The organism is Arthrobacter sp. 01T428 (assembly GCF_056398685.1).
The window spans coordinates 1-56,261 of sequence record NZ_JBFTPW010000029.1 but is presented as its reverse complement, the minus strand read 5'-3'; the positions used below and the strand labels follow the sequence as shown (position 1 = coordinate 56,261).

Below are 56,261 nucleotides of genomic sequence, written 5' to 3'. Positions count from 1 at the left end.
CCCAACTGATATGTAGAAGCTGTTGTCAAGAGGCAGTGGTGAGCGGCTCCCGGTTTTGGTGTCGGGGGCCGCTTTCCGTTGGGGTGCTGTCCGGGTGTGGTGGGTGTGCTGGCGGGTCTTGTGTTCGACTGCAGTGTCAGACTGATATTCGCGGGTTGCTTACCGCATGACGATTGTTCGGCTGGGGCGTATCGCTGTCTAACATCGGGCGTCAACGGTATGGCCCGCTTGCTCATAGTTGGGTCTCGAGTTGGGCCCCGGAGTGCTGCCACGTCACGTCCGCCATGCACCCGGACGGCACGTTGATCAGGCCGCGTTCATGCGGTCTCCTTGCCCGTGGTCGCCGTGCTGCAGGGGTGCGGCCAGGGACCAGCACCAGCCGGCGAGTTCCCTGGCGATCGCGGTGTTTGCCGTGACGGATCGTTTCTTGCGGGCGTCGAAGACTTCCCATTTGTGGTGGAGCCGGTGGTTGCCTTCCAGGGCCCTGATGCGGGTGGCCGGGCCGACCAGCTCCAGCTGGCGCAGCAGCCGTTCCCCGGGCCGGGAGTAGGGGCGCTGGTGCTGCCAGGCTGCCTCGATGAGGAGTTTCCGGGCGTATTTGCTGCCGGCTTTCGTGATCGGTCCCTGGTGGCGGGACTGGCCCGAGGATTGCTCGCTGGGGACCAGCCCCAGGTAGGAGCCGATGGAGGACCCGGTGAAGCGGGTCCAGTCCCCGATCTCCACGGCGAGCCCGAACCCGGTCGTGGTCTGGATGCCGCGCAAACACATCAACGCGTCGATCACCGGGGCGTACTGGCATTCCCTGGCGGCCGCCACGACGCGCTGATCGATGCGCTTGAGCTGTGCTGCGAGGAGCTCGGCCTGTTCCACATCGGCGTCGTAGGTGAACTGCAACACCGGGGAGTCAAACCGCTGCCGGTGCAGCCAGGCCCCGTGTTCCTTCGTCCACTTGGTCTCCTTCGGGTACCGGATGCCGTGCCGGAGCAGGATCGCATTCACCTGCTGGCGGGCGTGGGCGAGGTTCTTCGCCGCGGTGGACCGCAGCCGGGACAGGTCCCGCAGGTCTTCCTGGTCCCGCGTCGGGACCCGCACCTGGGTGATCTGGCCCAGGGCGAGCATCTCGGCGAGCAGGCGGGCATCACGCTTGTCGGTTTTGACCTTGTCGCTCGGGGCGCGGAGCAACTTGGAGGACGCCGCGACCACGCAGTCGATGCCGGCCTCGCGCAGGTACCGGGCCAGGACGTATCCGGTGGGGCCGGATTCATACACCACCTTCACCGGCGGCTCGCAGCGGCGGATCCACTCCAGCACCACCGCCGGGTCGGAGTCCATTTTCGCGTGCACCAGTTCGCCGGTCTCCGGGTTCAGTGCGCAGCCCACAACGGAAACCGCGTGAACATCGAGCCCGATGAAAGTATGCTCAAACATAGCCGCCAATTCCGCCGGGCCACAGGCCCCGCAGCGCCGCCCCCGGCACCAGGGATACCCCTCATGCCAGGCCGGCGCTGCGCGGCCGCCCGGCGACAATGGCCCGGTCCGGACGGGCAGGGAACGAACGCCCTCACTTCATATCGTCTAACTCCCCACCGCCACCCTTGCCTCGCAAGCTCGGCCAGGGAACCCTGACGGCGTGGGCCCAGCAGTTGTTGTCGTTTTGAGCCTCCAAAACGACAACAACTGCGAGCTAGTTGGGCCTGAACGCGCGGCTGGATGAACGCGCCGCTAGATCATGGTCATGACGGTTGCCGGGTCGGACAGGATCGCGCCCAGGTCGGCCAGGAACTTCGAGCCCTGTTCGCCGTCCACCAGTCGATGGTCGAAGGACAGGCTCAACGACATCACCTGGCGCACCGCGAGTTCGTCGTTGTGCACCCAAGGAGCTTTGCGCACCGATCCCAGCGCCACGATGGCAGCCTCGCCCGGGTTCAGGATGGGGGTTCCGGCGTCGATCCCGAACACGCCGATGTTCGTGATCGAAATGGTCCCGCCCGTCAGATCTGCCGGGGAAGACTTGCCTGAACGTGCCGTGTCCGTCAGCTCGGACAGCGCCGTGGACAGTTCCAGCAGCGTCATCTTGTCCGCTTCTTTGATGTTGGGAACAGTCAGACCCCGCGGAGTGGCGGCGGCGATACCCAGGTTCACGTAGTTGAACTGCACGATCTCCTGTGCGCCTTCGTCCCAGCGGGAGTTCAGCGTCGGGTTCCTGCGCAAGGCGATCAACACCGCCTTGGCCGCGATGGTCAACGGCGTGAGCTTGTACCCGGCAAATTCGCGACTCGCCTTGAGCCGCGTCAGCAGTTCCATGGTGGGCGTGACGTCAACGGTCAGGAACTCGGTCACATGCGGCGCCGTGAACGCACTTTGCACCATGGCAGCGGCCGTGAACTTCCGGACTCCCTTGATAGGTGTGCGGGTCTCGCGTTCAGTGGAAACCCCGACGGCGGACGCGGCGGCCTCGGGAGCGATGAGCTGCGGCTGGGACCCGGCCGCGAAGTCCTGGACATCCGAACGGGTGATCAGGCCTCCCGGTCCGGTTCCCTTGACCAGCTCGAGGTCGACTCCGAGATCCCTCGCCAGTTTGCGGACCGGAGGCGTGGACCGCGGACGCTCTTGCTCCGCTGCCTGCCCGCTTGGCACGGAGAGCGGTCCGGGCTGTTCAACCACTGGAACGGGCTCGACGGCGGGAACCGCTTCCCGGGCGGCCTCGCGTTCGCCGGTGCTTCCGTCAAAGGACCGCTGGCGGCGGGCCGGCCGTCCGGACTTTTCGACGACGGCGCCGTAGCCTACGAGGTTCGGCTCGCGCTTCGCCGCGGTCTCCGCGGGGCCTTCCACCGATGCGCCCGCAGCGGAACCGGCAACAGCGGAAGGCGAGGCTCCGGCGTCGTCGACTTCAAAGGACACGATCGGCTTGCCGACCTCCACAACCGAACCGGCCTGCTCGTGCAGGGCGGCCACGGTTCCGGCGAAGGGCGAAGGCAACTCGACCACGGCCTTGGCCGTCTCCACCTCGGCAATGACCTGGTTCAGGGTCACGGTGTCCCCCACCGCAACCTTCCAACTGAGAATTTCCGACTCCGTGAGTCCCTCGCCGAGGTCGGGCAGCCTGAATTCCTTGATCATGGTGGCGCTCATCCTTCCAGCCCGCTCAGGGAGTTGCCGCGGCCGAGTGCGCGGTCCACGCCGTCAAGGATCCTGTCCAGATCCGGCAAGTGGTGCATCTCGAGCTTTGAATACGGGTACGGAATGTCGAATCCCGTGATCCGGACCGGCGCCGATTCAAGGTAGTTGAAGCAACGCTCGGTGATGCTGGCGGCGATTTCGGCGCCGAGCCCGCCGGACTGCGCAGCCTCGTGGGTGATGACGAGCCTGCCGGTTTTGCGGACGGACGCCTCCACTGCCGGGAAATCGATCGGAGCCAGCGAGCGCAGGTCGATAACCTCCACCGAGACCCCTTCGTCGGTGGCGGCCATGGCGGCGTCGTTCGCGGTCTTCACGAGCGGTCCGTACGTCACCAAGGTGACGTCGCTGCCTGCGGTGACCACCCTTGCCTTCTCCATGGACAGCGCCGTGGACAGATCTGCGGTCTCGTCCACTTCACCCTTGTCGTGGTAGCGGCGCTTGGGCTCGAAGTACAGCACCGGATCGTCCGAGGCGATGGCCTGCTGGATCATGGTGTAGGCATCCTGCGGGTTGGAGACGCTGATGACGCGGAGGCCCGAGGTGTGGGTGAAGTACGCCTCCGGGGACTCGGAGTGGTGCTCGGGTGACCCGATCCCTCCACCGAAGGGAACGCGGATGGTGATGGGCATCTTGACGCGGCCCTGGGTACGGTAATGCATCTTGGCTACTTGGCTGACGATCTGGTCGAATGCCGGGTAGATGAAGCCGTCGAATTGGATTTCGCAGACCGGGCGGTAGCCGCGGTAGGCCAGTCCGACGGCGGTGCCGATGATCGCGGATTCCGCCAAGGGGGTGTCAACCACCCGGTGTTTGCCGAAGTCTTTCTGGAGGCCGTCGGTGACCCGGAAAACGCCACCGAGCGCACCGATGTCCTCACCCATGAGGACAACTTTGGGATCGTTTTCGAGGGACTTGCGCAGGCCGGCGTTGATGGCGCGGGCGAAAGTCAACTTGCTCATCAGAGTGCACCTTCCTGGGTTGATCCGCTGAAGCTTTCCAGATAGCGGGCGTAGTGGTCCTTCTGGCGTTCGATCCAGGAGTTGGGCGTGCTGTAGACGTGCTTGAAGAGGTCAAGTGGCGCGGGATCCGGCATGTTGATGACGCCTGACCGCAGGCTCCTTGCCACCTCGTCCGCCTTGGCCTGGGTCTTGGCTTCGACTTCTTCCGTCAGGAGGCCCTTGGTGCGGAGCAGCGCCTTGAGGCGGGCAATCGGGTCCTTGGCCGCCCAGTCCTCAAGCTCGTTGGCGTCGCGGTAACGGGTGGGATCATCCGCCGTCGTGTGCGGGCCCATGCGATAGGTCACCGCTTCGATGAACGTCGGTCCGCCGCCCTTGCGGGCCCGGTCCAACGCGATACGGGTGACGGCCAAAACAGCCAGGACGTCGTTCCCGTCGACGCGCATGCTGGGGATTCCGAAGCCCGAAGCACGGTCGGCGATCTGGATGTGGGACTGAATCCGGACGGGTTCGGAGATGGCCCAGTGGTTGTTCTGGCAGATGAAGACCACGGGTACCTGGAAGCTTGCCGCGAAGACCATTGCCTCGTTGACGTCGCCCTCGCTCGTCGCACCGTCTCCGAAGAGCGCCACCGCTACCGAGTCGGCGCCGTCGTGCTGGATACCCATGGCGTAGCCGGTTGCGTGCAGCGATTGCGAGCCGATGATGATCTGTTGGGTGGCAATGTTGTGCCGGTACGGGTCCCAGCCGGAGGAGGCATTGCCGCGCCAGGCACGGACCAAGTCCGTGGGCTCCACACCGCGGCAGTAGGCAACGCCGTTGTCCCGGTAGCTGGGGAAGACAAAGTCGTCGTCCCGCAGGGCCCGGCCGGAACCGATCTGCGATGCTTCCTGGCCCAGCAGGGGCGGCCACAAGGCCAGCTCTCCCTGACGCTGCAAGGCGGTGGCCTCGGCGTCGATGCGGCGGATGACCACCATGTCTTCGTACAGCGAGCACAGTTGCTCGTCCGTGACATCGCTGACCCAGAGATCGAACTCCGGGTGGCTGATGCGTTCCCCTTCCGGGGAAATCAGTTGGACCAGATCCCCGCCGGTCCGACGCGGGCTTGCTGCACTGATTCCGGGATTCGAAGCCTTGTAGGCGTCCTGGCCGGGTTCGTCCGTCAACACAGTTGATCGCACCTTTCAGCTCGTGCTCGCAGGCCTTTGGAGGGACTTGTGATCCACCCGCGGGCCAGCATCCGGGCGTCGTCGCCTGGATTAATTGTGACCCTACTCACAATGCTCATTGGGTACAACCACCGTTGGAAATTCTGCGCATTTTGCCCTACCTCGGGCAGGCGCACCGTGCTAACGTTGCGCATTATGCAAGCTTTAGATGGCACCGACACACGCCTGCTTTCGGCCATGGCGAAGGATCCACGCGGCACGGTTGTCGCCTTGGCGCAGAAGCTGGGACTGTCGCGGAATACGGTCCAGGCACGCATGGCCCTCCTGGAAAAGAAGCATGCGTTCCTCTCCTTCGAACGGCGCATCAACCCCGCCGCCCTTGGCTACCCCCTCATGGCGTTCATCTCGGTGCATGTGCAGCAGCAAAAGCTTGGACAGCTTGCCTTGGACCTCGCCGAAATCCCGGAAATCCTCGAGGGGTACGGCCTGACCGGTTCTGCGGACCTGCTGCTGCGGGTGGTGGCTCTCGACGCCGAGGATCTGTTCCGGATCAACGGCAAGATCCTTGCGTGCGACGGGGTGGAACGAACGGACACGGCCATGTCCATGGGGGAATTGATTCCCTTCCGGGTGCAGCCGCTTTTGAACCGGAATACCAAGAAGGCGCTCCGCACCGGCTGAGCGCGTTAAAGGGAGCCAGCCAAGCTCGATGATGCCCTTGCTCCGCGCCGGAATGTGCGATTTGATGCAGGTGGACGCTTTGGGGCCGGGTGGCGGCTTCCGTCCGGTTGGCGACGCAGGCCTGGCCGCCGGGAAGGGGAACCACCGTGAGCACCCCGCAGGTACCGCCGCAGCCGAACCAGGAACCGCAAGCCTTCCCGCCGGCGTGGGGCGGTGGAGCGCCGCAGTACGGCAGCACCCCGCCTTACGGTCCACCCGGCCAATACCCTGGCCCCTATGCGCAGCCAAACCTCTACGGCCCGCCGGGCCAATACCCCGGCCCGTACGGAATGCCCGTCCCGCCGCCAGCGAAGAAGCGAAAGCTCCTCTGGATCCTCCTTGGAGCGGGCGGCGCGGTCCTGGTGCTGATCATTGTGGGGATCGTCGTGCTGGTCAATCTGTTGGGAAATGCAACGAACAGGGCCATGGCCGTCTCTGATGATTTCACCCGCCTGATCGTGAACGGCCAAAGCTCGCAAGCCTACGACCAGTACATGGACCCTGTCCTCACCCAAAGCTTGACGAAAGAGGAGTTCGTTTCCGGCGTCGCGGGCCTCGGTCTGGACAACAGCTGCAAGCCCCACTATGACTCGGTGAACGTCAGTTCGGTCAACGGAACCAATACGGCCAACCTTGCTGGAACCCTGCAGTGCCAAGGCAAAATCCTCAATTTCAGGTACAGCTTTGAAGGCAATGATTTGAAGATGGACGCCATCCGTCTCCAGCCACAAGGTTGACGTCGAAAAAATTCGTCCGATCCCACCCATCCATAGCGCCGGGTGGTCCGAATCTCTGGTTGAGAGCCCCGTCCGGGGTTTCGAACACAGGCCGGATACAAACCGGCCATACCGGAAGGTTTGGACCATGCGCACTTCGCCCAACCGCCTGATCGCCACCATCTTTGGAGCCGTCTACCTGCTCGTGGGTGTCGTTGGATTCTTCGTCACCTCGGGAATTGGATTCTTCGCTACCGAGGGTGCCAATCTGATCATCTTTGCGGTAAACCCCCTGCACAACATCATCCACCTCGCTATCGGCGCCGCCCTGCTCTACGCGGGCATGAACAGCACCGTGCTGTCCAAGACCATCAACACCACAGTCGGTGCGGTCTACTTGCTTGTCGGCATCCTCGGACTGTTCCTCGTGGGCTCCGCGCTGAACATCATTGCCCTTAACGGCGCAGACAACGTCCTGCACTTGGCCAGCGCTGTGGTCCTCCTCGGCATCGGCCTCTCGCAGGACAAGGTTCCGGCCACCACCGCCAGGGCCCACGTCTAGAAAACCCGGAAATCCGGAAGGAGCCGTCCGTGTCAGCTCAAGCAGCGACGTCCGTAGGACCCACCGCCGGGGCATCCCTCACCCTGTTTTCGTGTTTCGCGGGAATGGGGGCCGGCCTCGTGGAGCTTTCCATCGCATCCAGCTACATTTCGGGCCGGGGACCCCTTGTGTGGGCGGGCGGCATCTTCGCGGCCTGGGGCCTGGCGCTTCTCGCCAGCTCGATTGGCAGCCTCCAACGGGGGCGGCTCCGGTTCCGTAAACCAACAACCCTGGGCCTCCTCGCGGCCGTTCTGGTCCACGTCGGATTCCTGGTTGCCGGCATGGCCCAAAGAGTGCTCGACGGCGGGCATCTGGCAGCTCTGTTCCTGGTCCTGATGGCACTGGGATCCTCTGCCTGGCTCGCCCGAAGGTTCCGCGACGACGTCGGCGGAGTAGCGCAGGCTCCCCCGCGGGCCGGCGCGCTTTTGGGCGCAGCCTTTGCCGCCGCCGTCGTGGTCGCAGCAATTACGACGCCGGGACTCGCCGCCTCGGTGGCCGGAGCGCATGCCGTCCCGCACGGAGAGCACTCCCTGCCGGGCGGCCACAACCACTAAGCGGATGCCCGCTCACCTTTGGTTGAAAAATGCGGATCCCTCCTGCAGATCTTTCTGCAGGAGGGATCCGCCATTTGGCCTTGTTTGTGAGCGAGCGTCACTCCGAAGGGCCTTGTTTGTGAGCGAGCGTCGGACGGGTACTCCTAGTGGTTCACCGCTTTCTCGGCTCCGACGCCGGTCAGGGAGCGGACTTCCATCTCGGCCTGTTTCGCCGTGTCTTCGCGCCGCTTGTCCACCATGGTTCCGAGCCAGCCGAGCAGGAAGGCGAGTGGGATGGACACGATTCCCGGGTTGCTCAGCGGGAAGACAGCGAAGTTGGCACCCGGGATCATGGACGTCTTGGCGCCGGAAACAACCGGCGACAAGGCAATCAGGATGATGGCCGCCGCAAGTCCGCCGTACATGCTCCAGGTGGCGCCCTGGGTGGTGAACTTCTTCCAGAACAGGGAGTAGAGGATGGTCGGCAAATTCGCGGACGCCGCCACTGCGAAAGCGAGGGCAACGAGGAACGCTACGTTCTGCCCATTGGCGAAAATACCGCCAATGATCGCAAGGACCCCGATGACCACCACAGTCCGCCGGGCCACTTTTACCTCGGTTCCGGCGCCGGCTTTGCCCTTGGAAATGACGTTCGCATAGATATCGTGGGCGAACGACGCCGCTGCCGTGATGGTCAAACCCGCCACCACCGCCAGGATCGTGGCGAACGCGACGGCCGAGATGAAGCCCAGCAGCAACGGCCCGCCCAGGTGGAACGCCAGGAGCGGCGCCGCGGAGTTCACCCCGCCCGGGGCCGATTTGATGGTGTCGGCTCCAACGAGGGCTGCCGCGCCGTAGCCGAGGACCAGGGTAAACAGGTAGAACAACCCGATCAGCCAGATGGACCAGACCACCGATTTGCGGGCTTCCTTGGCCGTTGGCACGGTGTAGAAGCGCATCAGCACGTGTGGCAGGGCGGCTGTGCCAAGGACGAGCGCCATCCCAAGGGACAGGAAATCGAGCTTGGAAGTGTCGGTCTTGCCGTACTGCAGGCCGGGGTTCAGCACGTTGGGGTTCTTGGCGGTATCCGCTGCGGCACCCAACAGGTTGGACAGGTTGAAGCCGTAGATGGACAGCACCCAGAGCGTCATGACTGCCGCACCGCAGATGAGCAGCACGGCCTTGATGATCTGGACCCAGGTGGTGCCCTTCATTCCGCCGATCAGCACGTACATGATCATGAGGGCGCCGACGACGACGATCACCAGGGCTTGCCCGCCCCAGTCGCCGATGCCCAGGAGCAAGGAAATGAGGCTTCCGGCGCCGGCCATCTGCGCCAGCAGGTAGAAAAAGCAGACGACCAAAGTCGTGAGGGCCGCGGCGATCCGCACCGGGCGCTGGCGCAGCCGGAAGGAAAGCACATCGGCCATGGTGAACTTACCCGTGTTGCGCATGAGTTCGGCGACAAGCAGCAACGCGACAAGCCATGCGACGAGGAACCCGATCGAATACAGGAAGCCGTCGTAGCCGTTGACGGCGATCGCCCCGGTGATCCCGAGGAAGGAGGCCGCGGAGAGGTAGTCGCCGGCGATGGCGGTGCCGTTCTGCGAACCGGTGAACGAGCGCCCGGCAGCATAGTAGTCGGCAGCCGTTTTGTTGTTCCGGCTGGCCCGGAAGACGATCACCATGGTGACCAGGACGAACAGGGCGAAGATACCCATGTTCAACAGCGTGGTGTCCTTCAGAGCGGCAACGTTGACCATCGGGACCATGGCACTCATTTCGCCGCCCCCCTCACGGTGCTGCCCTTGTCGAACTCATGGCCCTCGATCTCATTCCGGATTTCCGTGGCTATCGGGTCCAGCTTCCGGTTGGAGTAGTGAACGTACCAGCCCGTAATTCCGAAAGTTGAGACGAACTGCAGCAGGCCCAAGACCAGGCCGACGTTGATGTTGCCCCACAGCTTGGTGGACATGAAGCCCACCGCGTAGTCAGCCAGCAGGACGTAGGCGAAGTACCAAAGCAGGAATGCGATGGCCATTGGAAAGACAAAACTGCGGTGGCGCTTGCGAAGCTCCTGAAACTGCCCCGTTTGCTGGACTTCCTGGAAATCAACGGACGCCGCTGCGTCCGGTGTCTGGGCCTCGTTACCCATGGCTTCCTCCTGGTTGTGGACGTCTACATCGACCACACACTCCTGGCCGATGTGACTGGAATCACTATCGCCGCGCAGCTTCGCCACTTCCAGATTCACCGGCATAGGCGTCGCCCAGCGGACACGTTGCTGCGCCGAACGGCGGGTTCGCTAGTCTTGCTCCATGCCGGATTCCCCGCTCGTCACCGCCGCCGCCATTGCGGTCATCGTGCTCGCCGTGGCGATCGTCGTCGGGGTCGGCCTCAAGGTGATCCGTTCCTTCCGCGAGCTGGGAACAGACGCCGAGAGGGCCACCTACCAAACCCTGCACGCGGCGTCGCGCGCTGGACAGCACCTGCGCACCGGGCTCCACGCGGCGGGAGCTGCCAAGGCAAGCAAGCAATTGCGTTCCCTGCTTGGCTGCGACGCCCTGGCGATCACCGACACCGAGTCAGTCCTGGCGTGGGATGGCGCGGCGGAAGAAGTCAAAGCCTCCCTGATGGAGCTCGCCTCCGGGGTTCTCTCCGACGGACGGACCGTGGTTGTCCCGGCGTCGCACGAGCTGAACGCCGTCGTGGCACCGATCAGGGCCGGAAACCGCGTGGTGGGGGCGGTCGCCGCCTTCGCGCCGCAAACCGGTGCGGGGTTGGTCCGGGCGACAAGCGAGCTGGCCGACTGGGTGGCGGTGCAAGTGGAGTTGGCCGAACTCGACGCTTCCCGCACCTTGCTCATGGAGGCCGAAGTCCGGGCCTTGCGCGCACAAATCAGCCCCCACTTCATCTACAACTCGCTCAACGCCATTGCGTCGTTCATCAACACCGATCCCGCCAGGGCACGCGAGTTGGTGGTCGAGTTCGCGGATTTCACTCGGTACTCCTTCCGCCGCCACGGGGATTTCACCACCTTGGCGGAAGAACTCCGGAGCATCGACCGCTACTTGCTGTTGGAGAAGGCACGCTTCGGAGACCGGGTACAAGTGAGCCTCAGGATCGCGCCCGAAGTCCTGAGCACGGTGATTCCCTTCCTGAGCCTGCAACCGCTCGTGGAAAACGCCGTGCGCCATGGGCTTGAAGCGAAGGAAGGACCCGGGCACATCACCATCTGCGCCAACGACTCCGGCGCTTTCGCGGAGGTCACCATCGAGGACGACGGCGTGGGCATTGATCCGGAACACCTGCGCTCGGTCCTGGCGGGACACGCCGACGGCGACCATGTTGGACTGCGAAACGTCGATGCCCGCCTTCGGCAGGTCTACGGGGACGAACACGGCCTCGTCATCGAAACCGCACCGGGCGAGGGCACCTTGATCACCATCCGCGTGCCAAAGTCCCAGCCGAGCCATGATGCCTGAGGCTAATCTATAACCATGATCAACGTACTCGTCGCCGACGACGAGCTCCCGGCGGTTGAAGAGCTCGCCTTCCTGCTGGGCCGGGACGAGCGTATCGGCGCAATCCACCGCGCAATCTCGGGCGCCGAAGCCCTCAGCGCCCTCGAAACGGAATCCGTGGACGCGGTCTTCCTGGACATCCACATGCCCGCGCTTTCCGGTTTGGACATCGCCCGCGCCATCTCGCGCAGCCCCCGCCCTCCCGCCGTCGTCTTCGTGACCGCCGACGAAGACTGCGCGCTGGAGGCATTCGAACTGGCTGCCGTCGACTACCTGCTCAAGCCGGTGCGTGCCGAACGCCTGGCGAGGTCCGTCAGCCGCATCAGCGAGCTCATCAAGGACGGCAGCAAGGTACCGGAGATGATCACGGTTGACCAAGGCGGAACAACCCGGATGATCCGGAGGGACGACGTCAGCTATGTCCAGGCCCAGGGAGACTACGCCCGGCTGCACACCGCGGAGGCAAGCTACCTGATCCGGGTACCCCTGAGCGACCTCGAACAGCAGTGGGCGGAAGCCGGATTCATCCGCATCCACCGCTCATACCTGATGTCGCTGAACCACGTGGGGCACATGAAACTTGCCGCCGCACGCCCCAGCGTCACGGTGGCCGGAGCCGAACTGCCGATCAGCCGCAGGCACCTTCCGGCCGTGCGGGACAAGCTCGAGGCCACCCGGATCCGGCCCCAAGGATGACGCGGGTGAGGGTTACGGCCCCGCAATCAGTTGCCAGGGTAGCCCCCAAGCGTCCGTACAATTCGCGCGAGGCCGCCGAAGACTCCGACGTCGGGCAGGTCTTCGTCCGGTCACTCATCCGTTCGCAGTTGCGCCTTGCCGTAGTTGTGGCTTCCGGATTCCTGCTGCTGCTGGCCGCCTACGGTGCCATGGTGGCGCTGGTCCCCCAGCTCGCGCAGATGCGGATTCTGGGCGTCCCGGTAAATTGGATCATCCTTGGAGTAGCGCTCTATCCGGTGATCGGCCTGAGCGCATGGCTCTACAACCGCTCCGCGGCACGGAACGAAGCCCGCTACCGCGATCTTGTGGAGGAGAAGTGAATCCCGCCGTCGGGCTCGCGGCTTTTCTGGGCGTGGCGCTTGCGACTGCGGGGATCGGCTTCTACGGCCTGCGCATTTCGCGCACCACGAGCGACTTCTACGTAGCATCCCGCACTGTCCGGCCGTGGTGGAATGCCTCGGCGATCGGCGGCGAGTACTTGTCGGCAGCGAGTTTCCTGGGCGTCGCGGGGCTGATCCTGTTGACGGGGACGGATGCTCTGTGGTTCCCCGTGGGCTACACGGCCGGCTACCTGATGCTCTTGCTGTTCGTGGCTGCCCCCTTGCGCCGATCGGGTGCCTACACGATTCCGGATTTCACGGAGGCCAGGCTCCAGTCGAAAGCCGTCCGCCGCGTCACGAGCCTTGTGGTTGTTGCTGTCGGATGGCTCTACATCGTGCCGCAACTTCAGGGCGCCGGGCTCACCATCCGGATCAGCACGGGATTGCCTTCCTGGGTGGGCTCCATCGCCGTCGTCGCGGTGGTCTGCGTCACGGTAGTGGCCGGTGGCATGCGTTCCATCACCTTCGTACAGGCTTTCCAATATTGGCTCAAGCTCACAGCGTTGGCCGTTCCTGTGGTGTACCTGCTGCTGAACCAGTCGGGCGGCGGCTCACCGGTCCTGGCGGAGGCGTCGAGCAATCCCACGGGCCTTCCCGCGGCCGGGCTCTACCAAACTGTTTCGCTCCTGGTGGCGCTGCTTTTCGGAACGCTGGGACTCCCCCACGTCCTCGTCCGCTTCTACACCAACCCGGACGGCCAATCGGCGCGGCGGACCACCCTCATCGTATTGGGCCTGTTGTCGGTCTTCTATCTATTCCCGACGGCGTCCGGCCTGCTTGGTCGGGTCTTCGCTCCTGAGCTTCCACGCAGCGGACGGCCCGACGCCTTGGTCCTGCTGCTGCCTGGAAAGCTGCTGGGTGGAGTGCCGGGCGATCTCCTGTCGGCATTGGTGGTTGCCGGCGCGTTTGCCGCATTCCTCTCGACGACGTCGGGATTGGTGGTTTCGCTGGCCGGCGTCATCAGCCAGGACCTTCTTGGCGGGAGCGTGCGCGGATTCCGGGTGGCCGCCCTCCTGGCCGCCCTCGTCCCCTTGGCCTTTGCATTCACGACGGATTCAATGGCCTTGGCCGGCAGCGTAGGGCTGGTGTTCGCCTTCACGGCGTCCACCATTTGTCCTGTCCTGCTGCTCGGCATTTGGTGGCGCGGCCTGAGCGACGCAGGCGCGATTGCCGGCATGCTGACGGGAGCCGTCCTCTGCGGGGGTGCGCTGGTATCGAGTACGGTCATCGGTTCCGCAGCGCCCGGATGGATTGCCCAGCCCGCGGCGTGGACGGTGCCTGCCGCGTTTGCCGTGATGGTGCTCGTCTCACGGGCCACGAAACACCGGGTACCCGGGACTGTCACCCGGCTGATGACCAGGCTTCACGTCCCGGAACGGCCGGTGGCCACGGAGCGCCAGCTCCGCTAGTCGATCGCCGCCATGAGCTCGACAACCCGGTCGAGGAAGGCATCAACCTGCGCCTCTTCGTAGCCGTCCCGCCCGCGGGCCTCGGAGAAAGCGGCTCGGCGGACGTTGTCGACGCTCAGCGGTTTGTCGTTTTCGAGGTAACCGATCAGGGAGACGCACAAGGCATCGACCTCGGCGATGTTGTAGCTGTGCGCACGCTTCTTGTCCGGCCGGCGGAAACGCTCGCCATCAGGCCGGTGCAAGCGGCCCCGCAACACTCCTGAGAGTTTGCCGATCTTCAGCAACCAGGCTTCCTCGCCTTCGGCCGCTATCAGCTCGTCGCGTTCACGCCGGGCGAAGGCATCTTCGAGGCGGTCCAACGCGGCGTCCACAGCGGTAGCGTCGTAGCCGCCCTTGACAGGATCAAACGAAACCGCGCGGACATCGCTGCTGACGATTTTCTCCGACGCCTCGGCCCGGTTTTCGAACGACAACCGGGCGCGCTGGAAAAACTGGTCAACTTGCTTTGCGTTGTAGCCATACTTGCTGTGCGCCACGCGCTCAAATGCTGCGGGGATCTGGCGACGAATGTCCACTGCCACTGCTTTCCTTCTGGGTGGTTATCAGGCGCCGCTCAACAGCGCGAAAAGAATATATGCTGCCGGGGCCGCGAAGACGATCGAGTCGAGGCGGTCCATGACCCCGCCGTGTCCGGGCAGGATACTGCTCATGTCTTTGACGCCAAGTTCCCGTTTGACCATGGATTCCGCGAGGTCACCGGCAGTAGCGGCGGCCACCATGCCCACGGCAAGCACCACCCCGACCCACCAAGGCCTGCCCAAGACGAAAACGCTGGCGAGGATCCCGATGACCATGGCACCTGCCACTGAGCCCGCGAACCCTTCCCAGGTCTTTTTGGGGCTGATCTTGGGGGCCATCGGGTGCTTCCCGAAGAGTGCCCCTACGAGGTACCCGAAAGTGTCGTTGGACACCACCAGCAGCAGCATCACGGCAATCTGCCAGGCACCCGCGGGAACCTGCCCGCCGGGCCAGGGACCCGCCGTCGTCGCTCCCCCGCCTGCATGGAGGGGCACGATGGCAAAGCTGATCAGGAAAGGCACCCAGGCAAGCGTGAAGATTCCGGAGAAGACGCTGCGTGGAGCTCCCGCGGCGCTTTCGAGGGAACGCCAGAGCAGGACCGCCGTGCTGCTCAGCACCATCGCGAAGAGCAGGCTTTCGGTGCCACCGAAGTAAGCCGCAAGCGGCATCGCCACGGTACCTGTCAACACGGGGATGATCGGCATCCTGGTGTCCTGGCCTTCGAGCGCACGGAAAATTTCCCACACGCCGAGGACCGCAAACGCAGTGGTCAGGAGAACGAACCCCAACGGCAGGAACAGCAGCCCGCCGAGGACGGCGAAGAGCATGGCGAGTCCGACGCCGATGGCGGCCGGAAGATTCCGGCCCGCCTTGGGCGTCGGGTTGCCTCGTTGGCGTCTGGCGCGTGTGGGAATCCCCTGCGCGGGCGCCGGCTCAGCCTCGCTCATCAGACCTCGAGCAGCTCGGCTTCCTTGCGCTTGAGGAGCTCGTCGATACCGTCGACGTGTGCCTTGGTGATAGCGTCGAGTTCCTTTTCACCGCGGGCACCCTCGTCTTCGCCGGCTTCGCCGTCCTTGACGAGCTTGTCCAGGGCGTCCTTGGCCTTGCGCCGGATGCTTCGGATGGAAACCTTTGCGTCCTCACCCTTGCCTTTGACGATCTTGACGTATTCCTTGCGGCGTTCCTGGGTGAGCTCCGGGATAGTGATCCGGATGACGTTGCCGTCGTTGGACGGATTGGCGCCGACCTCGGAGTCGCTCAGGGCCCTTTCGATATCGCGCATTGAGGTCTTGTCAAAGGGCGTGATCAGGATGGTCCTGGCGTCCGGGATAGCGAAGGAAGCCAGCTGCTGCAGCGGTGTGGGGGTGCCGTAGTATTCCACGATCACCTTGTTGTAGAGTCCGGGGTTCGCGCGGCCGGTACGGATCGACGCGAAATCCTCCTTGGCTACCTCGACCGCCTTGTCCATCTTTTCCCCGGCTTCGAGCAAGGTTTCTTCGATCACGGTTTCTCCTCAGAAATAGTCGCGCCCCGGTCCACGGGCCGCAATGCACAATAAATTTCCGCCCCTGCGGGCGGAAGAGTCCTAGAAATATCCTAGCCCTTGCTAGGGGGTGACCAGGGTGCCCAGCTTTTCGCCGAGGATGGCCCGGGTGACGTTCCCTTCGCCTTCCATGCCGAAGACAACCATGGACAAATTGTTGTCCTTGCACATGGTCATGGCGGTCTGGTCCATGACGCGGATGTCGCGGCGCAGGGCCTCGTCGTAGCTGAGCTTTTCGAGCTTCTCTGCCGTGGGATCCTTCTTGGGATCCGCGGTGTACACGCCGTCCACACCGCTCTTTGCCATGAGGACGACGTCGGCATGCACTTCGAGTGCACGCTGGGCGGCCACGGTGTCGGTGGAGAAGTACGGAAGGCCTGCGCCCGCCCCGAAGATGACGACGCGGCCCTTCTCCATGTGGCGGATGGCACGGCGCGGAATGTAGGCCTCGGCCACCTGGCCCATGGTGATGGCGCTCTGGACGCGGGTCTCGACGCCCGCTTGCTCCAGGAAGTCCTGCAGGGCCAGGCAGTTCATAACTGTGCCGAGCATGCCCATGTAGTCGGCGCGGGAGCGATCCATGCCGCTTTGGGACAGTTCGGCGCCGCGGAAGAAGTTACCGCCGCCGACGACGATTGCCACCTCGACCTCGGACACGGCGGCGGCGATTTGCTTGGCGATGGCGCGGACGGTTTCCGGGTCAACACCAAGCTTTCCGCCGCCGATGACCTCGCCGGACAGCTTCAGCAGTACACGACGACGGGTCTTCTCCGGATGGATTGCAGTGTTCTCGGTTTCCATGGTGCCTTCCCGTTTGTGGACTCTGGCTAGATTATCTTGCTGGGGGCCGGGCAGAAAGCTGCCGGCTCTGGATGCACTCGGCGCGGGCCTGCCGTTGCATGCAAAAGGGGCGGCCACCGAAGTGACCACCCCTTTTGTATGTCTAACTAGTTTCCGACGCGGAAACGGGCAACGGCAGTTGCCTTGACGCCGGCCTCTTCGAGGACCTGCGCAACGGTCTTCTTGGAGTCCTTGGCGAATGCCTGGTCCAAGAGAACTTCGCCCTTGTAGAAGCCCGTCACGCGGCCTTCGACGATCTTGGTGAGAGCGGCTTCCGGCTTGCCTTCGGCCTTGGCGGTCTCTTCGGCGATGCGGCGCTCGGACTCGACCAGCTCGGCCGGGACATCTTCGCGGCTGAGGTAGTTCGGGGCCATGGCTGCAACGTGGACAGCAACATCGTGGGCTGCGGTAGCAGCGGCGTCACCCTCGCCCTCAACGGCGAACAGGACGCCGACCTGGGCCGGGAGGTCCTTGGAGGTCTTGTGCAGGTAAGCGTCAACCGTGCCGCCTTCAATGCGGGCGATGCGGCGGACAACAACCTTCTCACCGAGAACGGCGCCCTCTTCGACGACAACCTCGGAAAGGGGCTTGCCGTCGACGTCGATGGCCAGCAGGGTCTCGAGGTCGGCAGCGCCGGACTCGACGGCGACGGCCAGGACCTTGTCGGCCAGCTGGATGAACTTGTCAGCCTTGGCGACGAAGTCGGTTTCGCAGTTGACCTCGATCATTACGCCCACGCCGTCGGTGACCTTGGCTGCAACCAGGCCTTCGGCGGTGGAGCGGCCTTCACGCTTCGTAGCGCCCTTGAGGCCCTTGATGCGGATGATTTCGATGGCCTTCTCGGCGTCGCCGTTGGCCTCGTCAAGAGCCTTCTTGACGTCCATCATGCCGGCGCCGGTGCGCTCGCGCAGGGCCTTGATGTCAGCAGCAGTGTAGTTCGCCATGTGAACCCCTCTGTCTAGAAATTTATGTGTTTACGGACTGACAGGACGGCAGCCCACCTGGTGGGCCGCCATCCTGTCAGTAGCTCCCCGCACCGAAATCGGCGCGGGAAAGGTCCGGATTTACTTGTCTGCTTCGGCTTCGCCGGCAGCAGCTTCGGTAGCCTCGGCGGCCGGTGCTTCGGCAGCTTCCGCAGCCGGAGCTTCGGCGGCCGGTGCTTCAGCAGCTTCGGCCTTGCTGCCTTCGAGGAGCTCGCGCTCCCACTCAGCCAGCGGCTCTTCGGGGGCCTCTGCAGCACCGGTTGCGCGCTGGTTACGGGCGATGAGGCCCTCAGCAACGGCGTCGGCAACCACGCGGGTCAGCAGGTTTACGGAGCGGATGGCGTCGTCGTTGCCCGGGATCGGGAAGTCGACTTCGTCGGGGTCGCAGTTGGTGTCCAGGATGGCAACAACCGGGATGTTCAACTTCTTGGCTTCGTCAACAGCCAGGTGTTCCTTCTTCGTGTCAACAACCCACAGAACAGAAGGAGCCTTGGTCAGGTTGCGGATACCACCGAGGTTGGTTTCCAGCTTGGTGAGTTCACGCTTGAGGAGCAGGAGCTCCTTCTTGGTGTAACCCGAGCCTGCGACGTCCTCGAAGTTGATCTCTTCGAGTTCCTTCATGCGCTGGATACGCTTGGCAACGGTCTGGAAGTTGGTGAGCATACCGCCCAACCAACGCTGGTTGACGTACGGCTGGCCAACACGGGTAGCCTGCTCAGCAATTGCTTCCTGGGCCTGCTTCTTGGTGCCGACGAACAGGACGGTGCCGCCGTGGGCGACAGTAGCCTTGACGAACTCGAAAGCGCGGTCGATGTAGGACAGCGACTGCTGAAGGTCAATGATGTAGATGCCGTTGCGCTCCGTGAAGATAAATCGCTTCATCTTCGGGTTCCAACGACGGGTCTGGTGTCCAAAGTGGACGCCGCTGTCAAGCAGCTGGCGCATAGTTACGACGGGCATGCCGACGCTCCTTCCGGCAGGTCATTCATGAGAGAGCCACACGGGCCGCTCTTACCCTGCCAATAGTTGACGGTTAATTAGCCGGACCCGAACGGGCCTTGGCTCCTGGCATCCATTGCACTTCTCATCCGGCCAATGACTCGCCGGACCGCAAGAGGCACAATCCTCCGCAGCATTGAATCCGCGAGGATTCGCAATTGGAGGGTTGGATACGCGTAGTCAGCCTGGGACCCCCGCGCAACTGAATGAGAAGCGCTTCTAAACAAGCTTGAGGGCACAGCAAACTGCTCCACCAAGTGTACTACAGCGCCTTCGGCCTCTTGACCGCAAAAGCCACGGGTTCGGCCTCTTTCCTTCGGCAGATTTCCCCCACCGTTTTCCACATAGCCGAACTTGCGGCTTTCGGACCCTGGACGGCCAACGAAGGCTTGTTCCATGAGACCTGCACATCTTCCGGCCTACGTTCTTTTGCTCGTTGCCCTCGGCGCGGCGCCCGCCGTGGCGTCGCCGTCGCCGGACCCAACCGCCTCGCCCGGCGTCCGTCCGGACTGGGCGTGGCCTCTCTCCCCCAAGCCTGCCGTCCTGCGTGGCTTCGACCCTCCGGACAAGCCGTGGCTGAGCGGGCACCGCGGAGTGGATCTGCAAGCAGTCGACGACGGCGTCACGGTCGCCGCCCCCGCCGACGGCACCGTGCGCTTCGTGGGCGTAGTGGTGGATCGTCCGGTGATCACCATCGACCACGGGGACGGATTGCGGAGCAGCTTTGAACCAGTGGACAGCGAACTCGCAAAGGGCGCACCCGTGAGCAAGGGCCAAGCCATCGGAGTATTGAAAACCGGCCACTGCCCGGCATCACCGTGCCTTCACTGGGGAGCGCGGAAGGGGGAGGACTACGTCAACCCGCTCGCCTTCGTCACGGATCTCCGGCCGTCTGTGTTGCTGCCCCTGGATGATGTGCTGTCGCTGGACGATGTGCTGTCGCTAGACGATCGCGGAAATCCCCGTGATCGCCCTCCCCGTCACAAGAGTATTGATTTCGTGGGTTCCCTCGTAGGAGTAGATCGCCTCGGCGTCGGCGAAGATCTTGGCCATCTCGTAGTCCGTGACAATGCCGTTTCCGCCCAGGATGCCGCGGCCCAGGGCAACACTTTCGCGCATGCGGGCCGTGGTGAAGGCTTTCGCCAGCGCGGATTGCTCATCCTTGGCTACCCCGGCATCCTCAAGCTGGGCGAGGCGGACCATCATGCCCATGGAGCTGACTGTGTTGCCCAGAATCTGAACGAGTTGTTGCTGCACCAATTGGAACGATGCCAAGGGCCTCCCGAACTGCATCCGCTCAACCGCGTAGCGGCGGGCAACGTCGAACGCGGCAAGCTGCTGGCCCACAGCCTGCCACGCGACCGAAAGCCGTGTGACTTTGAGGACTTTGTTGGTGTCCCTGAAACTGTTGGCATTGGCCAGCTTGAAGAAGTCCGGGACCACCACGTTTTCGAGGGTGATGTCAGCATTCTGGACGGTCCGCAGCGAGATCTTGTTCTCGATCTTGCTGGCCTTGAATCCAGGGAGGCTCGTATCCACCAGGAAGCCCTTGACCTGATTGTCGTCGAGGTCGCGGGCGAAGATCACAACCCAGTCCGAGAAGGTGGCGTTGCCGATCCACCGCTTGGCCCCGTTGAGGATCCAGTGGTCGCCGTCGCGGCGCGCGGTGGTCCGCGTGCCGCCTGCGACGTCCGAGCCACCCAATGGCTCGGTCAGCCCAAAGGCTCCGATTTTCTTGAGGGAGTATATGTCCGGCAGCCAGGCGTCCTGTTGCTCCTGAGATGCCAACGCCTCGATGGAACCGGTGAACAAGCCGTCGTGGACGCCCATGAACGTGGCAATTGAAGCATCGGCGCGGGTTGCCTCTGCATGGACAAGGCCGGCGAATACGTTGGAATAGCCTTGCCGCCTCACCGGACTGACCAGGTCAATCTCAGCAAGCTTGGGAATCAGGGCCATGGGGAATTCCCCGCGGTTCCAGCAATCGACGGCAATCGGCTTGACCTCACGGGAAAGGAAGGTGCGGATCTCCGCCAGCCGGTCCTGCTCCTTGCCCGTGAGCAATTGCTCAAAGCCATAGAAGTCACCGTCGGCGTACGGGAGATTCTCTAGGTCGATTGCTGCCTTGGACATGGCACTCCTTCACGTAAGTTACTGGTGAGTAACTTACAGCAACGACGGTCCCGCCACAAGCAACGGGTGCACCCCTCTTGACGGTGTGCGTCTTGCATAGCCGTGGCGCGTTAGGCCCGGTAGGAGCAGTATGGAGGGATGAACGCTCCCAGCGCCGAAAGTCCGGCGCAGGGAGGCTCCGTTGGTTCCGGGGCCCGCCTGCACCCGTGGAGCCGTTACGTGGCCCTGGGTGATTCGTTCACCGAAGGGGTAGGAGATCCGGAGCCTCGCAGCCCGGGGGGCTTGCGAGGCTGGGCGGACCGGGTCGCGGAAGAACTGAGTGCCGGCCACGACGACTTCGCTTACGCGAATCTGGCAGTCCGAGGACGGCTGCTCCATCAGATCCTGGATGAGCAGATCGTCCCCGCCCTGGCCCTGCAACCGGATCTGATCACTCTCAATGCCGGGGGCAATGACCTGATCTTCCGCAGAAGCGATCCCGACAAACTCGCCGCCCGGATGGACGCCGGCGTGCAACTCCTCGCCTCTACCGGTGCAACGGTTGTGCTGTTCGCCGGACCGGACTGGGGCGATACGCCCGTGCTGGGACACACCCGCGCCAAGGTAGCCATCTTCAACGAGAACCTGCGCACCATCGCCGCGCGCCACGACGCGGTAATCGCTGATCTTTGGGCCCTGCGTCAACTCACCCACCCTCGAATGTGGGATCCGGACCGGCTGCACTTTTCTCCCCTGGGCCAGCACACCATCGCCATCATGGTGCTCGATACCCTCAACGTCCCCCACACTTTGGAACCGATGACACCGAAAGACCTACCCGGGCGCACGTGGCGTGAAGCACGGACCGATGACATTATCTGGGCACGGGAGCACCTTTTCCCATGGGTCCTGCAACGACTCAAGCAAAGAGTCTCCGACGACGGGCGGCACGCAAAGCGGCCGGATCCAGGCCCCGTGTTCGGCGCCTGGATGCCGCCCGGAACGTTCGTGGAAAACGAGCCACAGAGCTAATTAGCTACATCAGGCCCGCTACCTAAGGGAGCGGCAAAAAGAACGAGTGTTGACCACTCGTTTTTGCGGCTACCTGTTGGCCGTAGCCTCGAAAGTACGCGTGTGTGAGCAAATCACAACCGGGTGCCGCCCGCCGGAACCCAGATCGGACTCCCTCTTCGAGCGGCACCTTCTTGGAAATCAACGAAGGATCACTCGGCGTCTGGTGCATTACCCAGGCTGGGGAGGAGTTGACCATGGGTGCCACGGATAAGCAACAGGGGGCAACTGTATCGCCGCTCGAGAGCCGCGCAGGGCCCGGCGTCTCCGGAATCCGGATCGTTAACCACTTTCGCAAACGCTGGACCGCTTTTGGCAGCACGGCGCTGATTGTTGCCGGCCTGCTGGCCGGAGTGGGGTTCGCCGCGCCGGCGCATGCCGCGGCAAACACGGTGGTCTCGCTAACGTTCGATGACGGCAACGCGGACCAGTTGACGGCCGAAGCCACGCTCAGGAGCCTGGGCCTGGTCGGCACGTTTTTCATCACCACCGGGTGGATCGACCAGCCCACCTACCTCACCACTGCCAACCTCCAGCAGATCGCCGCCGACGGCAATGAAATCGGCGGCCACACCGTCACCCACCCGGATCTTGTGTCCCTGACCCCCGCCGAGTCGACACGGCAGATCTGCAACGGGCGCGTGGCACTGATGAACATGGGCTTCAAAGTCACCAGCTTCGCCTATCCCTTCGCTTCCGAAGACCCCGCCACGGAGGCCCTGGTGAAACAGTGCGGATTCAACAGCGCCCGCGGCCTGGGCGACACTTCCAGCAAGGACCCGGCCTCGGCGACCCTTCCCGCAGCAGACACCATCCCGCCGGCGAATCCCTACGTCACTGCGGCACCGGATGAGGTGGACAGCACCTGGACCCTGCAGAATCTGGAGAACCAGGTGACACACGCCCAAACGACCGGTGGCGGGTGGGTCCAACTGACCTTCCACCACATCGCCGTCGGCACGGATCCCACGCTGACGATCACCCCGGCCTTGTTCAACCAGTTCGCCACCTGGCTGGCACAGCAAAAGACCGCCGGTACCGTCGCCGTTAAGACGGTGGACCAGGTCATCGGCGGGACCCAGCAGCCCGCTGTTCAGGGCCCTGCCGTACCTCCGCCACCCCCTCCGGGGACGAACATGATTCAAAACCCCGGCTTGGAGACCCTGGTCAACACGATTCCGCTGTGCTGGGCCGCAGGCGGGTACGGGACCAACACCCCCGCCTTCGCCGTCGTCTCGCCCGGCCACACCGGCGCCTACGCCGAACAACTCACGCTGACCGGGCGTTCGTCAGGGGACGCGAAACTTCTTCCCGCCCTGGACCTGGGCGGTTGCTCGCCGACCGGGACACCCGGACATCGATATCAGCTGAAGGCCTGGTTCAAATCCACCGCGCCAACCCAGTTTGAACTCTATTACCGCGTCGGTAACGGGTATTGGAAGTACTGGACCGCGAGCCCGTTGGTCCTGGCCGCGGCGAACTGGACCCAAATCACCTGGACCACGCCTCCCCTGCCGGCCGGCGCCTCGGGGATCAGTTGGGGCCTGAACATCCAAGCCAATGGCACCATCACCACCGACGACTACGAAATGTACGACGTCGGCCCCTGATTTTCGGCGTCCCGGCTTGGCTTGACGGCGGCGTGAACTGGCTGGCAGTGAACTCCTCTACCATCGGCTCACGAGGACATTGACCCCGCATGGCCCTGCGCTCACGCTTGAAGCATGGCCACCAAACTATCCGGAGTGATCCTCGGGACCTTCCCGGAGCTGCGCTACGAACCCACCGCCAAACGAATCCTCGCGACCCTGGGCGGGAACACTGTCGTCGACACCCTGCACGCGTGGCTGGTCTGGGAGCCGAAGCGCATTACCCCGATTTATGCGGTGCCGCAGGCCGAACTGCTGGCAGAGCTCAGAGCCGGCGGCCCTGCGGCCGATGTCCCGGAGCTCGGCGTCAGGCTGTCGGCAGGCTCACCGACGTCGCTGGATCCGCGCACCGGGTTCGGCCGGCACACCACCCCCGGCGAACAGCTCGACGTCGTGACAGGGACGACGACGGCGCCAGGGGCAGCGTTCCGTCCGGACGACCCCGACCTTGCCGGGTATGTCGTGTTGGATTTCGCCGCCTTTCAATGGCGCGAAGACGACGAGGAGATCATCGGCCACCCCCGCGACCCCTTCCACCGCGTGGACATCCGGGCCTCCTCCCTGGCCGTGGAGGTCTCCCTCGACGGCGTCACGCTCGCCAAAACGAACGGTGCGCAACTCCTGTACGAGACACTGCTTCCCGTCCGCTACTACATCCCGCCCGGGGACGTGCGGCTCGACCTCATGGAGGAGAGCCCCAAGAGGACCGTGTGCCCCTACAAGGGCGAAGCCCGTTACTGGAGCTACCCCGGCAGCGAGGACGGCAGGAATGTGGCCTGGAGCTACGACACGCGTTTCCGCGACGCCGCGCAGATCCACGGACTGCTGAGCTTCTTCAATGAAAGGGTGGACCTGACCGTCGACGGCCTCCTGCAGGCCCGGCCGGTGACGCCGTGGTCCCGGCCGCAGGACCGGCGGGAATGACGGAGAGGATATTTTCCGAACGGCCCTCGAGCGACATGGGCATGGCGCCCAGACCGATGGCGCTGACCGGAACGGCGCCGATAGCGCGCCGGTTCACAGCCCTGCGCCGACCGTGTCGACCCGGAGTTCGCCCATGCTGTCCCAGCCGGCGCCGTCGAGCTGGCGGCTGATGATCTTCGGGGTCTCGGCGAGGGCGGGCTGCATGGCCGTCAGGCCGGCGGCGAAGTGCGGGGCGTTGACGTGCGCTTCGGCGGCGCCGTCCTGGAAGGCTTCGACCAGCACGTACGTGGAGGGGTCATCGAGGGAGCGAGACCACTCGAACCAGAGGTTGCCCTCCTCGGCACGTGTCGCGGCGGTGAAGTCGGCCACGATCTCCGGCCATTGCGCGGTGAATTCGGGCTTGGTCTTGAATTTGACGACGATGAAGATCACTGGGGATTCCTTGAAGAAGTCGATGCGGGGCGTTGATTCAGGGGCGTTCGAGGAAGGACTCGACCTTGGACGGGTCGCGCTCGACGAGGTCGCCGAGGACCTCGTCGGCCTTGGCGAGAAGCCCGGGGTCCAGGACGACGCCGGCGGCGGTCGCGTTGTCCTTGAGCTGCTCGGGACGGGAGGCTCCGACGATGGCGGCGGAGACGTTCGTGTTCTGCAGGACCCAGGCCACAGCGAACGCGGCCATTGACAGGCCAGCCTGGTTCGCGAGCGGGCGCAAGGCCTGGACAGCTTCGAGCACAGGTTGCTGCATGTAGCGGTGCTCGGTCTTGAACGCGCCGCCGTCGGAGGTGAAGCGCGACGCCGTGGGAGCCGCGGCGCCCGGGGCGTATTTGCCGGTCAGGACGCCCTGGGCGAGCGGGGACCAGACGATCTGGCTCAGGCCGAGTTCTTCGCTTAGCGGAACGACTTCCGGCTCGATGACGCGCCAGAGCATGTTGTACTGGGGCTGGTTCGAGACGAGGTGGATACCGAGCTCCTTGGCGAGGGCGGCGCCCCTGCGGATCTCCTCCGGAGTCCATTCGGAGACGCCGATGTAGTGGGCCTTGCCGGCACGCACGATGTCAGCGAACGCCTGCATGGTCTCTTCGAGCGGGGTTTCGTAGTCGTAGCGGTGGGCCTGGTACAGGTCCACGTAGTCGGTCCGGAGGCGGCGCAGGGAGCCGTTGATGGACTCCATGATGTGCTTGCGGGACAGGCCCCGATCGTTCTTGCCGGGCTGGCCGATCGGGAAGTAGACCTTGGTGAAGATCTCCAGGCCTTCACGCCGGACACCGTCGAGGGCCTCGCCGAGGGCGGTCTCGGCGCGCGTGCCCGCGTAAGCGTCGGCGGTGTCGAAGGTCGTGATCCCGAGGTCCAGGGCCGTCCGGACGCAGGCCGTGGCCGCTTCCTGGTCGATCTGTTCGCCGTGCGTGGTCCAGTTGCCGTACGCGATCTCGCTGACGTACATGCCGGAGTTTCCGAGCTTGCGGTATTCCATGGGATTCCTTGTTCGTTTGGGTGGATTGTGAAAGGTCAGCGGGAGCCCGCCCGGAGGCGGCGGGGCGGTGCGGTCGAGCCGCGCACCACGAGACTGGGCTCGATGCGCCCGACGGCGGCCGGGGCCCCCGCCAGGGCCGCAACCAGCGCTTCGGCTGCGAGGCGACCTTGCTCGGCGACGCCGTGGTCCATCGTCGTGAGACCCACGACGCCCGCGAGCTCGTGGTTGTCGTAGCCGACGATGGAGAAATCGTCCGGGACGCTGAGCCCGGCCCCGCGGAGCGTGGCCATTGCCCCGAAGGCGATCTCGTCCGACGCCGCGACAAGCGCCGTCGGCGGTTCCTCCGCGGTGAGCAGTGCGGCCATGGCGGCCGCACCGGCGTCGACCGTGTTCTCCACGACGTGCTCAAGGCCCGGATCCGGGGGAAGGCCCGCCTCGGCCAGTGCCTCTCGGTAGCCGAGGAGCCGCTCGGCCGGCGGCACGCCGCCGAGGGTCGAACCTGGACCGGCACGCAGGCCGACGAAGGCGATGCGCTCATGACCGAGATTGATCAGATGACGCGCCGCGGCGCGTCCGCCGATCCGGTCCTCCACCTGGACGGAGGACGCGCCCGCACTCTCCGAACCGACAAGCGCGAGGACCTGCCCCTGCGCCTTGAGCGACGCGAGCTCCTCCGACCCGAGTTGAAGGGCTACGACGAGCGCACCATCGGAGCGCCCGTGCAGGCGCGGGCTCGCGAAGAAGCCGGCCCGCAGCTCGACGGTGGACAGCTCAGTCAACAGGACGTCATAGCCTTCGCGGCTCAGCACCCGCCCGGCGGCAGCAATAACCTCGGCGAAAAACCACTTCGTGAGAAGAGGGACGACGACGGCGACGGTGCGCGTGCGCCCCGTCGCGAGGCGGGACGCACTCGGCGACGCGACATACCCCAACTCCACAGCGGCATCCCGCACACGCTTGCACGTTGTCTCCGAAATGCCGGGGACCCCGCGCAGGGCTCGGGACACCGTGGAAATCGAGACGCCAGCGCGGTCGGCGACAGCCTGGACGGAAACAGTCATGTGATCAGCCTAACGTCCGCAAAGATTGGTTCGCAAGCGCTTGCGATCGATAAGTCAACGGTAAGTCAACAGAGGGCGGCATGCCACCTCATCCGGCCTGGAGGACCAAACTGTTGCCCAATTTCCACTATTGACCCCGGACCTGCGCCCATTCGGACATCATGGGCGGCACCCTCACCGAGGAACGCAAAGCGGAAATGTCCCAGGGGATCATGATGGGCCGAGTGGGCACCCGCGAAGAAGTAGCCGCACTGATGAGTTTCCTCCTCGGTGCGGACGCGGGCTACATCACCGCAGCAACGTACGACATCAACGGCGGCCTCCAGGTCTCCTGATCGTTCACAGACACCAAAAGGTGCGCCCCCCGGCTTTTCAGCTGCGGGGGCACACCGACGGCCGTATGGCCGGGGCCGAGCTAGCGCCCTGGTGCTGCATCGTTGGTCCAGCCGTATCGGTCCCGAAAACCGAAGGCCCTTAGCCTCGTCAACGAAAGTCGGATTCGTTGGTCGCGTCCTGGCCCGCGAATCAAAGCATCGGCGGGAACAGTCCGATCAGATCCTCACGCGCGGCGCGGCTGCGCCTTCGTGGATCGCAAAACTCACTTCGTGGGGCGGATCGGTCCGTCGGGATGCCGTGCCATCAACGGGTCGGCGTGGCGACTGACCACTTGCCATCCGTCGCCTTCCAACCGAAAAGTGGTCGTAACGCGCAAGTCGAAGGGCGACGGTTCGTCGCGACCGCCCACCTTGGTCTCCCAATGCTCGTGCTCGAACAGCGTGACAAGATCTGCGCCGACGTAACGCGAAACTTCCTCAAACCGAACTGGCCTGCCATCGCGGAAGTTTGATGAAGCGAAGTCCAGCGCCTGTGAAACCGCATCCCAGCCGCGCGAAGAGCCGCCGAAGGGATTCGCTAGAAGCACGTCCTCGCTCCGCGCGTACATTGCCTTGATGGGCTCCGGATCGCCCTCGGCAAATACGTGTAGTCCCGAGTGGTATTGCTCGATTACCCGCCCAATGTCCATGACTGCCCTCCGATCTGATATCTACACCAGCGTCGCTAGTCACACAAGGGCTGGATTCAAGGATGACCCACGTCCCTGTTGGAGGCTTTCAGCCGGAGTCGGGAGCGATTCCGACCGGATGGCTACCTTAGATCTCCAAAACGAGAGTGCCCCTTCCCAGTATTTCTGCAGGTCAGGGGCACATTTCGGGTAGGGCTACTCGGACTTGAACCGAGGACCTTAGGATAATGATTTCGCGTTTTTCATCAGTATTCGGTGGATGCCAAAAATGCCTAGATTCCGCGGCAAAATGGCCCAAATGGGCGTTTTAGGTGCTCATCATTTTTCATTACGCTTCGTTGTTTCCGGTGGGTAAACGGTGGGCGAATCGGCGCTTCCACAGATGCTGCCGCAGGATTCTGGCTGGCCTTTGGACCCGTAGTATACGAGGCTTGGCGGCCAGCTTCACCAGCCCCCGTCATGCCGTCTCCTTCTCGCGCCCCATGAAGTAGGAACACAGCTGGCGCTTCCGCCGGCGACCAACCGCGGACAATACGGGGACACCAATGACAACGACGCCAGAACGCAGTGAAACGCTGGAAACGCTGGAAACGGCCGAAGAACAATGGCTGAGCCCGAGGGACATTTGTGCCGAGTTACACATTCCTGAGCAGACCTCCTACCAGTGGCGGGTGAAGCACATTGGTCCTCGCGCCTACCGGATCGGCCGACACCTACGGATGAGCCGGAGCGACTTCAACTCGTGGTTGTCCTCGCATCTGGAAGACTAGATCCTGCATCTTTGCTGTTTGTCGTTCTGACACCACATCATCGCTGGGCGGCGCCTGCGCGCAACCAGGGCGCGATGCGCCGCACGTGACTCAAAATTTCGTTCGGCGCTCCTACGTCGCTTATTTCCTCGCGAATTTTTGAATCACGCCCGGTTCCCCAAGTTGCGCTCCAGCCCCTCATGCCCAGCGTAGGTCCCCGTATCAGAACGACGCCGACATCCAATGGCAGCGGGAGGGAAGACGAACATTCTTAGGGCCTTCGAGGTGAGCCATCGGTGTCATAGTTTGGTCAGGATGCCCGCAACTTGGTCCAGGGCGCCGGGGATCAGGGAGTGATCACCATGGGCGGGACTCCGGCCCGATCTACGCAGGCAAGCGTCCCGAAGACTCGGAACTTACCGACCCCGCATGCCAGTCACTGGAGACCGTCGGGGCAATCCGCGACGAAATCCACGACCGCGTCAAAACCCTCGTGGCCTCGCTCCTGGCCACGGAACAGAAGGAAGAACCCCCCGCATGACCGAGACACCCAAGACCTTTGCCGTCCTGTTTGTCTGCAGCAAGAACGGCGGCAAGTCCAGCTCGCCGCCGGGCTCATGCGGGACCTGGCCGGAGACGCCGTGGCGGTCTACTCCGCCGGAACCAAACCAGGAAGGTCCTTGAACCCGGAATCCGTTGAGTCTTTGAACGAGCTCGGCATCGACGTCACGGGCGAGCACCCCAAACCAGTCACTGACGAGGTCCTCGAGTCCGTGGACGTCGTCGTTGTGCTCGGCACCGAAGCCAAACTCGAACCCCACGGCACGGCCCGGTTCGAGGTCTGGGAAACCGACGAGCCCTCGAACCGCGGCATCGAAGGCATGGAACGCATGCGCCTGGTCCGCGACGACATCAAGGCCCGCGTCCAAAAGCTCCACACCGAACTCGCCGGAAAGTAGATCGCCTGCGTTTGTTGGGTCGTCGATTTCGGGACGCTGCGGCCATGGGGAGTGAAGGGCTCGCCGGGCAACCGGTATCGGTTCTTCGGATAGTTGGTTTTGACTCATGCTTGCCGGCGACGAATGGATCCATTAGCGGTCCATAGCGGACGATCCTCGGGCCAGGGAGTGAGAAGAGCCTACTATTCGACTTCGCCGTCTGTGATGCTTCCTCGCCAGGCGCCGGTTTCGACTTCTCGGCCTTCGATGAACTCCTTGAAGTGTTCCAGGTCCTTCTTGACTTGCCGGTCATCGAGGCGTGTAGACGCGCCGAGGTGCTCAAGCGTCGTCCGTGGTTCCCAGGTCATGTTGACCGTGATCCGGGTCTCGGTGGGGCTCAGGGGCCGGAACGAGATGCTTCCCGAATTATGCGGGCCGTCTGTGCTTCCCAGCTGATGGTGTCATCGGGGATCTGGGCGGTGATCCTGGCGTCGAACTCGCGCCGGACTCCCGCGATGTCGGTGGTGAAATGCACGGTGGTGTCGTCGATTTGCCTGACGCTTTCGACGCCGTGCCTGAAGCGAGGAAATTCCTCGAACTGCGCGAAACGAGGGAACTTCCGCAAGCTGATATGCCACTCCCCTGCGGCACCAGTACCCCCGCACCGCCGAACCAACGTCGGCGCCGGAAGGAGGTGCAATCGCCCTATGTAATGACGGGACGCTTTCCTATCCAGCGAACCACTGCGTCCCGCTATGTTCCAGTGCGCCTGCTTGCACCGGATGTGGAGTTCGAACAAGTCTGTGAAGACCATTCAAAGATTGCCAGCAAAGGTCGGGTCGAGCTTTCACTGCTTCCCCCAGTACAGGCGGGCAGGATGTCACCGCGTTCAAACCCGAATATTGGTGGGCCCCGGGCCTTCACTGCACCAAGTCAACCCCGAACCGCCGAGGCGACCAGCTCGAAGCAAGCTCTGTGTCAGGGGTCCGGCTGCAGCAGAGGTTTCACCCTTCCGGTCTCGTGTGCCAGAGCCGCCCCGGGACAGGCTCTTCGAAGACGGTCCTGTTGTTGGGCAGGACCACCGGCAAAGTCCGAGTACCGAGCGGAATTCCGTGGAGCCTGAAGAGGAAATCTGATCCTGCTCGAACTCGGATCATTATCGCTCCTTTGTGGATCGCAGACTTCTCGGTCCGCCGGGAATCAGAAGAGTCTTCCCGAGTGCCGTCGTCAGTCGCCGTGGTTGCAATTATCGATCCCGCGGCCGGAGTGCTGCGGTTGACATCGGCTCATGAGGCCAAATGTCATTCGTCAGCGTCCTCGGGCGTGTTCTTTAGGACCCGCCAAGACCAAATTCCAGCGGCGGCAAACATCGCGGCTAGAACCCCGTAAACCCACGCCGACGGCTGCGGGGATTCTCGGAGTGCTACCCCTGTAAAGGCAACGGTTAGTATCAAGAAGAATAGAATGGTGACTTTTCGCGCTCTTCTGGTCAAGGTTTCCTTCTTGGTCTCGTCGGACTAATGCCAATGCCAGCATCAACCAAGGACCTTTCCAAATAGGCCTCCGACTTGGCCGGCCAACCCGCCGATTGCCCCAAGAACTGCTCCTGATCCTAAACCATTGAAAGTCGCGTCGGACACTTGCGCTGGACTTTCTCCGTTGAGTGAGGCTCCTACTCCGGCACCAATCGCGTTCCCTAATCCGCCAGCCAGTATTCCCAACCCGATTGCGCCGGCCAAACCCGTTACGAGAGGTACGCCGGCAAGGATCCCTGCACTAACTACATCAGTGCCGACCAAGGGACCAACCAAGTCGTCGATTCCAAACAAACCAGTGGCATCGTGAAAATTGATGGGGTTGGCTCCGGCGTATAGGTAGCGGTTGGCTTCCTGTCCGGAAGGGTCTGCCGCCTAGACGGAAAGGGAACTGCCGCAGGTGGAAAGAACGCCTGTTCCGCTCCGACGGCATCATGAGCTGTCTGCTCTTTTCAGGTAATCGCGCGACGACGAGCGGTCATCCAATCATGCGGAGGCCAATACGTCTGAACGGAAAGTCCGCTTTCCCAGAACCTCCTGCACCCGTGGGTCGGAGCCCCGGCCTTGGCGATGGCCCGGCGGCGTGAAACCGTAGCGATCCAAGCGGCGATACTCGGCCAAAGCATTTACTAAGGGACAAGTACGGCAGAGGGTGATCAGGGCCGGAGAATCGATTGACTTATAGATTTTGGCTCGATGGGACCGAATCCGGAACCCGGCCCCCGCGCTGATCCTCGATGAGCTCGGCGAACAGCCGCAAATGGTCAGCCACCATGCGCTCCGCGCTGAATCGCTGCTCCACCTGAGCTCGGCACTGCGCACGGCTCAGGCCCGCTGCCGCCGGGATCATGGCCGCGAGATCATCGATGGAGGCAAGGTAACCGGTTATTCCATGGGTTACGATTTCCGGCGCCGAACCGAACGGCGTTCCCAACACCGGTGTCCCGGTGGCGAGAGCTTCAATCATGACCAGACCGAAGGGCTCGGCCCAATGGATCGGGTTGAGGAACGCGAGCGCTTCGCCCATGAGGTGGTATTTTTCGGCGTCGTCAGCTTCGCCGGTGAAGTCCTCGTTGGAACCGAGGATCGGTTTGATGACTTCCTCGAAGTACTTGATCTCCTCCGGGGCGCGCATCTTGGCCGCGATACGAAGCGGCACCCCCGCCTGACGGGCGATCTTGATGGCTTCCAGGACCCCCTTGTCCGGGCTCATCCGCCCCACGAAACAAAGGTAGCCGCCTTGGCCGGTGCCTACGGGCACGGAGGAGAGATCGATGCCGTGGTGGATCACTGCACAGACCGGCACACCGGGCGACCGCGAAGCCTGATCCCGGGAGATCGCGATGATTGAGGCGCTTCCTCCGATCGCCCGGTAAACCTCCTGGGCCGCCGGGGTGAGTAGGCCGTGGATCGTCGTCACCACGGGCACACCCGGCGGTCGCCCGCAGTACAGGGTGCCGGCCAGCGTGTGGTCATGGATGATGTCCACCTCCCCGAGCCCCTCGTAAGCCCTGACCACGTGGCTGAGCTCGGAGAGGGTGAAGCCAAGCTCCTTCGGGTTCGAGGTTCTCATCCCCGGCACCCGGCGGACGGGGCACCGACTGTCCGAGGACGCTGCCAACAACACCTCATGCCCAGCCTTGGCAAACCCCCGCGCCAGCAGGTCCACGACACGTTCGGTGCCGCCATAGGTCACCGGGGGAACGGGAATCCATGGTCCTGCAACCAGTCCTATCCGCATTTCTTGCCAGCCTTCCAGGAAACCGGCCCGGACTCTCTCTCCGCACCGGCACGCCAAACTATCCGAAGGCCTCTGCCTAACCTCTGCACTGACTATTACCTCGGAGATGCACACAGGACAAGTGCTACTGCGGAGTAGGCAATCATAATTGCTTCTCATCATCGAGCGCGTCCGTCACCGCCACCAGGATCATCGGCCGGACCGGTCCATCCGTCGATTGGGGAGGACTGTCCTGTCTTTCGGGCGGGATGTTCCAGACCGTCTTTCTTCGGCTTCAATGACCGAGACCGGACGAGGGACCACCATCGGCCATCAGAGCAAGGAGGCGGCCGAGCCGCACTGTCTTCGCCCGATGGGGCCGTGGCATCCGTCCCCAAATGACCAGACCTGGGCGAGAGTCCGCCGGCTGGCCTCCTCCTTGATGAAAGAGAAGGCAGTGATGGCCGCCGTGCGGGAATCCGTCGACGGGAAACCCCTACGCTAGAGCCGCGTCAGTCTCGCGCGGGCTTTTCATCGCATCGTCCTTCACGGTGGGCCGCGGTCGAGCAAACAGGCCTGTTTCGGGTTCACCGGTAGCCACGGGCTGACCGCCCAACCGCGGCGGTCGGCCCCTGTTCTTCACCGTTCACCGTTCACCGGGTGTACCCTTATCACGTTCCCGGAACCGGACCGGGTCCTTTTGCTCCCGAGGTTCAGCGAGGGACCACCATGGAGACAGCATGGGGCGCGGCGCCCTCTCCGTTATTGCATGCTCATCATGACCGGGGCCGGGCGGTGTCCCGTGGAGTGTTCGCGGACCTGAGTTCCGCCTCGAGGCGCCGGTTGTCGGCTTCGAGGACCAGGACCATCCGGACGCCGGCAAGGTTCAGCCCCAGCTCCAGCAGCTCACCAATCCGCCGCAATGTCACGAGATCGTTCTCGCTGTACTGGCGGGTCCCGCCCAGGGTCCTGCCCGGTTCCAACAAGCCTTTGCGTTCATAGAGGCGCAGGTTCTGTTGCCCCGTTCCCACCAGCTCGGCGGCAACGGAAATCGCRTACACGCCCCTCCCCCGATCGTCGGTCTGTCCCATCGGGCACCTCCRAAATCCGTCGAAAATCAGGCTTGCCCCGACCCCTGCGCAGTGCTATAAGAAATATATACCAGCCACCATAGATCGGCTGGGTTGACAACAAAAAAGCTGCGATCTGCAAGGAGTGACACACCATGCTGATGCGAACGGACCCCTTCCGTGAATTCGACCGGCTCGCCGAACAAGTACTCGGCACSACAACCCGGCCGGCGGCCATGCCGATGGACGCCTGGCGGGAAGGCGAGGACTTCGTGGTCGCCTTCGATCTGCCCGGAGTCAACGTGGACTCGGTGGACATCGACGTCGAACGCAACGTSCTGACCGTCAAGGCCGAGCGCCCGGACCCCGTCGGCGAGGGCACGGAACTGATTGCCTCCGAACGCCCSCGCGGCGTCTTCAGCCGACAACTCATYCTCGGCGACGCACTGGACACCGACGGTGTCAARGCGAACTACGACGCCGGCGTCCTGACCCTGCGCATTCCGGTSGCGGAGAAAGCAAAGCCGCGCCGCATCGAAATCGAAACCACCGGACAACAGCGCCAGGAGATCAACGCCTRACCACCGGCGCAGCCTCACGGACCGGGAGCACCACAGCGGCCCACCATGTRAAGAGGGCGGTCGGGTTCACAGACCACGCCACAGCGCGAGCAGCGCACGGATGGATGAGGCCCCGGGGATGACTCCCGCAACGATGGTCCCCGGCCGAACCGGCCGGGGACCATCCACCTCCCACGAGAACACCCCGCATCTAAGACACARAACACGCCAACGATGAGGAACAACCGCCCCGACCTTTAYGGCATCCTGCATATCGCCCCCACCGCCACGGCCCGCGAGGTAACCCGCKCCTACCGCACCCTCATGCGCGGCCTGCACCCCGACACCCGGGCGGCCCATGCACCCCGTGAACACCCCAGCCTGGCGGAACAGCAATTACAGGAAGAGCTCCAGGACATCATGGCCGCCTACGCCATCCTCGGCAACCCGGAAAAGCGGGCGGCCTATGACCGGGAGCACCCGCGTCCAGCCGCGAACGCCAAGCCGCAGCGGCCCGACGCCGCCTCCGTGCGTATCCCAGGGCAGTTGCTTCCCGCCGCGTCGCTGCTGATCGGACCGGTCATCTGGGAGCCGCCCTCCGGACGGTCCCTGAGGTCGCCGGGCCGGCAGCTTCATATCCCCAGCCGCTACGCCCTGATCCTGCGGATTAGGCGTTGAGGGCCGAAAACCAACCACGCAATCGCAAGGAGCCCCATGAGTACCTGCACCCACACGACAGTCAATTGACGCGCGCGTCCCAAGAACGCTTCGAAAAGCGCTGGGGCAAGGAACAGCGCCGCTCCAAGGAATTCATCTGTGAACCCAGCACTGAATACCGTGCCCGGACTAGCCAGAAGCCTCCTGCCATGGTCCGGGCTCCGATAGATAATATCCGGACTACCAAATCAATTACCCGGAGTACACCATGCCCCCTCCACAGATCAGCCAGTTCCTCGAGGACTGCATCATCAAAGATGACACGAACGATTCAGGACTCAACGCCGACACGTTTTACGGGCTCTACGTCAGCTGGTGCTCCCTGAACCGCAAAGTCCCCCTCCCCGACCATGCCTTCCGCACGGCCCTCCGGATCGCGGGCCTCCAGACGGAAAAGAACGGCAAAGGCAAGAAGGGCATCTTCCAAGGCTTGCGCATGACAGGACCAGCCGCAGTGGACTACATCCTCAACAGCAGCGACTAAGCCCGGACACATAGCACCTGCGGCACGGCAAGTAGGGCAGTATGGAGCGATGAATGCGCCCACCGCAGCGGGGGCCGCGAGGCTGCGCGGAACGGGTGCCGAAGAACCGAGAGCACCGGCCCAGGGCAAGGAAACGCGCCAATGCCCGGTGTCACCCTTGCCGGGCATTGGCGCAGCTACCGCCGAGAGCATCTTCCAAGGAAATCACCCTCGTGCCGATCGTAAGCCGTGGACACGGTCCGCCGCCTGAGTACCGGCTACCTGTTTCTACCGTGAAGGGCCCGGGCTGGCACCATTCCTGGTGATCTGCGCGGCCTTCGCAAAAAGACGTCGGGCGTTCATTTCGGTAAGTATACTTACCATATTCTTCTGCACTCCGAGGGCCGGACGGACAAGGACCGCCCACCTACGGAAGCGTTGCCCGGAATCTCCTCGTGGCCCGCGGCGCGAGCAGCCATAGGAAGGTTGCCACTCATGAATGACCAATCGAAGAGCGCTAAAGACGTCGGGGTCCTGTTCGACGTGGACGGAACCCTGGTTGATTCCACCTATTTCCACACATTGGCGTGGTGGCAGGCCTTCCGGCAACAGGAACTGGATGTGCCCATGGCATTAATCCACCGCCACATCGGCATGGGCGGAGACAAACTGCTTGAACGGCTGCTCCCGGAGGATTCCGATCGGGATTTCCGCGCTACAGTCGAGCGAGCCCACGGCTCAATATTCTCGACCTTCTGGCCCGCTATCCGGCCCTTCGACTCGGCAAGGGCCCTCCTGCAATCGTGTGCGGAATCAGGATTGGCCGTGGCGTTGGCCTCCTCGGCACGCGAGCAGGATCTTCGGGTGCTCCGAAGCATTCTCGACGCCGAACCCTGGATCGACTGTGCGACAAGTTCAGCCGACGCTACTGAGAGCAAGCCCTCCCCCGACATTCTTCTGGCCGCACTTGAAAAGCTGCATCTAAACGCAGCAGATGTGGCATTTGTCGGCGATTCCGTCTGGGATGTCAAGGCTGCGGCCCGGCTCGGCATCGAAACCATCGGCCTCACGTGCGGCGGGATCAGTGCAGCCGAGCTTTTCGAAGCAGGAGCGGTCGAGGTCTATTCGGGGCCAAGAGCACTCCTCCACCGACTGGACGCCAGCTCCATTGGAATACTTGCACACCGGAACGATAGCGAGGAACTCACCAGTGGAGCGGCCCCGGGCACGCCAACGGACGACGCGTCGCGATAGTCGCCGCAGGAAGTATCGTCCGACCCGGACCATTCCCCGTTCGGTTCGCGGACTTCTCCCCGCCGGATTGGCGGACAGGGGGTTCCGCTCGGAAGCTAAGCATGCTTACTATCTTAACTGCCAGTATTTCTGGTTCTTGATCCGCAGCAGACCTTCTTGGAAAGAGAGCGAAGATGACAGAGAACCAATGGGACGGGAATTACACGCCCCCGCCGGCCACCGAGCAACCAGGGGGTAAGCACGTACCCCCGCCGCATAACCAGAACAACCGCATGCCGTCGACGGAAACCATCAAAAACGAAGCAGGGAACGTGGCTGCGCAGGCCGAGGACTCTGCGAAGAACGTGGTCGAAACCGCGAAATCCGAAGTCGCGAACGTTGCTTCTGAAGTGAACTCGAGCGCAAGGGAGCTGCTGGACCAGGCCAGGCTGGACCTGACGGACCAAGCCGGAAAGCAGCAGCAAAAAGTGGCCGCAGGCCTTCGGTCCATCTCGGAGGAACTGCAATCCATGGCCACCGCCTCGGAGCAACCCGGCGTTGCAACGGATTTGGTGCGGCAAGCCGCCGAACGGTCTTCATCCGTGGCGACATGGCTGGAGGACCGGGATCCGGGCTCCCTCCTGGCCGAAGTGAAGACCTTCGCGCGGCAGCGTCCTGGCGCGTTTCTCCTCCTGGCCGCCGGAGCAGGCATCCTCGCCGGCCGACTGAGCCGTGGACTGAGCGCCGGCGCCGACGGCTCCCCGCAAGGATCGGCCCCGGCACGTGCCCCCATCCAACCCGCACACGAGGCCAAGCCTTTCGTCCCCGGACCAGGGATGACAGTACCCCCTCCCCCGGTCCAGCTCCCCGGCCCCACCACCACGACCGCTGGATACTCGAACCCCGACACCGGCCCGGGCCACGGGACCGTCGCACCCGCCGGCGCGCCGGCCACCCTGCCTCAATCCGCGCCGGTCACCGAACCGGAAGCCGATCCCTGGCCCAACGGCGGGATAGACGAGGACCCCTTCACCCGTGACCGCTCGCACCGTCTCGGGTCTCCGGCTCCCGTGGCAGGGAATGACGCGGCCGACGGCGGGAACGGGCCCGGCGTCGAGCCCACGAGCGGTGAGTCGCGATGACCGAGAGCCACATTCCACCGACGCCCGCGCAAGCCAAAGCGGACTCGACATCGCTGGGAGACCTTCTCGGAGAGGTCACGCGGGACATTTCCACACTGATGCGCCAGGAAGTGGAACTGGCCAAAGCTGAACTGAAGCAGTCCACGGCACAGGCGGGCAAGGGCGCCGGAATGGTGGCAGGCGCCGGCGTTGCCGGGCATTTTGTGCTCCTCTTCCTTTCCCTCGCCCTTTGGTACGCTCTGGGCGAGCTGATGGGCCTGGGCTGGTCCGCCGTCGTCGTGGCTGTCCTCTGGGCGATCGTGGCCGCTGTCCTGGCGTCGATAGGCCGGAAGGAACTCAAAGCCGTCAAAGGCATGCCCCAGACGGCCGCAACAATCCAGGAAATCCCAGAAACGCTCAAACCACGCGAGGAGCAACGATGAGTGAAAACCCGGATGATATCCGTTCCGAGATAGAGGAAACCCGGCGGCGCCTTGGCACCAACGTTGACGCAGTGGCCGACAAGGTGACGCCGTCGCACGTGGTCCGACGCCAAACCGAGAAAGTCAAAGATGCCGTCTTCGGCGTGAAGGAGAACATCATGGGTACCGCTGATGATGTTGCGGAGGGCGGGCGATCAGCAATCGACGACGCCGGCGCGGCGATCGGCGACGTCCCCCACCGCCTCGCCAGCAAAACGCAAGGCAACCCGCTGGCTGCCGGGCTGATAGCCTTCGGGGCCGGTCTGCTGGTGGCCTCCCTGATCCCGGCAAGCGAGAAGGAAAAGGAGGCATCGGCGGCCCTGAAGGACGCGGCCGAACCGCTGACCACCGAACTTGCCGCCGCGGCTCAGGACGTGGCCCGGGATCTCCAGGAACCGGCCCAGGAAGCGCTGGAAAACGTGAAGTCCGCGGCCACCGAGGCAGTCGAAAACGTTAAGGACGAATCCCAAACCGCCGTCTCCGACGTCACCGACACCACCATCGCGGCCAGGGACCGGATCGAGCCCGCCTGATCCAGACGGAGGCGTGCTGTCCGGCCAATACATCAATGAAGGACGGCACGCCTCGAGCCCGCTTTGAATAAGGGACATCCATGACGACGAAGAACCCCGCCGACAGCAGCAAGGCCAAGGCAGCCACAGCCCCGGATGCGGATGATGCCCGAAAACCGGACAGGCCCACCGAGATCGCCAGGCCAACCTGGACCTACATAGCCAAGAGGACCTTCCGTGAGTTCGGCAAGGATCAGTGCCCGGACGCCGCCGCGGGGCTGACCTACTACGCGGTGCTTTCCCTTTTCCCCGCGCTGCTTGCGCTCGTCTCCCTGCTCGGTATTTTCGGGCAGGCAGGAAATAGCATCTCCGCCCTCCTGGACCTTCTCCAAGGCATCGCCCCGGGATCCACCATCGACACCATCCGCCAGCCCATCGAAGAGCTCACCACCTCGACGTCGGCCGGCTTCGCCCTGGTACTTGGTCTCGTCGCCGCCCTGTGGTCGGCGTCCGGATACGTGGGAGCCTTCAGCAGGGCCATGAACCGCGTCTACGAAGTGGACGAAGGGCGCGGATTCATCAAACTCCGGGCAACCATGCTCGGTGTCACCGTCTTCGCGGTGATGCTCGTGGCCCTGATCGCCGGCATGCTCGTGCTCAGCGGACCCATCGCCGACGCCGCGGGCAGGGCAGTCAACCTTGGCGGGGACCTCCTGACGGTCTGGAGCATCGCAAAATGGCCCGTCGTCGTCCTGTTGGTCGTCTTGATCATCGCGGTCTTGTACTACGTCACCCCTAACGTGAAGCAGCCGCGGTTCCGTTGGATGAGCATCGGCTCCTTCATCGCTTTGCTTGCATTCATCCTGGCATCGCTGGGCTTTGGCTTCTACGTGGCCAACTTCAGCAACTACAACAAGACCTACGGTGCAATAGGCGGCGTCATCGTGATGCTCCTGTGGTTATGGATATTGAACATGTCCCTCCTGTTCGGTGCAGAATTCGACGCCGAAATGGAACGCGGGCGGGAACTGCAGGCAGGAATCGACGCCGAAGAAACCATCCAGCTCCCACCCCGCGGAACCAAGCGCAGCGCGAAACTCGAGAAACACGAAGAAGAAGAAATCGCCGACGGCGAGAGGCTTAGCGCGCAGCACACCGTTAGCGCCGGCCTAGAGGACGGCTCGACTTCCGACCTTCGTCCAACTCTTCACTGAAAGGGGGCGCACGTGGGAAACCTCCCGTGGATCGTTGTCATGCTGGTCCCGTCACTGAGCTTCTTCTTCTATTTGGTCTACGCAAACCTCCGCTCCTCCCGCAAGCGGAAGGCCCTCGGCTTGCCGCCCTTGGAACTTACTCCGCCCGAGCTCAGGAATCGACGCCGGAACGACGCCACGGACGTCGTCGACGACCACCAACACCAAGGAAATATCAAGAGCGATCAATAAACTCAGGTCGCTCGTCGGTCACGATGATCGGCTTAGGCTTTGCCGGTGACGGCGGTCCAGAGGCCGACGGCGCCCGCGACCACCATGATCGCGGTCGTGGCCCAGCCGAGGGTGGCGGCGAGTTTTCCGTTGCGGTATTCGCCCATGAGGTCCTTGTCCCTGGAGATGAGCATTGTGACGATGAGGAACGGGGCGGCGGCGATCCCGTTGATGATGGCGCTGAGGACCAGCAGACCGATGGGGTCGGAGTCGAAGAGACTGATGATGACGCCGCCGAGCGTTCCCACACCAAGAAGCACATAGAACGTGCGCGCCTTGCTGGGACGCCGGTCGAGACCCCAGTTCTTGCCGAGCAGTCCGGCCAGCCCCGCGGAGCCCGAGGCTGCCAGGACCGGGACCGCGAGGATCCCGGAACCAACGAACCCCGCTGCGAACAGGAACTTCGCGGCAGGTCCCGCGATGGGTTCCAAGGCCTTGGCCGCGTCCGCGGCGGTCTTGATGTCCGTGCCGTTCTTTCCCAGGGTCGCCGCGGTGGCCGCGATGATCGCGAACATGACCAGGACGGAGAAGAACATCCCGATGAACACGTCCGCGCGGGCGTTTCGGAGCTTGCGGTGAGCGGCCAGCGCCGAGTTGTCATCCAGCCCGACGGCGTTATCGCCTCCGAGCTCGTCTTCCCGGAGTTCCTCGACCCGTTGCGCGCTTTGCCAGAAGAACAGGTATGGGGAGATCGTGGTGCCCAGGACCGCGACGATCAGGCCAAGATAGTCCCAGCCGAAGCGGAACTGCAGGCCCAAAAGGCCCGCCACGACGTCGGCCCAGTCCACCTTGGCCACGAACAGCACCGCGACATAGGCCAGCAGGGCCAGGCAGAGCCACTTGAAGATCTTGGCAATGATGACGAAACCGCCGGCGACCAAGACGATGGCGATGCCGATACCGGCGATCGCGCTCCACAGCTGGGCCGGGCCCGCGCCGAACAGTTCCATGCCCTGTCCGACTGCCATCAGGTCAGCCGCCGCGTTCAGGGTGTTCGCCCCCAGCAGTGCGACGATGAGGATCGCGATCACCACCCGCGGTTTTCTGGAGAACTTCCGTCGGGCTAGCCGGCCCAGGCTGTCCCCGGTGGCCAGGGCAGTGCGGTCGCAGATCTCCTGGACGGCCATCATCATCGGCAACGTCACCGGCGCAGTCCAGAGCATCCCGTTGGAGAACGTGGCGCCGACCTGGGCGTAGGTCGCGATTCCGGACGGGTCATCATCGGCCGAGCCGGTGACCAGGCCGGGACCGAGCAGGCGGAGGAACCGTACTATAGGTGACCGTTTCTTGTTCGAGGCCGGCTTCCCCCGATCGGAAGAATCCTTTGGTTTACTGCCCCTGGCCGGGGCTTTCCCGGATTCGGGCTCGGTGGCGTCCACGGAACTCATCTCGTTCTCCTGTTGTTCAGTTGACACTCACGCTCATGCTAAGCATGCTTAGTATCCCCAGTCACGACTGAGTCTACGGCAGGAGGCATTGCATGCTTGAGGATGCAGCTGGATCGCATGTCTGGCGTGCAAGTGAGGCCTATGGGCCCGTCCTGCAAACCAGCCCATAAAGGGCTCCCGCGTGCGCTTCCCGGCTGGTAGAACGGGACCATGGACGAGCTGATCGACAACCTGAATACAGTCCGCCACGGAAGGAGAAGGAACTACTGATGGCAGACCCAGAGACGGCTGACTCGCGCGCCCGACGGGGACAATCGCCGGAGAACGACCACCTGCCCGGCCTCGGACTTTCCAGGGCCCAGCGCGCCCAAGTGAACGAGTTCAACGACTCTTCACATGAACTCCGCCGGCTTTTCAGCGAAACATTCGGAACATTCCTGCTTGTGCTAGCTGCAGCGGGGGCAGACATCATAGATTCAGTCACCGGCGGAGCCGTAGGCCGGGTCGCCGCCGTCACTGCTCCGGGGCTGACCGTGACCGCAATCATCCTGTTCATGGGCACGAACTCTGGAGCCCACCTCAATCCAGCGGTCACACTGGCCTTCGCTTTGCGCCGCGACTTCCCTTGGAGGCGGGTTCCGGGGTACATCCTGGCGCAGCTGGCCGGCGCAACTATCGCCGCAGTGGCTCTCCGCCTGACTTTCGGTCTGCAGGACCGCTTGGGTGGAACCCATCCTGCCCACGGGTTTACCCCGACCCAAGCCCTCATCATCGAAGTACTGCTGACGCTTGGGCTCGTGAGCACAATTCTGGGTGCCGCGTCCGGGGCGCAAAGCATCGGACCGCTTTCAGCCCTCGCCGCCGGCGCCTATATTGTGCTCGCCGGCTTATGGGCAGGGCCTGTCAGCGGCTCCTCAATGAACCCCGCCAGGTCAGCCGGACCAGCCTTCGCATCTGGCGATTACGAATCCTTGTGGATCTACATCCTCGGCCCTGCTGTCGGCATGCTCCTCGCCGTCGGGGCCGCCTATATTCTCCGCGGCCCCGGGGGCGGCCCAACAGCTGCCAAAGCGGCCCAAGGCACAAGCAATCCCGCCGCAGAACGCTGAACGCCCCTAGCCGGCGCCCGGCCAATCAGCACTGGCGTCAAGTCGGACGCGGAAGTGAACGCTACCCCGCGCTGATCTCGGTGGCGGACAGGGCAGTATCCCGACCCCTGGCTGCGTTCGCTTTCGGGTTGGCATCGATCGCACGGGCGGGCCTCCCCTTCGAATCTGACTGACGCCCCTCAACGAGTTCCTTGAAGCGCTCCAGATCCTCCTGAATCCGGTACGCGTTCAGACCCGCGGGCCTCCCCGGCATTTCCCGCTGGTAAGCCGTCTCCCAACTCAGGCGCAACAGGATCTTTGTTTCCGCCGGCCCGAGCGGCTCGAGAAGTACCGTTCCTCCCGTGAGGGGGTGGCCAACACTCTCCCAGGCAATTTGTTCGTCCGGTTCCCTGGCAATGATCCACGCATCATATTCGCGGTGCACTGCGCCGACAACAGCCCTGAAATGGACCCGAACCTCATTGATCCATGTCGCGGACTCGACTCCGCTCATGAACAACGGGAACTCCTCAAACCGCATCCACTGTTCATAGGCCAGTCGGACCGGAACGTTGACGTTAATCGACCCATGCACGTCATTCATGACGCCTACTCCTGTCGCGTATTCGAGTGGCCATAGCGGCTGATCGTCTTACAGCATAAAAACCGGCCGCCAGCGAGGCAACATAATCAGCATACTTATCTTCTCATTCGAGCGTGTGGATCCCTCCACGCAAAGACCATGTGTTGGATCGTGGCCAAGTTCCCTCCATAAGGCTCGTGACGAAGATAAGTATGCTGAAGAACTTGCGCACACCGGCTGCCGGTTTTACGTTCTTAAGACGACCAGACCTTCGACGACCGGGCCGGTCCAGAAGACCCAAATACCAATGCGCCAAGTTCGAGGAGTTTCCCGTTATCCGTGAGAGACGGACCAGGACGGCAGCGCCGTCGCGGGCCACTCCACAATATAGAACCGCTCATGGCAGGCGCCCTGCCGATTGAAGCATCCAGGGACGATGGAGGAATAGTGATGACAGAGAGCAATTTCCCTCAGGACGCGAAGAAGGCAAACGATTCGCTGTTTGGCGAGGCCGAATCAATCCCGAATTATTTGGACTCCACCGATTTAGACGAGGACATTGCGGCGGCCCTCGAAAACCAGATAGTCGGCCGCCCGGAGACTCCCGAGGCTGCGGGAGATCCCCGGACCTTGTACCCGGGAGGCTCGTTCGAAGCTCAGCCGCAGGACTACCCTGGCTGGACCGACGCGATGCGTCCCCGCCCGGATCACGGCGAAAGCACTTACATCGGCCACCACCGCATGGAGGGTTTCAGGACCCTGATCACCGGCGCTGATTCCGGCATCGGAAGGGCTGCCGCGATTGCCTTCGCCCGTGAAGGAGCCGACGTTGCCTTCACGTACCTGCCTGAAGAAGAACAAGACGCGGTGCACACAGTCCAGTTGATCGAAGATGCCGGTCGGAGCGCCTTGGCGTTGCCCGGTGACCTCTGCGACGAGGCTTTCTGCCAAGATGTCGTCTCCCAAACTGTTGCGGAGTTCGGTGGGCTGAACGTTCTCGTGAACAATGCCGGCTATCAAATGACCACGAGCGAAGGAATCGAAGACCTCACGAGCGAGCAGTTCGACCGGACCTTCAAATCCAACGTCTATGCCCTTTTCTGGCTGACCAAGGCCGCGCTGCCCCATCTGCAGCCAGGCTCCGCGATCATCAACGTGTCGTCCATCCAGGGCTACCACCCGAGCCCGAGCCTTATCGACTACGCCGCCACCAAGGCGGCCATCATCAACATGACTTTCTCACTTGCGGAGTCACTGGGGCCACGCGGAATCCGCGTCAACGCCGTGGCACCCGGACCGATCTGGACGCCTCTTCAGCCCCCGACCCAGCCGAGCGAAAAAATTGTGCATTTCGGCGAGGACACACCTCTCGGGCGGGCCGGTCAACCAGCTGAACTGGCGTCAAGCTTCGTGTTACTGGCCACCGCGGAAGCCAGTTACATGTCAGGATCAGTCATCGGAGTCACCGGAGGAAGGCACCTCGCCTAGAACAGATGCTCGTGAACTGCCGGGGGCAGGCCGGGCTCCGGAAAAGAACCCGGAAGTACCGATTGGAAGCTGGCCAGCCGCCATGGAATTCAAACGGCGCGACCCGGAGCCCGTGCGCATTATGAGCTTCCGGTGACGGTGGTCCAGATGCCGACGGCTCCGGCGACAACCATGATGGCGGTGGTGGCCCAACCGAGCGTGCCGGCGAGTTTGCCGTTGCGGTACTCGCCCATGATCTCTTGGTCCCTGGCGATGAGCATGGTGACGATGAGGAACGGGGCGGCGGCGATACCGTTGATGATCGCGCTCAGGATCAGCAACCCGATGGGGTCGGTGGCGAAGAAGCTGATGATGACGCCCCCGATGGTCCCCACGCCGAGAAGTACGTAGAACGTGCGCGCCTTGCCGGGGCGGCGGTCGAATCCCCAATTCTTGTCGAGAAGCCCGGCCAGCCCGGCGGATCCGGCTGCGGCGAGGACGGGGACTGCCAGTATCCCCGAGCCGATGAACCCGACGGCGAAGAGAAACTTGGCGGCCGGTCCCGCGATGGGTTCCAGTGCTTTGGCCGCGTCCGCCGCAGTCTTGACGTCCGTCCCGTTTTTGCCAAGCGTCGCGGCGGTGGCCGCCATGATGGCGAACATGACCAAGACGGAGAAGAACATGCCGGTGAACACGTCGGCGCGGGCGTTGCGGAGCTTGTGCGCAGCCGGTGCGGGGGCTCTTTCCCCCAGGCTGACTTCTTGCGCGTTCCCATCGTCTTCCTCGCGGAGTTCCTCGATCCTGTGGGCGCTTTGCCAGAAAAACAAGTAGGGGGAGATGGTGGTGCCCAGGACGGCGACAATCAGTGCCAGGTAGTCCAGGCTTGGCCGGAACTGCAGGCCGAATAGCCCCTTCGCGACGTCGCCCCAGTCCACCTTGGCAACGAACAGGACCGCGACGTACGCCAGCAGTGCCATGCAGAGCCACTTGAAGGTTTTGGAGATGATGTCGAAGCCGCCGACCATCAAGGCAATGGCTATTCCGACGCCGGCGACAGCACTCCAGAGATGGCCGGGCCCGGCCCCGAGCAATTCCATCCCTTGCCCGATTGCCATCAAGTCCGCCGCAGCGTTCAGGGTGTTTGCAGCTAGCAGGGCGACGATCAGGATGCCGATCACCACGCGAGGTTTTCTGGAGAATTTGCGGCGGGCAAGCCTCCCCAGACTGTCCCCGGTGGCGAGGGCAGTGCGGTCGCAAATTTCCTGGACTGCCATCATCATCGGCAACGTCGCCGGCGCGGTCCAGAGCATGCCGTTGGAAAAGGTGGCGCCCGCCTGCGCGTAGGTCGCAATGCCTGACGGGTCATCATCGGCCGATCCGGTCACCAGGCCCGGCCCAAGCAGGCCGAGGAAGCGACGGAGAGGCGAGGGCCGGTCCGGCCTTGAAACGGGCGGATCCTGGCTGGGGGAATGATTTCCCCGGCCTCTGGAAACGGGTAGCCGCCGCTTTGGCTGAGAAGCATGGATGGATTCCATCGTTCCTCCCGCTCTTCACTGAACCACTATGATAAGCGTGCTTACTTTCCCCAGATTAGTAGGCCGGTTATTGGCCGATCAATAGGAGCGTGGTCCCTGCCCGTTGAAGCCGAACCGGGACTGTGACCCTCGCGGTCCGTTCGCTTCCATACGTGGTTATGCGTACGCGCTGGCGCTAGCGACCCTCAACCAGTAGCGTTGTGGCGCGCTTCAGGCGGCGCTTTCCCGACAACTGGCAAAGTTGCCGTGTCGAAGAATCGGTATTCACCCGCGGGAACGCGGATTGTTCCGGCGGCCGCGGCTTTCTCCCGGAGAAAATCGTGGTCTTCGCGGGAGAGTACAACCTGAGGGACTATCCGAGCAGTCATTCAAGGTGAGTCCTAAAACGTTTCCGGTGGGTTTCCGGTGGATGATGACCTTAGAACCTCAAAACGAGAGTGCCCCTTCCCTGCGTTTCCGCAGCTCAGAGGCACATTATCGGTAGGGCTACTCGGACTTGAACCGAGGACCTTAGGATTATGAGTCCCGCGCTCTAACCAGCTGAGCTATAGCCCCGAGTCGGCGGGAGCGCCTTATCAGCGTCCCCGGCCAAAACACTCTAGCAAAACAATCCGGCTCCCGACGCCAAGCGGCACACTAGCCGGCTCCACGTGACTAGATCACCTTGTCTTCGTAGCCCGCCCCGCGGTAGAGGTCCTCGAACGTCTGCAGGGTGCCTTCGATGCTGTGCGGCTCCACCATGGCGCGGCTCGCCTTGCCCATGGCTTCGAGTTCGCCGGCCGGCAGACGGAAAAGCTCGGTGATCCGGGCTGCCAACTCGTTGCTGTCGCCTGGCGTGAACAGATGCCCGTTCTCGCCTTCGCGCACCAGGTGCGGCAGGGCCATGGCATTGGCGAGGAGAACCGGCGTCGACGCCGACATCGCCTCAAGCGTTACGAGGGACTGCAGTTCGGCGGTCCCGGGCATGCAGAACAGGTCAGCGCGAATGTAGGCCTTCCTCAGGTCTTCATCGCTCGCGAGTCCAAGGAACTTGACCCGCCCGCCCAGCCCCAGGCGCTTGGCCTGGGCCTCCAATGCGGCACGGACCTCGCCGCCGCCGACGATTTCAAGATGCACGTTGAGGTCGGCGGGTGTCTTGGCGACGGCGTCGATCAGGACGTCCACATGCTTCTCTTCAGCAAGGCGGCCCACAAAAAGAACGGTGGGGTAGGCATGCGGCTCGATCTCTTCACCCGGCGCCAGTTCATAAGCCGCCGCGTCGATACCGTTGGACAAAGGCAGGACCTTGCGAAGGAAAGCGTGCTGGTGCATGGCCTTCGCGGCAAGCGGCGTGGGAGTGGTGACAACATCGGCCTGGCCCATGACCTTACCCATGTCCTTCCACGAGACCCGCCCGATGATGTCCTTGAACCACTGCGGGAACGGCAGGAACGGGTTGAGGTTTTCGGGCATGAAGTGGTTGGTGGCGATGATCCGGATACCGCGCTTCTTGGCCTCGTAGAGGACGTGTTCACCGATCATGTAGTGGCTTTGGATGTGAACGACGTCGGGCTGCACCCTGTCGAAGAGCAGTCGAATGTCGTTCTTGATTTCCCAGGGATAGCAGATGCGGAAGTACTCGTGGGTAAAGACTCCGTGGGACTTCAAGCGGTGGACGGTGCCTTCGTCCCCGAACTCGGTGAAGCTCTTGCCGTTGTCCGCCCGGCAGGCCAGGACGTGGACATCGTGTCCCCGCGCCTTCATGCCTTTGGCAAGCCGGTACCCGAACTGAGCAGCACCATTGACCTGCGGGCGGTACGTCTCCGCCGCGATCAGGATGGTGAGGGGTTTGTTGGTTTCGGGAACAGTCACGTGGAGAACTCCTGATGGTCACGGTGCGAACACAGCAAAACGTTTGGCCCTGCGGTGTCTTCGCCGGTTGCCTGCCGCGGATGTGCGGGGCACGGTTGTCGAACTCTGCCCTAGGCCTTCCGGCTTGCAGCCGCCTTCGCGTCACGCTTTCTCTTGGTGACCTCGGGATGGTGCCGGCTCAGGGCAATAACCCCAACGATAGCAAGGGAAGCGGCCACAGCCATGGCGATTGCCAGCACGGCGTGGACATCGGGACGAAGCTCACCCAAAATCGCGATGCCGATGGCAATTCCCACAATGGGGTCGATCACGGTCAACCCTGCGATGACCAGATCCGGCGGCCCGCCCGAATAGGCACTCTGCACGAACCACGAGCCGAGGCCGCCGGCAGCCGCAATGGCGACGACGGTGTACCACTGCACATTGAGCAGAAAGTGCCCGTTGGGGTCGAGCAAGTGCCGGCCGATGATGCGTGTGAGGACCGCGACGAAGCCAAACAACACTCCGGCACCCAGGATGTAGACGAAGGCGCTCATGCGGTGCCGGAACATGACCGCCAACGTTCCAAAAAGTCCGACGGCGAGTGCCAGCAGGAGGACGATGGTTATTTCGTCCTCTCCGCTGACATGGTGGTTCTCCTGGGTGGCGTTGACAGCCAGGAGAACGAACATCGCAGAGCCCGTCACGCAGGCAGAGATCGCCACCACGGTGCCGCGGTTGATACTGAGCCCCTGGTCCTTGGCGTTGACCACCGTGGTGATGACCAAGGCGATGGCACCGATGGGCTGCACCACAGTCAACGGTGCCGATACCAAGGCAATAGCGTTCATGCCCATGCCCAGGGCAAGCAAAAGCAGCCCGAACATCCATCGCGGATTTCGGAGAAGCCGCAGGAAACCGTGGGAACTCAGGGCGAGGCCACCGGTATCCGCCTTGACCGCGCTGCCCTGGCGCTGGGCACCAATGGCGAGGCAGAAGGCGCCAAGCACCGCAAGAAGGACTGCGAACCAGACCATCAGCTGCGACCGCCGTCGTGGGCTTTAAGCTCTTTGCCCTTGCGGAGGATTGCCCAGAAATAGTTGTAGGCCGCTACCCAGTGCCCTAGCAGGCCCAATCCCAGGCAGATCCAGGCGATCACGAAATAGACACCGGTGTAGGGAATCGCGAGCTTGGAGAGGACCAGGAGAGGGGTGCCCAGGAGCAGGAAGGCCGTCCGGATCTTGCCGATCCGGCTTACCGGGAGGTCGGGGTGGCTATGGAAGTAGAACAATGAGGCCGTGGCGAGGACGACGTCGGGCACCACCAGGGCGGCCAGGTACCACCAGTCCACTACCCCGGCGATGGCGAGCGTGACGGCGACGGTGATGAGTGCCAGGCGGTCCGCGACGGGATCGAGGATGCGGCCCAGCTTGGAGGTCTGGTTGAAACGCCGCGCGACGTAGCCATCCACCCAGTCAGTACCTCCCATGATGGCGAGGACCAGCACGGCGAAACCGTATTCCCTTTGCCACAGCACCAGCCACACGAACAACGGGACGCCCATGAAGCGGAGCACGGTCAGGAAATTGGGGACGGTGAAGATGAGATCGTGGTCGATCTGTGGCTGGCCCGGGCGTGCGCCTGCACCGATGAATTTCACCTGTCCCCCTTTCCGTAGTCCGCAGCTGACGCTGCTGCTTCCCGTCCCGATTACTTCTTGAACAGCTTCCGCAGTCCCACTGCGGCCACCGTGGCCGAAGCGGCAAAGAGAAGTAGCTCTTTCCAGCGCGCGGCGAGCCGCTCCGGCAGCCCGGCAGGAACCTTCTCACTGAAATCCGCGATTCTGTCGGCCGCGAACCGGCGTCCGTCGTCGAGCTTTTGCCCGGCGACGTCACGGAGGACCTTCCCCTGGGTCTTGACGTCGAGCTCGACGCCGAGCTGATCGCGAACGTCGGCGAGGTGTTCGCGGCGCTGCTCCAGACGGCGGAGCAGCTCAGCTTCGCTCGGGGCGGGGGGTTGCTCGGCCTTGTGTGCTTCTGCCTTGGCGGCCTTTTCTGCCTTGGCTTTCTCGGCTGCGGCTGCTTTCGCTGCCTCCGCTGCCTTGTAGGCTTCCGACGAGGGGTCGAGGACGCTCGCGTCGAAGGCCGTACCTTCCTTGACTATGCCGAGATCGTGCTTGATGCCGCGGATGGTTTTCTCAGGCACAAGCGGCATGGCCCCCTTGAACGCGCGGAAGGCAATGAGCGCCCCGATAAGAATGATCACAAGGAACGCCGCCGCAACCACGAGCGCGGCCAGCCACGGGGGCATGACCGTGGCCAAGCCCAAGATGGCCGCCACGACGAGGGCGATGACAAGCAAAGAAAGAAAGATCAGTGCAACGCCAACAAAAGCGCCGGCAATGCCCAGCTGCTTGCCTTTGCCTTTGAGTTCAAGCTTGGCGAGGCTGATTTCGTCGTTGAGCTGCCGCGGCGCGAGCCGGGCTGCAAGTTTCAGGGTGTTCGGCAACGCCGAAATGCCCGGGCGTTGGCCAACCCGGCCGCTGTGACGTCCACTCATAGGTTCCGCCTCACTGCTTCCATCTTGCTCCTACCCGGCTCCGGCACGGAGACGAATACAACCGCCCACGCGCACCTGTCCACAAAACTACCATTCAGCTTCAGCCTCAACTTCCGGGACGGCCCAGCGGCGCGCCCCTGCCATCGCTGATAAATATGATCTTTCGCACATAGGATTGATAACCGTGAACACTCCCCCTGTACCGGGCGATTCCCTCAGTCGACGCGAAAAACTCCTCTATATCCTGCTGCTTGGCGCATTGACCGCCTTGGGTCCATTTACGGTGGATCTCTATCTGCCCGCGTTTCCCGCGCTGGAGCATCATTTCGACGTGTCAGCCGCTGCGATCCAACTCACGCTGACGGGCACAACGGTGGGCTTCGCGATTGGCCAATTGGTGGTGGGGCCCTTCAGCGACAAGTTCGGGCGCCGCATGCCGTTGATCCTGGCAACGGCCTTGCACATCGGTTCTTCCCTCGGTGCTGCACTGTCCACTGACATCAGCACGCTTGCGCTGTTCCGCGTCCTGATGGGCGTCGGTGCAGCCGGTGGCGGCGTGGTTGCCATGGCCATGGTCCGGGACCTCTTCGCGGGCTACGCGATGGTGCGGATGTTCTCCCGCATGTCGCTGGTGAACGGCCTGGCGCCCATTCTGGCTCCGATCATCGGTTCACAGCTGCTCTTGGTGATGCCATGGCCCGGGATCTTCTACTTCCTGGCCAGTTACGGAATCCTGGTGATCATTGCCGCTGTGTTCCTCATCCGGGAAACGTATCCTGCCGAACTCCGCCGGCAGACGACGTCGACGGCGGGCCAACGCTACAAGGCTGTGTTCGCCGACCGGATTTTCGTCGGGATGCTGCTCGTGGGCGGGTTCAACTTCGGCGGACTGTTTGCTTACCTTTCCGCGTCCACGTTCCTGTTCCAACAGGTCTACAACTTTTCCCCGCAGGAATACGGCCTGCTGTTCGGCGTCAACTCCCTGGGCATCGTCGCCGGCGTTCAAATCAGCTCCAGGGTCATCAAACGGGTAGCGCCGCAATGGATCATGGCGTTTGCCACGGTCTGGATGCTGCTGATGGCGGTATTGATTGTGGTGTTCGATCTGCTCGGCTTCGGCCTCTGGGGCGTCATGGTCCCGTTGTGGTTCTACATCCTTGCCACCGGCTTCATGTTCCCCTGCGTCCAGGTGATTGCCTTGGCCAACCATGGCGCACAGGCAGGAACCGCGGCTTCCCTGCTGGGTGCCTCGAACTTCCTGATGGCTGGCATCATCCCGCCGGTGGTTGGCTGGCTGGGCGTCCGCTCCGCGGTTCCCATGGGGGCTGTCCAGGCCGTGTGCCTCGCCGGCGCCGTCGCGGCCCTGTGGCTCGTCGTGCGGCCCCGGTCCGTCCCCTCCATCCACTGATGGGTCCATCCACTGACGCGCCAGTCAACTGATTCGAGAAGCGCGGACGTCCCGATGCGGAAGTAGGCTCAAGGCATGACGCGCAAACCGCACCGCAACGGCAGGGGCCTTTTCCTCGGAGCGGTGCTTGGCGCCGTCGTCGGCTTCCTGCTGGGCCGCGGGGCCGGAAATCCTGTGTTCGGAGCCCTGCTGGGCGCCGTCGTCGGTTCCGCAATCCTCTACCGGATCAATCCGGGGCCATGGAAACGGGACTAAGGAGGCCTTCCGTTGCTTCGAGGCCTGTTCCCGGTCATGGCCCGGAGATAAAGTTGAGATGTGCCCCGTTGGCAGGAACTCCAGCCTACTCCAGCCCCATGGCAGCGCAAGGATGATGGCATCCTGCCGCTGTGGTGGGATCGTCTATGCACCGTGACAAGCCCGCAATCCGCGGCCCTTTATGCGGCTGGACTCTTCACGGAGGACCGCCGCAGGCCGATTGCGCAATGGTTCAATCCGACAAATGGCGCGGCCCTGCTCGTGGCACCGGAGACCTCCCCGGAATGGCCCGTCCAACGCTTCGGAATCTTCTACGCACCACCTGGAGGCGGATTCACGCGCGTCCACTCCGCCGCCCACGAATGGCATCCACGGGAGCCGAGGACGCCGCCAACCGAAGATGACGCCTTCCAGTCCGCCGTGGCCGAGGCAGCGAGATTCCTGCAAGTGGAAATGGACTTCGTGTGACGACGCGGCAATGAGATTCTGCACATTCGAATAATTACGCACATCAGACAAACCGAGGCAAAAAGCAGGCCCCGCACCGATCTAAACCGGTGCGGGGCCTTTGCGCTCCTCCGACTGGACTTGAACCAGTAACCCTTCGATTAACAGTCGAATGCTCTGCCAATTGAGCTACGGAGGAATGAAGCGGTTATGACTTTAGCAAAGGTTTTGCCCCAAGTGAAATCGAGCCCCGGGCACCTCGGGAAGGGGGCCTGAATACCCCTCCCGGGTATCACCAAGACGGCAGGGCCGGGGCCCTCACCGAGGATAAGATGGTCCGGCGTACCTGAGGCGCATCCGAGCACGCATGTGGAGCCCCCGCGACACCTACAAACAGAAGGAAGCATGCCTAAGAACTGGTCAGCCGAGGACAACGTGACGGAAGTTGCCGAGGACGTCTTCTTCATCGAGGGACCTGCCGTCAACTGGACCATCCTCAAACGGGGCAACGAATTCACCCTCATCGACACGGGCTATCCCGGGAACTGGCCATTGCTCCAATCGAGCGTGAATTTCCTTGGACTGGGTATTGAAAATGCTGCCGGAGTTCTCCTGACGCATGGTCACTCTGATCACATCGGCAATGCCGCGAGAATATCCGCAATGGGCATTCCGGTATTTGCGTCCAACGCGGAGTTGCCAAACATCCGCCGGGAGGTCCTTGAACAAGTCACCGTGAAGGACCTTGGTTTGCGGATCCTCCGCCCCAGGGTCGGCGCGTGGGCGGTCCACGCCATCCGCTCCGGGGGCTTGTCCGACGTCGCGGTCCCGGGCGTCGCTGCGATGACCCAGGACATCCTGGACGCGCTCCCGGGATCTCCCCGGATCATTGCCACGGGCGGGCACACCAGCGGCCATGTGTCCTTCTTCGTCCCTTCAGCTAAAGCCGTGGTCACCGGGGATGCTCTCGTCACGGGCCACGCTGTCAGTCCGGTCCGCGGACCGCAGCTGTTGCCCGCCGTCTTCCACCACCACCCGTCGGAGACCTTGGCCAGCGTTGAGCATCTCAGGCAGCTGGGGGCTGAGACCATCCTGCCGGGTCACGGGCCGCTGGTGAGCGTGCACGACGGGACAATCGAGCTCGTTTCTGACGGCAGGTACGCCCCTTTCGCTTGAGTCGACGGCCTCGTTTCGCTTGAGTCGACGGCCTCGGGGCCGGGTACGCGCATCGGAGCCTGAGTGGTAGGGCGGAAGACCGGGTCCAAAACGGGTACCACCCACTCTTAACCCGTGCCGTGCATAGCCACTAGGCTCCGGACCTGGGGATTCTGACCCGGTCTGTTCAGAAAAAGGGGAAGCCGATGCGGCTCCTGACCATACTGTTCCGGCGGCCCACGTGGTTCCGCTGGGCCACGGCCGTGTCCGTGCTGTTCTTGCTTGGCTACTCCGCTGTCTACTTGGCGCCTCCCGCACGTGCGGCACTTCCGAAAACAATCATCAGCCTGACGTTCGACGACGGCAATGCCGATCAGCTCCCGGCCGAACAGTTGCTGAAGTCGCTCGGATTGCACGGCACCTTCTTCATTACGACCAGCTGGATCGATAATCCGTCATGGCTCACCCGTGCCAATCTGAACAGCATCGCCGCGGACGGGAACGAGATCGGCGGCCACACCATCACCCACCCGGACCTCACCACCTTGTCCACGTCGGCCGCCACCAACGAGGTGTGCGGCGGCCGGACCACGCTTGCCAGCTGGGGGTTCAACGCCACCGATTTCGCCTATCCTTTCGCCGCTGAAAACTCGTCCGTCGAGCAAATCGTGAAGAATTGCGGTTTTGCCAGTGCCCGCAATTTGGGTGACATCCGTTCGCCCGCGAGTTGCTCCGGCTGCCCCTTCGCGGAAACCATCCCCCCGGCCAATCCATACAACACAGCGGCACCTGATGAAGTGGACAGCACCTGGACGCTACAAAACCTCGAAGACCTCGTGACCAACGCGGAACCGGGAGGAGGCTGGGTCCAGCTGACCTTCCACCACATCGCGGTCGGAACTGATCCCACGTTGACCATCGACCCGAACCTCTTCAAGACCTTTGTCACATGGCTCGCAGCGAGAACAGCCAACGGGACCACGTCAGTTCAAACGGTCGCCCAGGCCTTGGGCAATGCACCCGTTGTCGCGACCGCGCCGGTTGCTCCCAGCGGCGTGAGCGCGACGGCGGGTAACGCTTCGGCGGTGGTGTCCTGGACGGCGCCGGCCAACGGCGGCTCCCCCATCACTTCGTATGCTGTGACGCCTTCGTCCGGTGGCACGGCTTTGGCTCCGGTGACGGTTTCCGGTAATCCGCCCTCGACGACGGCGACCGTCACCGGGCTGACCAACGGCACGCCGTATACGTTCACGGTGACCGCCACGAACGCCATCGGCACCTCACCCCCGTCGGCCGCGTCGGCTCCCGTGACCCCGACGGCCCCAACGGTTCCGGGGACTCCCACCGGCGTGAGCGCGACGGCGGGCAACGCCTCCGCGGCCGTGTCGTGGACGGCGCCGGGCAACGGCGGCTCCCCGATCACCTCCTATGCGGTGACGCCTTCCACGGGTGGCACGGCTTTGGCTCCGGTGACGGTCTCCGGGAGTCCGCCCTCGACGACGGCGACCGTCACCGGATTGAGCAACGGCACGGCGTATACGTTTACCGTGACGGCGACGAACGCCGTCGGGACGTCCGCGCCGTCGGCGGCGTCGGCTCCGGTGACCCCGGCGGCCCCGGTTCCCGGGGTCGCGAACGGCGGGTTCGAATCCGGGCTCACGTCCTGGACCACCGGCGGCGTCAGGGCACCCGTGGCCTCCACCACCGCGCACACCGGCACCGGCTCCGCGCTCCTGGGCCTGGCCTCCGGCACCGAACCGCTCGGCGACAGCACCCTGGCCCA

At 63.4% G+C, this 56,261-nt stretch carries 56 protein-coding genes, 2 tRNA genes and 3 pseudogenes; 31 read left to right on the top strand and 30 right to left on the bottom strand.

Annotated features, from left to right (window positions below; translation table 11 throughout):
- Positions 1–306: 306 nt before the first annotated feature.
- The 4 genes from AC1DJB_RS22015 to pdhA all read right to left on the bottom strand — a co-directional run bounded on the left by AC1DJB_RS22015 (position 307) and on the right by pdhA (position 5,305).
- A complete protein-coding gene (locus tag AC1DJB_RS22015; RefSeq protein WP_441432394.1) occupies positions 307–1,428 on the bottom strand; it encodes an IS110 family RNA-guided transposase in 1,122 nt (373 codons plus the stop codon).
- Positions 1,429–1,722: 294 nt separating this feature from the next.
- Entirely contained in the window at positions 1,723–3,132 is a 1,410-nt protein-coding gene (locus AC1DJB_RS22010; protein ID WP_441438317.1) for a dihydrolipoamide acetyltransferase family protein, read from the bottom strand.
- Positions 3,129–4,139 carry an alpha-ketoacid dehydrogenase subunit beta gene (locus tag AC1DJB_RS22005; RefSeq protein WP_284989374.1) on the bottom strand — a complete coding sequence of 337 codons (1,011 nt, stop codon included), beginning with the start codon at positions 4,137–4,139 and terminating at the stop codon, positions 3,129–3,131. Before AC1DJB_RS22005 ends, AC1DJB_RS22010 begins: the two co-directional genes overlap by 4 nt.
- A complete protein-coding gene (gene pdhA / locus AC1DJB_RS22000; protein ID WP_441438318.1) occupies positions 4,139–5,305 on the bottom strand; it encodes a pyruvate dehydrogenase (acetyl-transferring) E1 component subunit alpha in 1,167 nt (388 codons plus the stop codon). Before pdhA ends, AC1DJB_RS22005 begins: the two co-directional genes overlap by 1 nt.
- A gap of 195 nt (positions 5,306–5,500) precedes the next feature.
- Between pdhA and AC1DJB_RS21995 the strand changes: the two genes are divergently transcribed.
- The 4 genes from AC1DJB_RS21995 (at position 5,501) to AC1DJB_RS21980 (ending at position 7,896) form a co-directional block, all read left to right on the top strand.
- Positions 5,501–5,986 (top strand): Lrp/AsnC family transcriptional regulator, encoded by a 486-nt coding sequence (locus tag AC1DJB_RS21995; RefSeq protein ID WP_059387836.1) that lies wholly within the window; start codon positions 5,501–5,503, stop codon positions 5,984–5,986.
- Positions 5,987–6,132: 146 nt separating this feature from the next.
- Positions 6,133–6,762: a hypothetical protein gene (locus tag AC1DJB_RS21990; protein ID WP_284989375.1), complete on the top strand. Its 630-nt coding sequence runs from the start codon at positions 6,133–6,135 to the stop codon at positions 6,760–6,762.
- 127 nt (positions 6,763–6,889) lie between these two features.
- Positions 6,890–7,303 (top strand): DUF4383 domain-containing protein, encoded by a 414-nt coding sequence (locus AC1DJB_RS21985; RefSeq protein WP_059387837.1) that lies wholly within the window; start codon positions 6,890–6,892, stop codon positions 7,301–7,303.
- Between the two features lie 29 nt (positions 7,304–7,332).
- On the top strand, positions 7,333–7,896 hold the full coding sequence (locus AC1DJB_RS21980) for a hypothetical protein (RefSeq protein WP_345449760.1): 564 nt from the start codon (positions 7,333–7,335) through the stop codon (positions 7,894–7,896).
- Between the two features lie 143 nt (positions 7,897–8,039).
- Here AC1DJB_RS21980 and AC1DJB_RS21975 read toward each other — a convergent pair whose 3' ends face one another.
- Both AC1DJB_RS21975 and AC1DJB_RS21970 read right to left on the bottom strand, forming a co-directional pair.
- Positions 8,040–9,656 (bottom strand): solute symporter family protein, encoded by a 1,617-nt coding sequence (locus AC1DJB_RS21975; RefSeq protein WP_307053526.1) that lies wholly within the window; start codon positions 9,654–9,656, stop codon positions 8,040–8,042.
- Entirely contained in the window at positions 9,653–10,030 is a 378-nt protein-coding gene (locus AC1DJB_RS21970) for a DUF485 domain-containing protein (RefSeq protein ID WP_059387841.1), read from the bottom strand. The genes AC1DJB_RS21975 and AC1DJB_RS21970 overlap by 4 nt, the downstream gene beginning before the upstream one ends.
- Before the next feature lie 163 nt (positions 10,031–10,193).
- On the opposite strand from AC1DJB_RS21970, the gene AC1DJB_RS21965 reads away from it, so the two are divergent.
- From AC1DJB_RS21965 to AC1DJB_RS21950, 4 genes are read left to right on the top strand one after another with little or no spacing between them, the layout of a single operon-like run.
- On the top strand, positions 10,194–11,360 hold the full coding sequence (locus AC1DJB_RS21965) for a histidine kinase (protein ID WP_476910824.1): 1,167 nt from the start codon (positions 10,194–10,196) through the stop codon (positions 11,358–11,360).
- A gap of 15 nt (positions 11,361–11,375) precedes the next feature.
- Positions 11,376–12,095: a LytR/AlgR family response regulator transcription factor gene (locus AC1DJB_RS21960; RefSeq protein WP_284989378.1), complete on the top strand. Its 720-nt coding sequence runs from the start codon at positions 11,376–11,378 to the stop codon at positions 12,093–12,095.
- Positions 12,092–12,454, top strand: a complete 363-nt coding sequence (locus tag AC1DJB_RS21955; protein WP_441438319.1) for a DUF485 domain-containing protein — start codon at positions 12,092–12,094, stop codon at positions 12,452–12,454. Before AC1DJB_RS21960 ends, AC1DJB_RS21955 begins: the two co-directional genes overlap by 4 nt.
- On the top strand, positions 12,451–13,923 hold the full coding sequence (locus AC1DJB_RS21950) for a sodium/solute symporter (protein WP_476910823.1): 1,473 nt from the start codon (positions 12,451–12,453) through the stop codon (positions 13,921–13,923). Before AC1DJB_RS21955 ends, AC1DJB_RS21950 begins: the two co-directional genes overlap by 4 nt.
- On the opposite strand, the gene AC1DJB_RS21945 is transcribed toward AC1DJB_RS21950, so the two are convergent.
- The 6 genes from AC1DJB_RS21945 to rpsB all read right to left on the bottom strand — a co-directional run bounded on the left by AC1DJB_RS21945 (position 13,920) and on the right by rpsB (position 18,828).
- The gene (locus AC1DJB_RS21945) at positions 13,920–14,504 is read right to left on the bottom strand and encodes a DivIVA domain-containing protein (RefSeq protein WP_441438320.1); all 585 of its coding nucleotides are present in this window, start codon (positions 14,502–14,504) and stop codon (positions 13,920–13,922) included. The genes AC1DJB_RS21950 and AC1DJB_RS21945 overlap by 4 nt on opposite strands.
- A 21-nt stretch (positions 14,505–14,525) precedes the next feature.
- Positions 14,526–15,449 carry a phosphatidate cytidylyltransferase gene (locus tag AC1DJB_RS21940; RefSeq protein WP_306962769.1) on the bottom strand — a complete coding sequence of 308 codons (924 nt, stop codon included), beginning with the start codon at positions 15,447–15,449 and terminating at the stop codon, positions 14,526–14,528.
- Entirely contained in the window at positions 15,449–16,006 is a 558-nt protein-coding gene (gene frr / locus AC1DJB_RS21935; RefSeq protein ID WP_078105729.1) for a ribosome recycling factor, read from the bottom strand. Before frr ends, AC1DJB_RS21940 begins: the two co-directional genes overlap by 1 nt.
- Positions 16,007–16,108: 102 nt before the next feature.
- Positions 16,109–16,846: a UMP kinase gene (gene pyrH, locus AC1DJB_RS21930; RefSeq protein ID WP_059387847.1), complete on the bottom strand. Its 738-nt coding sequence runs from the start codon at positions 16,844–16,846 to the stop codon at positions 16,109–16,111.
- Positions 16,847–16,992: 146 nt separating this feature from the next.
- Positions 16,993–17,829 carry a translation elongation factor Ts gene (tsf, locus tag AC1DJB_RS21925; protein ID WP_184735951.1) on the bottom strand — a complete coding sequence of 279 codons (837 nt, stop codon included), beginning with the start codon at positions 17,827–17,829 and terminating at the stop codon, positions 16,993–16,995.
- A gap of 120 nt (positions 17,830–17,949) precedes the next feature.
- Positions 17,950–18,828 carry a 30S ribosomal protein S2 gene (gene rpsB / locus AC1DJB_RS21920; protein WP_078105731.1) on the bottom strand — a complete coding sequence of 293 codons (879 nt, stop codon included), beginning with the start codon at positions 18,826–18,828 and terminating at the stop codon, positions 17,950–17,952.
- 435 nt (positions 18,829–19,263) lie between these two features.
- Here rpsB and AC1DJB_RS21915 point away from each other — a divergent pair.
- A pseudogene (locus tag AC1DJB_RS21915) lies at positions 19,264–19,719 on the top strand (M23 family metallopeptidase); the annotation flags it as partial.
- A 90-nt stretch (positions 19,720–19,809) separates the two neighbouring features.
- Here AC1DJB_RS21915 and AC1DJB_RS21910 read toward each other — a convergent pair.
- Positions 19,810–21,000 (bottom strand): acyl-CoA dehydrogenase family protein, encoded by a 1,191-nt coding sequence (locus AC1DJB_RS21910; RefSeq protein WP_441438321.1) that lies wholly within the window; start codon positions 20,998–21,000, stop codon positions 19,810–19,812.
- A gap of 138 nt (positions 21,001–21,138) precedes the next feature.
- Here AC1DJB_RS21910 and AC1DJB_RS21905 point away from each other — a divergent pair, with 138 nt between their 5' ends.
- The 3 genes from AC1DJB_RS21905 to AC1DJB_RS21895 all read left to right on the top strand — a co-directional run bounded on the left by AC1DJB_RS21905 (position 21,139) and on the right by AC1DJB_RS21895 (position 24,623).
- Positions 21,139–22,011 carry an SGNH/GDSL hydrolase family protein gene (locus AC1DJB_RS21905; RefSeq protein ID WP_059387851.1) on the top strand — a complete coding sequence of 291 codons (873 nt, stop codon included), beginning with the start codon at positions 21,139–21,141 and terminating at the stop codon, positions 22,009–22,011.
- Between the two features lie 236 nt (positions 22,012–22,247).
- Entirely contained in the window at positions 22,248–23,660 is a 1,413-nt protein-coding gene (locus AC1DJB_RS21900; protein WP_306962766.1) for a polysaccharide deacetylase family protein, read from the top strand.
- A gap of 114 nt (positions 23,661–23,774) precedes the next feature.
- Positions 23,775–24,623 (top strand): DUF427 domain-containing protein, encoded by an 849-nt coding sequence (locus AC1DJB_RS21895; RefSeq protein ID WP_441438322.1) that lies wholly within the window; start codon positions 23,775–23,777, stop codon positions 24,621–24,623.
- 93 nt (positions 24,624–24,716) lie between these two features.
- Here AC1DJB_RS21895 and AC1DJB_RS21890 read toward each other — a convergent pair whose 3' ends face one another.
- From AC1DJB_RS21890 to AC1DJB_RS21880, 3 genes are read right to left on the bottom strand one after another with little or no spacing between them, the layout of a single operon-like run.
- Complete coding sequence (locus tag AC1DJB_RS21890) at positions 24,717–25,055, bottom strand: putative quinol monooxygenase (RefSeq protein ID WP_306962763.1); 339 nt, start codon at positions 25,053–25,055, stop codon at positions 24,717–24,719.
- A 37-nt stretch (positions 25,056–25,092) separates the two neighbouring features.
- Positions 25,093–26,094 (bottom strand): aldo/keto reductase family protein, encoded by a 1,002-nt coding sequence (locus AC1DJB_RS21885; RefSeq protein WP_441438323.1) that lies wholly within the window; start codon positions 26,092–26,094, stop codon positions 25,093–25,095.
- 35 nt (positions 26,095–26,129) lie between these two features.
- Positions 26,130–27,155: a LacI family DNA-binding transcriptional regulator gene (locus AC1DJB_RS21880; RefSeq protein WP_441438324.1), complete on the bottom strand. Its 1,026-nt coding sequence runs from the start codon at positions 27,153–27,155 to the stop codon at positions 26,130–26,132.
- Positions 27,156–27,284: 129 nt separating this feature from the next.
- Between AC1DJB_RS21880 and AC1DJB_RS21875 the strand changes: the two are divergent.
- Positions 27,285–27,490 (top strand): annotated as a pseudogene (locus tag AC1DJB_RS21875) (SDR family oxidoreductase); the annotation flags it as partial.
- Between the two features lie 263 nt (positions 27,491–27,753).
- Here AC1DJB_RS21875 and AC1DJB_RS21870 read toward each other — a convergent pair.
- Positions 27,754–28,179 (bottom strand): YybH family protein, encoded by a 426-nt coding sequence (locus AC1DJB_RS21870; RefSeq protein WP_059387857.1) that lies wholly within the window; start codon positions 28,177–28,179, stop codon positions 27,754–27,756.
- 545 nt (positions 28,180–28,724) lie between these two features.
- Here AC1DJB_RS21870 and AC1DJB_RS21865 point away from each other — a divergent pair.
- Positions 28,725–28,949: a helix-turn-helix domain-containing protein gene (locus tag AC1DJB_RS21865; RefSeq protein WP_441438325.1), complete on the top strand. Its 225-nt coding sequence runs from the start codon at positions 28,725–28,727 to the stop codon at positions 28,947–28,949.
- A gap of 516 nt (positions 28,950–29,465) precedes the next feature.
- Positions 29,466–29,887: pseudogene (locus AC1DJB_RS21860) on the top strand (arsenate-mycothiol transferase ArsC).
- Between the two features lie 182 nt (positions 29,888–30,069).
- On the opposite strand, the gene AC1DJB_RS21855 reads toward AC1DJB_RS21860, so the two are convergent.
- The 4 genes from AC1DJB_RS21855 to AC1DJB_RS21840 form a co-directional block, all read right to left on the bottom strand.
- Positions 30,070–30,234, bottom strand: a complete 165-nt coding sequence (locus AC1DJB_RS21855; RefSeq protein WP_441438326.1) for a hypothetical protein — start codon at positions 30,232–30,234, stop codon at positions 30,070–30,072.
- Positions 30,235–30,263: 29 nt separating this feature from the next.
- Positions 30,264–30,491 (bottom strand): SRPBCC family protein, encoded by a 228-nt coding sequence (locus AC1DJB_RS21850; protein WP_441438327.1) that lies wholly within the window; start codon positions 30,489–30,491, stop codon positions 30,264–30,266.
- 1,589 nt (positions 30,492–32,080) lie between these two features.
- A complete protein-coding gene (locus AC1DJB_RS21845; RefSeq protein WP_441438328.1) occupies positions 32,081–33,142 on the bottom strand; it encodes a glycosyltransferase family 4 protein in 1,062 nt (353 codons plus the stop codon).
- 755 nt (positions 33,143–33,897) lie between these two features.
- The gene (locus AC1DJB_RS21840; RefSeq protein WP_441438329.1) at positions 33,898–34,212 is read right to left on the bottom strand and encodes a MerR family transcriptional regulator; all 315 of its coding nucleotides are present in this window, start codon (positions 34,210–34,212) and stop codon (positions 33,898–33,900) included.
- Between the two features lie 134 nt (positions 34,213–34,346).
- On the opposite strand from AC1DJB_RS21840, the gene AC1DJB_RS21835 reads away from it, so the two are divergent.
- The 9 genes from AC1DJB_RS21835 to AC1DJB_RS21795 all read left to right on the top strand — a co-directional run bounded on the left by AC1DJB_RS21835 (position 34,347) and on the right by AC1DJB_RS21795 (position 40,724).
- Positions 34,347–34,772 (top strand): Hsp20/alpha crystallin family protein, encoded by a 426-nt coding sequence (locus tag AC1DJB_RS21835; RefSeq protein WP_441438330.1) that lies wholly within the window; start codon positions 34,347–34,349, stop codon positions 34,770–34,772.
- Between the two features lie 213 nt (positions 34,773–34,985).
- On the top strand, positions 34,986–35,429 hold the full coding sequence (locus AC1DJB_RS21830) for a J domain-containing protein (protein WP_476910822.1): 444 nt from the start codon (positions 34,986–34,988) through the stop codon (positions 35,427–35,429).
- A gap of 247 nt (positions 35,430–35,676) precedes the next feature.
- Positions 35,677–35,952: a hypothetical protein gene (locus AC1DJB_RS21825; RefSeq protein WP_307053539.1), complete on the top strand. Its 276-nt coding sequence runs from the start codon at positions 35,677–35,679 to the stop codon at positions 35,950–35,952.
- A gap of 474 nt (positions 35,953–36,426) precedes the next feature.
- Entirely contained in the window at positions 36,427–37,185 is a 759-nt protein-coding gene (locus AC1DJB_RS21820) for an HAD family hydrolase (RefSeq protein ID WP_306961451.1), read from the top strand.
- 173 nt (positions 37,186–37,358) lie between these two features.
- Complete coding sequence (locus AC1DJB_RS21815; RefSeq protein WP_476910821.1) at positions 37,359–38,306, top strand: hypothetical protein; 948 nt, start codon at positions 37,359–37,361, stop codon at positions 38,304–38,306.
- Positions 38,303–38,728 carry a phage holin family protein gene (locus AC1DJB_RS21810; protein ID WP_441438333.1) on the top strand — a complete coding sequence of 142 codons (426 nt, stop codon included), beginning with the start codon at positions 38,303–38,305 and terminating at the stop codon, positions 38,726–38,728. Before AC1DJB_RS21815 ends, AC1DJB_RS21810 begins: the two co-directional genes overlap by 4 nt.
- Entirely contained in the window at positions 38,725–39,300 is a 576-nt protein-coding gene (locus tag AC1DJB_RS21805; protein WP_284990539.1) for a DUF3618 domain-containing protein, read from the top strand. The genes AC1DJB_RS21810 and AC1DJB_RS21805 overlap by 4 nt, the downstream gene beginning before the upstream one ends.
- A gap of 80 nt (positions 39,301–39,380) precedes the next feature.
- Complete coding sequence (locus AC1DJB_RS21800) at positions 39,381–40,493, top strand: YihY/virulence factor BrkB family protein (RefSeq protein WP_441438334.1); 1,113 nt, start codon at positions 39,381–39,383, stop codon at positions 40,491–40,493.
- Positions 40,494–40,505: 12 nt separating this feature from the next.
- The gene (locus AC1DJB_RS21795; RefSeq protein WP_441438335.1) at positions 40,506–40,724 is read left to right on the top strand and encodes a hypothetical protein; all 219 of its coding nucleotides are present in this window, start codon (positions 40,506–40,508) and stop codon (positions 40,722–40,724) included.
- A gap of 32 nt (positions 40,725–40,756) precedes the next feature.
- Here AC1DJB_RS21795 and AC1DJB_RS21790 read toward each other — a convergent pair whose 3' ends face one another.
- Positions 40,757–42,178 carry an Nramp family divalent metal transporter gene (locus AC1DJB_RS21790; RefSeq protein ID WP_441438336.1) on the bottom strand — a complete coding sequence of 474 codons (1,422 nt, stop codon included), beginning with the start codon at positions 42,176–42,178 and terminating at the stop codon, positions 40,757–40,759.
- A 242-nt stretch (positions 42,179–42,420) separates the two neighbouring features.
- Here AC1DJB_RS21790 and AC1DJB_RS21785 point away from each other — a divergent pair, with 242 nt between their 5' ends.
- Positions 42,421–43,260: an MIP/aquaporin family protein gene (locus tag AC1DJB_RS21785; protein WP_441438337.1), complete on the top strand. Its 840-nt coding sequence runs from the start codon at positions 42,421–42,423 to the stop codon at positions 43,258–43,260.
- A 61-nt stretch (positions 43,261–43,321) separates the two neighbouring features.
- Here AC1DJB_RS21785 and AC1DJB_RS21780 read toward each other — a convergent pair whose 3' ends face one another.
- Positions 43,322–43,843, bottom strand: a complete 522-nt coding sequence (locus AC1DJB_RS21780; protein ID WP_441438338.1) for an SRPBCC family protein — start codon at positions 43,841–43,843, stop codon at positions 43,322–43,324.
- A 429-nt stretch (positions 43,844–44,272) separates the two neighbouring features.
- On the opposite strand from AC1DJB_RS21780, the gene AC1DJB_RS21775 reads away from it, so the two are divergent.
- Positions 44,273–45,310, top strand: a complete 1,038-nt coding sequence (locus tag AC1DJB_RS21775; RefSeq protein WP_441438339.1) for an SDR family oxidoreductase — start codon at positions 44,273–44,275, stop codon at positions 45,308–45,310.
- Between the two features lie 119 nt (positions 45,311–45,429).
- Here the strand turns inward: AC1DJB_RS21775 and AC1DJB_RS21770 are convergent, their stop codons facing one another.
- From AC1DJB_RS21770 to AC1DJB_RS21745, 6 genes are all read right to left on the bottom strand, one after another.
- Positions 45,430–46,674, bottom strand: a complete 1,245-nt coding sequence (locus tag AC1DJB_RS21770) for an Nramp family divalent metal transporter (RefSeq protein WP_441438340.1) — start codon at positions 46,672–46,674, stop codon at positions 45,430–45,432.
- Positions 46,675–47,305: 631 nt separating this feature from the next.
- Positions 47,306–47,379 (bottom strand) — tRNA-Ile (locus tag AC1DJB_RS21765).
- 99 nt (positions 47,380–47,478) lie between these two features.
- A complete protein-coding gene (locus tag AC1DJB_RS21760; RefSeq protein ID WP_059387858.1) occupies positions 47,479–48,675 on the bottom strand; it encodes a glycosyltransferase in 1,197 nt (398 codons plus the stop codon).
- A gap of 110 nt (positions 48,676–48,785) precedes the next feature.
- A complete protein-coding gene (locus AC1DJB_RS21755; protein ID WP_059387859.1) occupies positions 48,786–49,691 on the bottom strand; it encodes a DMT family transporter in 906 nt (301 codons plus the stop codon).
- Positions 49,691–50,314, bottom strand: coding sequence for a CDP-alcohol phosphatidyltransferase family protein (locus tag AC1DJB_RS21750; protein ID WP_059387860.1), 624 nt, complete (start codon positions 50,312–50,314; stop codon positions 49,691–49,693). Before AC1DJB_RS21750 ends, AC1DJB_RS21755 begins: the two co-directional genes overlap by 1 nt.
- A gap of 50 nt (positions 50,315–50,364) precedes the next feature.
- A complete protein-coding gene (locus AC1DJB_RS21745) occupies positions 50,365–51,213 on the bottom strand; it encodes a phage holin family protein (RefSeq protein WP_284990493.1) in 849 nt (282 codons plus the stop codon).
- Positions 51,214–51,397: 184 nt separating this feature from the next.
- On the opposite strand from AC1DJB_RS21745, the gene AC1DJB_RS21740 reads away from it, so the two are divergent.
- From AC1DJB_RS21740 to AC1DJB_RS21730, 3 genes are all read left to right on the top strand, one after another.
- Positions 51,398–52,621, top strand: a complete 1,224-nt coding sequence (locus tag AC1DJB_RS21740; protein WP_370872191.1) for a multidrug effflux MFS transporter — start codon at positions 51,398–51,400, stop codon at positions 52,619–52,621.
- 75 nt (positions 52,622–52,696) lie between these two features.
- Positions 52,697–52,876, top strand: a complete 180-nt coding sequence (locus AC1DJB_RS21735; RefSeq protein ID WP_059387861.1) for a glycine zipper domain-containing protein — start codon at positions 52,697–52,699, stop codon at positions 52,874–52,876.
- Between the two features lie 60 nt (positions 52,877–52,936).
- Positions 52,937–53,344, top strand: coding sequence for a hypothetical protein (locus AC1DJB_RS21730; protein ID WP_476910820.1), 408 nt, complete (start codon positions 52,937–52,939; stop codon positions 53,342–53,344).
- A gap of 105 nt (positions 53,345–53,449) precedes the next feature.
- Here AC1DJB_RS21730 and AC1DJB_RS21725 read toward each other — a convergent pair.
- Positions 53,450–53,522: transfer RNA gene (locus AC1DJB_RS21725), tRNA-Asn, on the bottom strand.
- 206 nt (positions 53,523–53,728) lie between these two features.
- On the opposite strand from AC1DJB_RS21725, the gene AC1DJB_RS21720 reads away from it, so the two are divergent.
- Both AC1DJB_RS21720 and AC1DJB_RS21715 read left to right on the top strand, forming a co-directional pair.
- Positions 53,729–54,499, top strand: coding sequence for an MBL fold metallo-hydrolase (locus tag AC1DJB_RS21720; protein ID WP_332603657.1), 771 nt, complete (start codon positions 53,729–53,731; stop codon positions 54,497–54,499).
- 185 nt (positions 54,500–54,684) lie between these two features.
- Positions 54,685–56,261 (top strand): fibronectin type III domain-containing protein (locus AC1DJB_RS21715; RefSeq protein WP_476910819.1); only part of this gene is annotated, 1,577 nt, incomplete at its 3' end.

Coding starts and splice junctions, on each gene's coding strand:
- AC1DJB_RS22015 (WP_441432394.1), bottom strand. CDS start 1,428: ATGTTTGAGCATACTTTCATCGGGCTCGATGTTCACGCGGTTTCCGTT.
- AC1DJB_RS22010 (WP_441438317.1), bottom strand. CDS start 3,132: ATGAGCGCCACCATGATCAAGGAATTCAGGCTGCCCGACCTCGGCGAG.
- AC1DJB_RS22005 (WP_284989374.1), bottom strand. CDS start 4,139: ATGAGCAAGTTGACTTTCGCCCGCGCCATCAACGCCGGCCTGCGCAAG.
- AC1DJB_RS21995 (WP_059387836.1), top strand. CDS start 5,501: ATGCAAGCTTTAGATGGCACCGACACACGCCTGCTTTCGGCCATGGCG.
- AC1DJB_RS21985 (WP_059387837.1), top strand. CDS start 6,890: ATGCGCACTTCGCCCAACCGCCTGATCGCCACCATCTTTGGAGCCGTC.
- AC1DJB_RS21975 (WP_307053526.1), bottom strand. CDS start 9,656: ATGAGTGCCATGGTCCCGATGGTCAACGTTGCCGCTCTGAAGGACACC.
- AC1DJB_RS21970 (WP_059387841.1), bottom strand. CDS start 10,030: ATGGGTAACGAGGCCCAGACACCGGACGCAGCGGCGTCCGTTGATTTC.
- AC1DJB_RS21965 (WP_476910824.1), top strand. CDS start 10,194: ATGCCGGATTCCCCGCTCGTCACCGCCGCCGCCATTGCGGTCATCGTG.
- AC1DJB_RS21960 (WP_284989378.1), top strand. CDS start 11,376: ATGATCAACGTACTCGTCGCCGACGACGAGCTCCCGGCGGTTGAAGAG.
- AC1DJB_RS21955 (WP_441438319.1), top strand. CDS start 12,092: ATGACGCGGGTGAGGGTTACGGCCCCGCAATCAGTTGCCAGGGTAGCC.
- AC1DJB_RS21940 (WP_306962769.1), bottom strand. CDS start 15,449: ATGAGCGAGGCTGAGCCGGCGCCCGCGCAGGGGATTCCCACACGCGCC.
- pyrH (WP_059387847.1), bottom strand. CDS start 16,846: ATGGAAACCGAGAACACTGCAATCCATCCGGAGAAGACCCGTCGTCGT.
- tsf (WP_184735951.1), bottom strand. CDS start 17,829: ATGGCGAACTACACTGCTGCTGACATCAAGGCCCTGCGCGAGCGCACC.
- rpsB (WP_078105731.1), bottom strand. CDS start 18,828: ATGCCCGTCGTAACTATGCGCCAGCTGCTTGACAGCGGCGTCCACTTT.
- AC1DJB_RS21910 (WP_441438321.1), bottom strand. CDS start 21,000: ATGTCCAAGGCAGCAATCGACCTAGAGAATCTCCCGTACGCCGACGGT.
- AC1DJB_RS21905 (WP_059387851.1), top strand. CDS start 21,139: ATGAACGCTCCCAGCGCCGAAAGTCCGGCGCAGGGAGGCTCCGTTGGT.
- AC1DJB_RS21900 (WP_306962766.1), top strand. CDS start 22,248: ATGGGTGCCACGGATAAGCAACAGGGGGCAACTGTATCGCCGCTCGAG.
- AC1DJB_RS21895 (WP_441438322.1), top strand. CDS start 23,775: ATGGCCACCAAACTATCCGGAGTGATCCTCGGGACCTTCCCGGAGCTG.
- AC1DJB_RS21885 (WP_441438323.1), bottom strand. CDS start 26,094: ATGGAATACCGCAAGCTCGGAAACTCCGGCATGTACGTCAGCGAGATC.
- AC1DJB_RS21880 (WP_441438324.1), bottom strand. CDS start 27,155: ATGACTGTTTCCGTCCAGGCTGTCGCCGACCGCGCTGGCGTCTCGATT.
- AC1DJB_RS21870 (WP_059387857.1), bottom strand. CDS start 28,179: ATGGACATTGGGCGGGTAATCGAGCAATACCACTCGGGACTACACGTA.
- AC1DJB_RS21865 (WP_441438325.1), top strand. CDS start 28,725: ATGACAACGACGCCAGAACGCAGTGAAACGCTGGAAACGCTGGAAACG.
- AC1DJB_RS21855 (WP_441438326.1), bottom strand. CDS start 30,234: ATGACCTGGGAACCACGGACGACGCTTGAGCACCTCGGCGCGTCTACA.
- AC1DJB_RS21845 (WP_441438328.1), bottom strand. CDS start 33,142: ATGCGGATAGGACTGGTTGCAGGACCATGGATTCCCGTTCCCCCGGTG.
- AC1DJB_RS21825 (WP_307053539.1), top strand. CDS start 35,677: ATGCCCCCTCCACAGATCAGCCAGTTCCTCGAGGACTGCATCATCAAA.
- AC1DJB_RS21820 (WP_306961451.1), top strand. CDS start 36,427: ATGAATGACCAATCGAAGAGCGCTAAAGACGTCGGGGTCCTGTTCGAC.
- AC1DJB_RS21815 (WP_476910821.1), top strand. CDS start 37,359: ATGACAGAGAACCAATGGGACGGGAATTACACGCCCCCGCCGGCCACC.
- AC1DJB_RS21810 (WP_441438333.1), top strand. CDS start 38,303: ATGACCGAGAGCCACATTCCACCGACGCCCGCGCAAGCCAAAGCGGAC.
- AC1DJB_RS21805 (WP_284990539.1), top strand. CDS start 38,725: ATGAGTGAAAACCCGGATGATATCCGTTCCGAGATAGAGGAAACCCGG.
- AC1DJB_RS21800 (WP_441438334.1), top strand. CDS start 39,381: ATGACGACGAAGAACCCCGCCGACAGCAGCAAGGCCAAGGCAGCCACA.
- AC1DJB_RS21785 (WP_441438337.1), top strand. CDS start 42,421: ATGGCAGACCCAGAGACGGCTGACTCGCGCGCCCGACGGGGACAATCG.
- AC1DJB_RS21780 (WP_441438338.1), bottom strand. CDS start 43,843: ATGAATGACGTGCATGGGTCGATTAACGTCAACGTTCCGGTCCGACTG.
- AC1DJB_RS21775 (WP_441438339.1), top strand. CDS start 44,273: ATGACAGAGAGCAATTTCCCTCAGGACGCGAAGAAGGCAAACGATTCG.
- AC1DJB_RS21755 (WP_059387859.1), bottom strand. CDS start 49,691: ATGGTCTGGTTCGCAGTCCTTCTTGCGGTGCTTGGCGCCTTCTGCCTC.
- AC1DJB_RS21745 (WP_284990493.1), bottom strand. CDS start 51,213: ATGAGTGGACGTCACAGCGGCCGGGTTGGCCAACGCCCGGGCATTTCG.
- AC1DJB_RS21735 (WP_059387861.1), top strand. CDS start 52,697: ATGACGCGCAAACCGCACCGCAACGGCAGGGGCCTTTTCCTCGGAGCG.
- AC1DJB_RS21720 (WP_332603657.1), top strand. CDS start 53,729: ATGCCTAAGAACTGGTCAGCCGAGGACAACGTGACGGAAGTTGCCGAG.